The organism is Bacillus cereus (assembly GCF_002561295.1).
Classification (GTDB): domain Bacteria; phylum Bacillota; class Bacilli; order Bacillales; family Bacillaceae_G; genus Bacillus_A; species Bacillus_A cereus_S.
Genome location: NZ_NTUG01000013.1, coordinates 6,412 through 64,082, shown reverse-complemented (window position 1 = coordinate 64,082; position 57,671 = coordinate 6,412). Strand labels below are relative to the sequence as shown.

Genomic DNA, 57,671 nt, shown 5'->3' with positions numbered 1-57,671 from the left:
CCCGTTAATGCGGGGTGAAGGGCGAATAGGCCCTTTTTTTATTTGTCGCGTTTTTGCGACGCTTTCTTATATATGCGACATGGTTGTTATCATTTGTAGCATAAATGCGACATGCGAAGGTGGATATGTAAGAGAGGTTGGGGGCTTGTCCTTGAAGGAATAAGGAAATGGGGAATGAGTCGATTTTTGGCATAACTCTTGCTATGTAAATGAAAAGAATGTTAATAGGAAGGGGATGGAATCTAGTGCTGGAGAATCAGAGTTTGCCGCATTTTCTTATGAAAAGTATCGACAAGTCGCCTAATAAGGTGTATTTACAATTTGAAGAACAAAGGGTTACGTATGAGGAGCTGTATCACCGAATTACAAGGGCCGCAGCGGGATTTAGTGAACTCGGTATTCAAAAAGGTGACAAAGTTTGTATTATGCTTCATAACAACCCTGAATATCTGGATGTATGGTTTGCTTTATCTTTTATGGGAGCAATTGCGGTACCTCTTAATGTGCATTTAAAGGGAGAAGGTCTGCAGTATATTGTTTCCCACTCTGATTGTAAGCTCATGATCGTTGATAAAGAATTTGTTCCTCAAATTGCTTCTTGTTTGCCATTTATAAAAAGGGAAATTGGGATTGTTGTCTATGGCAATAATGAAAACGTAATCACTATGGGTGATGGTAAAGAACGGCCAGTAATTGGATTGAAAGATGTATTGCATACAAATTATCACTATCTTCCAAATGAATCTGTTTCCTCCTCTTCTATCAACAGTATCCTTTACACCTCTGGAACGACTGGATTACCGAAAGGGGTCATGTTAAGTCATTCTGCTTATGTCAATTCTGCAAAGTCATTCGCTACCTATATGGTCGGCGCGAATTCACAAGATATTTTATTTACAGCGCTGCCACTATTTCATATTAACGCTCAAGCTCATACAGTACTCGGTGCTATTTCTTCTAATGCGACGGTTGCTCTTGGAAAGAGGTTTAGTGCTTCACGTTTTTGGGATGAAATTCGGGGGCATGGTGCAACGATTTTCAATTCTTTAGGGTCTATGATTCCGATTCTTTGTAAGCAACCGGAAAAGGAAACTGATTATGAAAATCCAGCAAGGGTTACGGCTTGTGCCGCTACGCCTAAGGAATTTTGGAAGCCGTTTGAGGAGAGATTTGGCGTTCGGATTGTGGAAGGTTACGGATTAACGGAAACGACAGGATTTTGTGTAACGAATCCATTGAACGCGAATAAACCACCTTCTATCGGAAAACCGTATTCCTACGTCGAGACGAAGGTTGTGAATGAGGAAGGAAATGAAGTCCGGACTGGTGAAACCGGAGAGATTTTCATTCGTGCTTTACAAGGACAAACATTCATGGAAGGCTACTATAAAATGCCTGATAAAACAGAAGAAGCGATGGAAGGAGGATGGTTCCATACAGGAGACCGTGGTTATCAAGACGAGGAAGGCTACTTATATTTTTGCGATCGAATCAAGCAGTGTATTAGGAGGCGTGGAGAAAATATCTCTTCTTGGGAAATTGAGAAGGTTGTGAATAATCATCCGAAAGTGCTTGAATCAGCAGCTATCGGTGTCCCGTCTGAAATAGGAGAAGAGGATGTTAAATTGTATGTGATTGTAAAGCAAGGAGAAATGCTGTCTCATGAAGAGATTATCGATTGGTGTCAAGAGCGCATGGCTTATTTTATGGTGCCGCGATACGTTCAGTTCAAAGAGTCTTTCCCAAAAACTGCGACGGAACGGATTCAGAAGTTTAGGTTGCAGGAAGAAGGAATCGGTGCTGCTTGGGATCGTGAGCAGGCGGGATACGTTATTAAAAGAACGAGTTGAGAGGCCTTATTACATATGAGAAAGAAGGGATTGCATTGGAAAATAAGCGAGTTGTTTCATGGTCCAAAGAAAAAGGAATCGCGACTATTATCATTGATAACCCTCCTGTGAATGTACTGAGCTACGCGGTGATTGAGCAATTGACGACAGCTGTTGATGAAATTGAACGGGATGATGAAGTCATTGTTGTGCTTCTAACTGGTGCTGGAGAAAAAGCTTTCGTTGCTGGAGGGGACATTAAGTCATTTCCGGAATGGATTGGAAAAGGAAGTGAATATGCAGAGGAAAAATCATTGTGGCTCCAGAACCCATTAAATAAGTTAGAAAGCTTGCCGAAGCCTGTCATCGCTGCGATTAATGGATTAGCGCTTGGGGGCGGGTGTGAGTTAGCTCTATCATGTGATTTACGGATTATCGAAGAGCAGGCCAAAATTGGGCTTCCGGAAGTGACGCTAGGTTTGTTTCCGGGCGCAGGAGGAACGCAGCGTTTGCCTCGTTTAATCGGAACTGCGAGGGCAAAAGAAATGATGTTTACTGGTGAACCGCTCGGTGCTGAAGAGGCCCTGCAAATTGGTTTGGTGAATCATGTTGTTCCGCGCGGCGAATCGCTAAATAAGGCAAAGGAACTGGCTGCGAAGATGGCTCGATTTTCTCTTCCTGCTTTATCGTTGATGAAGCAGTCTATTAATAAAGGATTATCTTATTCTCTTGAGGAAGGGCTAAAAATAGAGGCTGAAAATTTTGGGCATGTCTTTCAAACGAGTGATGTAAAAGAGGGAGTGGGTGCTTTTATAGAAAAGAGAGTACCGCTTTTTCAGCATAAATAAAAAGAATACGATGTCTGCCTTTGGTAGGCATCGTAATATAAAAAATTTGGGGAGAATTGAGGGGGGATTAAGGTTATGGATTTATTGATTGTATTGTTATCGCTTGGATTGCTTATATTTGTTGCTTACCGGGGATTCTCGGTCATTTTATTCGCTCCGTTATGTGCTTTGCTGGCTGTGTTTTTGACTGATCCAGCGCTCGTTTTACCGTTCTTCTCTAATGTCTTCATGGCGAAGATGGTCGGATTCATAAAATTATATTTTCCTGTGTTTTTACTTGGAGCGATATTCGGTAAAGTAGTTGAAATCACTGGAATCGCAGAAAAAATCGCGAAGATTATCATTCGTTTTATAGGTGTGAAAAGAGCTATTCTTTCCATCGTGTTAATGGGAGCGATTCTTACATACAGCGGCGTCAGTTTATTTGTCGCAGTATTTGCGATTTATCCATTTGCGGCGCAATTATTTCGAGAAGCGGATATTCCGAAACGTCTCATTCCAGCGACAATCGCATTTAGTGCATTTACGTTTTCGATGGATTCTCTTCCTGGATCACCTCAAATTCAAAATGTGATTCCAACTACGTTTTTTAAAACAGACATTTATGCAGCGCCGACATTAGGAATTATTGGAGCGTTATTCATTTTTACATGCGGCATGCTGTATTTGGAACGGTGTAGGAAGAAGGCGGCTGCCAAGGGTGAAGGTTATTTTGGAAAAGGTGATGCCGCTTCTGAGATGGCTGCAACGGCTAACGCGCAAGCGGCACCAACGCCGATTGTTTCAGGTGATACGATTCCAGCTAGTTACTGGATAGCTTTTCTACCGCTTGTACTAGTTGGAGTGATGAATAAAGTTTTTACAGAATTTATCCCCGTTTGGTATACGAAAGGATTTGATTTTGCATCGATTGGTTTGAAGGAGTACGGAACGATTGATATGGCGCAAGTCGTCGGGATTTGGTCAGTGGAAATCGCACTTCTTATCGGTATATTGAGCGCTATATTATTAAACTTCCAAGCGGTAAAAGAACATTTTCAATCGATTACAAGCGTGGGCGTAAGTGGTTCAATCTTAGCTGCGATGAACACGGCAGCTGAGTATGGATTCGGTGCCGTTATCGCGGCTTTACCTGGCTTTGTTATGATCCAAAATTATTTGACGGGGACATTTTCAAACCCTTTAATCAACGGAGCGGTTATGACGAATATATTGTGCGGGCTAACAGGGTCAGGCTCGGGCGGAATGAGTATTACATTAGGCTTAATGGCCGACAAATATATTCAAGCAGCAGCGGATTTTGGGATTCCATTAGAGGTATTGCACCGCGTTATCGCAATGGCAGCAGGAGGTATGGATACACTTCCTCATAACGGAGCCGTTATCACTTTACTTGCAGTGACAGGGTTAACGCACCGGGAAGCGTATAAAGAGATTTTTGGTATTACGTTAATTAAGACGGCTGCGGTTTTCTTCGTTGTTGGCGTGTATTTAATGTTTTCGATTGTATAAGTTTGTAAAGCCATCATTTTATAGAATGATGGCTTGTTTGTGTGGAAATTTCATTTTACAGAATGAAAAACAGGTATATCAATAATTGTCATAGAAAGGTATACGAATGTAAATATGTTTATACGTTCGTCAATTTTACTAGAAGTAGAGGAGAAGAAAATGAACCACTTTTTTGTAGAGTGTAATGGTTATAAAGTAAGTGTCTGTGAATGGGGAGATAAAAATAGTCCTCAAATCATTTGCTTTCATGGTTTAGGGGGGACAAAATTAAGTTTTATAGAAATAGCGGAACGATTAAAAGATAAGTATCATATTGTATCGTTTGATTTACCTGGACATGGGAAGACATCAAGTTTCGAGAAAGATGAAGACTATGGTGCGTCTCATTTAACGAATTGGGTAGTGGCATTACTTGAGAAGATTGGAAGAGAAACATTTCATATAGTAGCACATTCATGGGGCGCAAGTGTTGCACTTCATTACGCAGCGGAACGCCCTGAAAAGGTTCGTAAAATGGTTCTTTTAGATGGCGGTTATCATCATGGCGAGATGAATGCAAATTATTTTGCGAAGCTATATAAAGATGCAGAAGAAGGAGAGTGTCCACCGCGATCATTAGAAGAAGAAATTACCCATTACGAAAAAGATTTTGATGAATATATCTTTGATAGTAAAGAACAATTTATCCAATCAGAAAAAAAGGCATACAGTAGATGGTCACCGCTTATAGAACGTGCTGTTTATGACTTAATGCGGGAGGAAGACGGGAAAGTAAGATGGCATGCTACTGGTGATACTGCTAGAGGTGTAGTGAAATTTCAGTATACAGTTTATAAGACATTGAAGTTGCACAAGGTTAAGAGTGACATACTCCTGTTGTATTGTGACCTTCCTCATGATTATTTGAAAATAAGAGAATTGCAAGTTGCTGAGTTTAAGAAACATATCGATATAACGGCTAAATTGTATAGAGAAACCGGGCATTTAATGCACTGGGATCGACCGAATGAAGTTGCTGAAGAAGTAATGAATTGGCTGGGGTAATGGGAGTGAAGTACGGTATTCGATATTGAAACCGTACTTTTTTTGTGCCCGGCAGGCGAAAGTTTCATTTTCCCTCTGGTTTGGGAATTTAAATTATGTTTTGCTGCCCATTATTTTGACGCTTAATGCTAAAAAGACAATACCTATTATTTTCATTACGATGTTACCTATGTCTCCAAGACTATTAACTGTTAAACCAATTAAAAGAGCTCCTAATAGACAGAGAAATATACCAAATAACATTTTCAATATATGTAGCACCAACTTCTTTATCATATTTTGAGATTGTATGATTCACTTTGTTAATTGGATATTTTTTACTGATATCCTTCTTTGGGGAGAGGTTTTTGCAAAGGTTTCATTAAATAAAGATTTACCAACAAGAGAGTTAGTAAAGAGATTGTTTGATCTTTCCCCAACAATAGGCTATGGAGATTCACAATATATAGAGCTTATTAATAAAACTAGATGACAGTTGGAAGCGGGAACAGAAAGTTTTTAAGCCAATCATTAAAGTTGTTATTCCCTTTATTTAGAATTAGACTGAACGATTTGCTTACAGCATGTTTACTTCACTGAAAAGGAAAATTTTGTATGATATAATAGAATTAAACTGAAAATATTGGAGAAATTCAAATGCCAACTTACAACAAACTAGTACGTGACCGCATTCCGGAAATTATCGAAAATAACGGGAAAACAGTGACGACTAGAATTTTAGATGAAAAAGAATACATAGAAGAAGTAAGTAAGTAAGTAAGAAAACACAAGAAGAATTATTGGAGTATTTAGAGGCTGAGAGTAAAGAACATAAAGTTGAAGAACTAGCGGATCTATTAGAACTTGTAAATGCACTGGCGCAGTATGAGGGAGTAACGCTAGAGGACGTTGAGAACGTACGTAAACAAAAAGCTGAAAAACGAGGTGGTTTTCGGGAACGAATCTTTTTAGTTGAGGTACATGAAGTATAATTTTTATCCTGATACTAGCGTTTGTTGTGGGATAGTGCTGGGAAGCTTTCTTATCTGAAAGCTCATGTATTGAATGTACTCTGTAAAGTTTTAATTATAATCAATCTACTATAAATCATAAGAGGTGAAGGAGCATGGCTGAAGTAGCATTAGCACAAAATATTGATTCCAAAACAGTGTTTAGTTGGAAGCTTAAAGAATTTATTGAAAAGGGAAAAGAAATAGATTTTGATAGCCTATTTCCGACGAAAAATAAATTCAATAATAAAAATAATAACTTTTTTATCCTAGTTGCTGCTGCTTTACCATTGATAAAAAAGGGTGAAATTTTGAAGTTTGAATCAGTAGTTAATGAAACGAAAGCAGCCTTTGGACTTGATAACAGAGAACCTTTTTCGAGTTTGCCCAAGGCTGAAACTAGTGGTTCCTTTTTAAAAGGCTTTAAACTCATTATGGGGAGAAGCAAGGATGGAAAAGAATTAAAGTCATCTGAGGTTGGAGAGAGTAAGGATTATAAATGGGAGGATATAGAGTTTAATCATGAAAAATTTGATAATAACAAAGTCTTCCAATATATATATGATCATATCAATTCATCTCTTGATATAACTCTCGCAGAACTGATTACTAAACTAAAAGAAGACAAATTTGTAACACAAGAGTTTCGTAATCATCTAGATGAAATCGATGGGAATGTTACTGAGGAAAGTGTTGTAAAGGGTAAAGAAGTTCAGTTAGGTTCAACTGAAACAATATTAGAAGACATGATAACGAACGGTGTTAAACAAGTGATTTTAACTGGGCCTCCTGGAACGGGCAAGACATATGCAGCGTTAGCTATCGCTAAAAGGAACGATGAAAGGATTCGTGGGGGAAATTCGATAGATGACGATAAATTCTATGAATTTGTCCAATTTCACCCGTCATATGATTATTCGGACTTCCTAGAAGGGATTCGTCCCATTCCGTCACCACAGCAGGAAGGACCAATCGGTTTTGCAAAGGTAGAAGGTGTTTTCAAAGCCTTTTGTCGTAAGGTTGCATTACAAAACAAAAAGGTAGATGAGTATAATAAAGACCTTGAGGAAAAGGGATCCGATAAGAAAGAATATAATCCATATTATTTTATTATAGACGAGATTAATAGAGCTGATCTTTCGAAAGTTTTTGGGGAGCTACTATTTGCCTTAGAAGCAGACAAACGTGATGAACCATTTAAGTTGCAGTATGATTCATTACCAGTTCATGGTGTAGAGGCAAATGATGTGTTTGCAGATGGATTCTATGTACCTCAGAATGTCATTATCATTGGGACAATGAATGATATTGATCGATCAGTAGAGAGTATGGATTTTGCGTTACGTCGTCGATTTATGTGGTTACCAGTGGATGTAACAAAAGAAAGTTTAGAGGAGGCATTTTATTCGGGACGTTTCTTTGGTGATAATTTGGGAATGGTTCAGACTGTTACGGAACAGGTTGGGAAATTAAATAGCTACATAGGGAATGAAGGGGAGGAATATTTGCTAAACGAAAATTATTATATTAGCCAAGGATACTTTTCTAATTTACCCGAGCCAATCAAAAGTGGGAATGTTGAAAGTTTATTGCAATATGTTTGGGAGTATCGCTTGCGCTCTATTATTACAGAATATGTGCGAGGCAATATAGGAGCGGAGCAATTTATTAAGTCTGCTAGAGATAAGTTTCTAACACTATCAAACTTGAATGAGCCGAGTGATGAAGATGTACTTTCATGATTACCAAAGGGTCTCTGATGTGGAAGAAGTTTCACTTTTACAACGTGTTCAGCAGAATATTCGTGAAGGAAAGGCGAGGATTACTGTCCTAGGAGATGGGATGAAAGTCTCAGAAGAAGAGTCCGTACCGCTTATTGGGAAATATATTGGCAGGGATTATTATACACAACAATATATTGGTGTTTTGTTCGATCATCAAACTGGGATGAGAATTACTTTTGGCTCTCGCTTTGATAAAAATGATGGGAATAAAAGTTTTTTAAGCTATATGCTAAAAAAAGTATTTGGTTCAAAGGCATTCATTTTTGAAAGTATGCAGGTGAGTGCGAGCCGAGATAAAGCTTTTGAACAGATGTTGTTATTTATTTTTGTTTATCTTCTTGAGAAGGCGATGAAAAAAGGGACATTCAAGCAGTATATGAACTTTGATTTTTACGATAGTAACATTAAAGGAACGATTAATTTTAATGTTTATATGAAACAAATTATGATGCAGGATGGCCGATTACCTTATCATGTGCGGGAACGTAGTGCGATGAATCCAGTGAATATAGGGATTCTAACAGCTTATGATGTATTAAAAAGTAAGAATCCAACTTTTGTACAGCAAATGTTTAAAAAGAATCCGCTTCTTTCACGCTTTATCGCACAGATAAAGGGAGAGTTGCTGAACTATAGGAGTATAGATAAAAAACAACTATTAAAGCAACTCACAAAATCTATTAGGCACCCGTATTTTATAGAGATTGAGAGTTTGCGGAAAGTATGTATCGAGATTATTCGTCATTCAGGTTCAGACATGTTTCAAGAGGAAAATCAAATGATTACAGGTTTGTTGATCGATGTCAATAAGCTGTGGGAGTATTTTTTAGAGCACACGGTTTTTGCTGAGATGAAAAAGATGGTTGCGTCTTATGAGGTTTCAGCGCAGGATAGTTATCAAATTTTATATGAACTTAAGGACTTTGATATGAAAATTAAACCGGATTTTGTTTTGTCACGCAATAAACAAAATCAAGCAGTCTTTGATGCAAAGCACCGTCCAGCTTGGTCTAAGAAAGATACAAGTGCAGTAAAGAAGGATGTTTATCAAATCTCTATGTATATGTCTGCGCTAAATGTTAGCATTGGTGGTGTAATTTATCCAACCACTAAAAATGGTGATGTTGTGGCAAGCTCGCCAATATCAGAAAAATGGATGGATGGGCAATTTTATTTAATACCTTACAATATACCTGAATCTGGTGATTTAGAAGTTTTGTTAGACAATCAAAATGAAGAGTTAGCGAACGATATTATAAATATATTGGCTAAAGTGGAAGAGGACCCATCTGCATAGAAGAGTCACAGTGAATTGAATCAGGAATAGAGTGGCTGTCGAAGATATATCTAACCTTTAATGATGTTATAACAATTGTTTTACTACAATGACATATCTACAACGTAACATAACAAAGAGAATCATTTAGTATGATTCTCTTTGTTAGTTTGAAATAAAGTTGCGAATCTTTACCCTTTTAGACATTTATATCTGAAGGGGTGATTTTATGACTAAAGGAAAAAGAGCATCTGAATAAAAGGTGGATTAAGGAATTATTGAGTGGAATAGAATTGTTCCGTTATAGGTCCATATTCTGGAATAAGTAATTGTGTAAATAATTGAATTTTGGGGTAATTATCATTAAGGAAACAGGAGTTAAATAAAAGAAGTAATAAAAATATGACTTACAAGGGGAAGAGTTATGAAGCATAAAATATCAGAAAGATTATTTAGAATAGAGTGCGGAGATATCTATCTCCAAGAGTTTTCCATTAAAGATGCAGATAGTATATACAGAATTTCAAATCAACCCGAAATATTTAATTTCTTGCCAGACTGGAAATCAACAAAAGAACAAAGGGTAGATTGGGTTACCAATTATGAAATACCAGCAAACAAAGAATTTCTTGCTGCCGCTATAAATACATCAAACATAGATGGTCATTTTTTAAAATTAGGAGTATTTATTAAGGAAACGGATGAATTTATTGGTTGGTGCTGTACAGGTATGAAAGATGAGTTACCTTCACCGAATAGAGAAATTATGTATGCCATTTCAAGTGAATATCAAAAGAAAGGATACGCTACTAAAGCGTCTAAAGGATTGATTAACTATTTGTTTACAAATACGAATTTAGATGTCATTAACGCAATAGCTTTAATTAACAACGTTTCATCAAATAAAGTTATTGGAAAATGTGGATTTACTTATCTAGGTCAACAGACGATAGAAAACGAATTATATAATCACTATATGTTGAATAAATCAGAGTGGATAGAAAATCATTAAAAGAAAATGTTGTTGTTCCAGAAAAAGGCGTTTTAATTGAGCAAGAATCAAAAAAATCATCAAACTTTTTTATAAAAGGATGATTCAATTGAATATAGAAAAAACGTGTTTTGATCAATCTTTTTTCAAAGCACGCTTTTTCTATTTGCTCTTTTATCAAGGTTTATTAAGTTAATTTAATCAAACTTTATTCCAAGGCTACATCTGATGTAATATAATCATTAAATTTTCTAGAACTATCTTAGAAATACACCAAAACCAACAGATAGTCTTTGCAAATGAAATTGTATCAGTAACATCGTTGAAAAAAATTCATAAGGAGCAAAAACAACTAAAAGGAAGAAGTAGAGACAATTATCCAATTAAGTGGTCGATGCTAACCTCGATAAAATAAATAGCTTCCTTATGCAGAATGAGTTTCTTTTTTTACTACTTTTTATATTGAACGGCATAAATATATTTAGATGTTAAAATATATTGTTTATTGATATAGACTAATTCATGTTTTGAATTGTAAACATGTTGCGTTACTTCTAATATAGGCGTCCCTACTGAACAATTTAACAATTCAGCAATTTCTTTCGTTGAAAAGATAATTTGAAAATAATCTTCGAAAATTTGTAATTTAGTGTGTAGTTCTCTTTCTAATTGCTCTAAAAGAGAATCTTGTAAATTTGTTAAAAAAGCATAGTTGGTTGGTAAATAATCAACTTCTAAAATGCAAGGTGTTTCATCTACTTTTCGCACTCTTTTTATTAAAAGTATTTCGTTCTTTCTATCTTTCAGTTCAGCAAAAAGTTCATTATGTACCGCTTCATTGTGAAAAGCAATGATTTCTGTTGAAGGAATTCTGCCCATTTTTTTACATGTTTCAGTAAAACTTCCACCGGTTAGGACATTTTCTGTGTGAACAACATTATTTACGAATGTCCCTTTTCCTCGTTTTTTAATCAAAATATCTTGATCCACAAGTTTTTGTAGCACGCTCCTTACAGTTACGCGACTAACATTATATGTTTTTCCTAGTTGTGTTTCAGAAGGAATCTTTTCTCCAGGTTTATATTCACCCTCTTGAATTTTTTTTTGAAGAATTGCATAAAGTTGCTCTTGTAAAGTGAGAGCATTCAATTGATTTAAGTTTTCCATTCCAATTCCCACCTTGATTTCATTATTATTCAGAAATTTCATTATAGATGAAAAAGTTGATATTAACCATTGACAGCGCCACTAATGTTGTATTAACCTATATTTGTATAATACAACATAATACAAGTTTGAGGAAGGTGTTAAAGATGGAGCGCAAAATTGTGATTGCTTCACACGGAAATTATTCACAGGGTTTAGCACATGCTGGCAATATGATATGTGGAGATCTTCCTTATGAATTGGAAGCGTTTACTTTACTTCCGGGAATGTCTGCGAATGATTTTGTGGAGAAACTTGAAAAAGAAATATTATCAGATATGAGTGCAGAAAAAGAATATGTTATTTTGACAGATTTGTTTGGTGCGAGTGTTTGTACTGCGATGTGCCAATTATTGAAATATGAAAATGTAAAGGTTTTCGCTGGTATGAATTTAAATTTATTGTTGATGATTTGTATCGAGTATAGGCAAAAAATCGGAGAGAAAGAAGCACATGAAATTGTAGAAATGGCACGAGAAGGTATCCGTTATGTTCAATTAGATCCTGTAATCAAAGAAGAATTCTAATTATGTGGAGGGAATTATGAGAGATAGAAACTTTTTAGACATGTTTCAACAGAAAAAGGTTATCTTTGGCATGCTACATTTGAAAGGAACCTCAGCGAATGATGTAATGGAAAGATTGAAGAGGGAACTAGACATTTATGTAAATAATGGATTGGATGCTGTCATTATCGAGAACTATTTTGGTACGTATAAAAATTTAGAACAAGGATTGGAATATATAGAAAAATGCAAATTGCCTATTCCTTATGGTGTAAATTGTTTAAATGTCGATCAAATGGGATTTGAATTAGCGAAAGGATATGCAGCAAATTTTGTACAACTAGACTCTGTTGTTGGACATGTACAACCTAGAGATGAGGAAACGTTAGACGCCTTTTTTGCTAAATGGAAGCAAGATTATTCAGGACATATTTTAGGCGGAGTACGTTTTAAATATCAACCGGTACTATCAAAAAATACTGTAGAGCAAGATTTAATAATTGCACAAGACCGTTGTGAAGCGATTTGTGTTACGGGAGAAGCAACTGGGCAAGAAACTTCAACCGAAAAAATTATCAAATTTAGAAATGCTCTAGGCAGCTTTCCACTCATTATTGGTGCGGGGGTTACTCCTGAAAACATGAAAGAACAGTTTAAATATGCGGATGGCGCAGTTATCGGCAGCTATTTTAAAGAAAAACATTTAGCAGAAGAAGAAGTTTCAATTGAAAATGTCAAAGCAGTAGTACAAACAGTAAATGATATACGGAGGGGCTTAAATGATTAAATTAGTCAGAGTAGATCATCGATTATTACATGGACAAGTCGCATTTTCATGGACAAAAGTATTGGGAACAGATTGTATTTTGATTGCGAATGACGCAGTTGCGAAAGATTCTTTACGCATGTCAGCTTTACGCATGGCAAAACCCGAAGGAATAAAATTGGTAATGAAGAGTGTAGAGGATTCTATAACAGCTTTAAATAGTGGGGTAACAGACAAATATAAATTATTGATTCTTATAGAGTCTGTAGAAGATGCGCATCGATTATCTGAAAAAGTAGATGTAATAAAAATGATTAATTTAGGTGGTGCAAAATTAATCGAAAACAAACGACAAATTTCTAAAGCTTTTTCAGTTTCTGAAAAGGACTGTGAGTTACTACGTAAAATGAATGATAAAGGAATTCGACTGGAAATTCAAATGGTACCTGATGAGCCCGCTAAAGATGTGATGGATTTAATTTAAAAAGGAGGCGCGTGGCATGTTGACACAAACGTTGCTTATCTTTTTAGTAGCGGTTTTAGGTTATTTAAACAGTTTTTTCGGTAGTATTATGATTAATCGACCAATTGTAATGGGAATGTTAGTGGGGCTTGTTTTAGGAGATTTGACAACAGGGATTAAAGTAGGGGCTTCTTTAGAGTTGGTTTGGTTAGGAGTGATGGCTATAGGAGCAAGTAACCCACCAGATATGGTTTCGGGGTCTATTATTGGAACATCGTATGTGATTGTGACACACTCTAGTATAGCAACAGCAGTAGCATTAGCTGTTCCCATTTCAATGTTAATGCAAATGTTATGGAATCTATTAATGATTGTTTGGATTCCGTTATTGGTTGCAAAGGCAGATAAATATGCGAAAGAGGCGAATTATAGAGGAATTGATCGCATGCATTACATAGCTGTTTTTAGTCAGGCAGTGTTGTTAGCTGGGTTGACTTCTACCGGATTCTATTTTGGTTCAAAAGCTATCCAGTCTTTTGTAGACACAATACCTGATTTTGTGAATTCGGGCTTAAATTATGCAATGGGTATTATTCCAGCAATTGGATTTGCATTGTTAGTTAAGATGATTGTGAACAAAAAGACGGCTTGTTTCTTATTTTTGGGATTTTTATTAGTCGCATATTTAAAAATAAGTGTACTTGGCGTAACAGCATTTGCTTGTGTATTAACTGCTATTTTGCTATTTAATACAGGACATTCATCTTCAAATAATCATGTTCAGGAGGTTATTGATGATAATGAATTCTAATTCAGAAAAGTTAACGAAAAAAGAAATACGAAGAGTCATTTGGCGTTCTTGTCAATTAGATGCTTCTTGGAATTTTGAACGCCAACAGAATTTAGGATATTCCTATGCAATGGTGCCAGTTATTAAACGTTTGTATAAGAATGATTCGAAAAAAGCGCAAACTGCATTAAAAAGAAGTCTTGATTTTATGGCCATTACTCCGCAAGTATCACCGTTATTAATGGGGATTAATGCAGCGATGGAAGAAGAAAACGCAAATAATCCAGAATTTGATGATTCCGCCATTACAGCAGTGAAAACATCGCTAATGGGACCACTAGCAGGAATTGGCGATTCACTAATTGTCGGAACGTTACGGATTATTGCGACTGGTGTAGCCATTGGGTTTGCATCAAAAGGAAATATAATCGGTCCAATTTTATTCTTGTTATTATACAATGTGCCAGGTTTTTTACTTCGTTATTATGGTTTGAATTTTGGTTATAAATATGGGGCTTATTTTATTACAAATGCCGAAAAAACAGGCATTATGGATAAAGTCACATATGCGGCGAGTGTTGTTGGTTTGACAGCAATAGGAGCTATGATTGCAAGTTATGTTCAATTAGATTTATCCGGAATTATGATAGGTAGTGGGAAATTTGCGGAACCATTGACGAAATACTTGGATATGATTATGCCGGGGCTCGTTCCTTTAGCTGTATTTGGAATAATGTATTGGTTAATTGGTAAGAAAATAAAAACGTCAAATTTGTTGTTGGGCACTGTTTTTGTATGTCTGTTTATTAGTTTTTTGATTAGCTTATTTTAAAGAAAAACCCTAGAGTAGTATTATCCTCTTTATGTAGATAGTATAAAAAACCATCTATTCATGATGAAATACAGATAGTTGGAGGGCACAGCCATCAAGTTAAGGCTATGTATAGTTTTCACCAAAAACAGCTACCCTTTCATGGAGTATCCATGGAAGGATAGCTGTTTTTATGTCTTCAATAGAAAAACAGAGACCACATGGGAATTGATTGATATAGAAAGCATTTCAAGATAATGAAAAGAGGGTGAATATTTGGAGTTCTCTCAAGAATAGATTGGATTCCGTCAAAAACAAAAAACACGTTTGATAATCTATAAATTAACAGAGTCTGAATATACGAAACGATTAGAATGGCACAAAAAAAGAGGCGCATACCTAAATACGCAAATGGTATCAACCTATTTATTACAAATGCATAAGAAATAGATATGACTGTGAGTTTGAAATAAAGTCACGATGTTTATAATAAAGTTGCGATGTTCTAAAGTTTATTCAGATCCTGTTTTACAGGTTCTTTTTTATTTAACGAAAGGGGCAGGTTAGCCGTACAAGTTATAAATTTAATGGTTTAAAGTTATAGAGCATTTCTTTGAATGAGGAATGCTTTTTATTTTTGCTTAAAACAAAAACCTACAATAAAAATTTCATTCAAATTAATAAAAATTTATTGTTAAACGATAAAATATATATTAAAATCAAAATCAGAATAAATAAGTGAGGTGCTTGTTATGGAAAAAGTAACAACGCTGTTTTTAAAAATAGCCGTTATTCTTTTAGGAGTCCCAGTTCTTGCTCTGTGCATCTTTTTGGTGCCTGAGATGGCGAATCTTGCAGCAAAATTGCTCCCAGAGTTTACTTTTATAAAATATCTCGTTTTCATCGCTTTTGATGCATCGGCGATACCTTTTTACTTTGCTTTGTATCAGGCTTTCAAACTCTTACGCTATATTGACAAAAATAAAGCTTTCTCCGATTTATCTGTAAAAGCTTTAAAGAAAATCAAATACTGTGCCATCACAATCAGTATTTTGCATGTGCTAGTTTGGCCGCTCTTCTATATTTTTGCGGAAGTAGACGACGCGCCAGGAGTTATCTTTGTCGGATTGGTTGTTCCTTTTGCTTCGATGGTTATCGCAGTCTTTGCGGCTGTTCTCCAAAAACTTTTACAAGAAGCAATTCATATCAAATCAGAAAATGATTTAACGGTATGAGGTGAATAACAATGACAATTATAATCAATATTGATGTGATGTTAGCAAAAAGGAAAATGAGCGTAACAGAACTTTCGGAGAAGGTTGGAATAACGATGGCGAACCTTTCTATATTGAAAAATGGAAAGGCAAAAGCGATTCGATTATCCACTTTAGAGGCAATTTGTAAGGCTTTAGAATGTCAGCCTGGAGATATTTTAGAATACAAAAGTGACGAAGACAGTTAAACATATTGAGGAGATTTAATATAACAATTATTAGGGGAGGTATAACGATGGACATTAACAATTTGATTATTGAAAATATTGCTAACCCTCATGAGCTGGAGAGAATGTATAGAAAAGACCCGAAAACTTTTAAAAAATCATTCTCACACGCATGGGAACAGAATCCAGATTCTCAGGTTCTTGGGGTTTGGTATGAAAGATTGCATTTCAAGGAGATGGCAAATACAGAAAAACCTTCCTTGTTTCAAAAAGGTTTCTTATTCATGGGTATTTTAGCCATTCTGGCCGGGATAAGCACCAGGATCATTTTCCATTTTGTCGAACAGGAAGCAATTGCTCCAATTAACCTAGCTTTTGGTATAATTCCCTTTATTGCTGCCTATTTTGTTTACAATAATACTCCGAAAAAAAGTGTTATTTATTCTCTTGCAGCGTTGTTCCTAATTTCCGGGTTTTATCTTAATATGCTGCCATTAAATTATAAAGACAGTATTATCCTTGCTTATTTACACCTTCCCATATTCTTATGGGTATTGGTAGGGCTTGCATTTACAGGAAATGAATATTCAAAAGGCAGTACAAGATTAGCCTATATTAAATTTAATTTGGAATATGGTATTCTCTACGCCAGCATGGCAGTTAGCGGAATGGTACTAGCAGGATTAACCATGCAGTTATTTAGCTTTGTTGGCTTGGATATAAAAGACTTCTATTTTAGTAATGTCGTTTTATTTGGTGCTGCCGCTCTCGCTATTGTGGCTGCATACTTGGTATCAATGAATCTTAAACTCGCTAAGAATATTACACCATATATAGCTAAAATTTTTAGTCCTCTTGTCCTGGTCACATTGTTGGTCTATCTTATAACGGTTATATGGGTCGGGAAAAATCCATTTATGGACCGCAATTTCCTGATAGCCTTCAACGGAATACTCTTTGGTGTATTGGCCGTTACTATATTTTCCATTACCGAGAGAGACTCAGACGATAAAAAGAACATTTCAGATTATATAAATTTTGCTTTAATTGTTCTTGCGCTTATCATTGATAGTGTGGCTTTGTCAGCCATCGTGTTTAGACTTTCTTCTTATGGGATTACGCCTAATAGACTTGCTGTTTTAGGAATAAACATACTTATCTGGGCAAATCTAATTTGGATTATGTTCTCCTATATGCGTTTTCTACAAAACAAATCTGGACCTTCAACTATCCAAGATGCCGTTACTAAGTATTTGCCGGTCTACGGAATTTGGGCAGCTTTCGTTATATTTACTTTTCCTATCATTTTTAATTAGAAAGGCTTTGTTCATGTAACGAAAAGGGCATTCCTAGTATTATAAGGGATGCCCTTTTTACTAAACTATAGGGTATTTTGTTAGAACTCAAATTGTAGAATCATTTTACTGGTTTGACCTGTAAACTTATAATTATAGGACCCTTTTAGGCTTTTTAATTCACCGGTAGCTTTGATGATTGTTGCCGGAGAATCTAGATTTCCTTTATCAAAAATTCCTTGCTCTATGGCTGTAAATGTCCCCGGTTTCCCCTTGTAAGTTCCTTCGAAATGCAGAAATCCAGAAATTTTAGAAGTAGCCAAGTGACCATCATCTACGTTTGAATCTAAATAATATAATAAATATTCAACAAAAGCTTTTCCTTTTAATTCACCATCAATATCATATTCGACATGGGCAATATTAATAGGGAATCCTTTTCTAGTGTCATCGACTGGCTTTTCATCCCATTTGCTTACTGTAAATGTTACCTCCATACGCGTAAACCTCCCTTCATTATTAGATGAGTAATCTACCTCAATTATAACACCTAAAAATTACCATAAATAGTGATGTCTCATAGGAGTGTTTTTATTTATTGTTCTTTATTAACTTTGTAAAGTATTACACTTAAAGTAACGGGTGCTTTTCTTCAATAAGATTTGAATAATGATCTTTAATAATCGGGTGCGATTGTTGAACAGCAATTAAAAGGGCGATATATATAATATGTATCACCCTTTATTTTGTATGATTTTTTACGATAAAGTCATTGTTTCGTTTTATCTTGCGAATTATAGAAGCTATTAGCGATCAATCACTATTCGTTATCATCTTGTTCTACAATATTTTTTACTTTTGTGATAAGGATTAAGTTTATGAATCTTTTCTTATAATATATGGTCCTGTGTTGGTGCTATAGAAACATATGAATGCTCTTCATAACCCCCTCCCAAGCCCCTTACAACCCCCTAGCAATAAATAAATCACTAAAAAGAAACAAAATAAAAAACAAAAAAATAACTACAAGCATTTCTTCGAAGTAAAAGTAGTCGTAGTCATTTTTTTAAAAATGTAAAATAACCCCGCCAAAATTCCTTCTTCATCCCTATATACATCATGGAACCACAAATTACATATGTTTCATTAAGGGAATGGGAGGAATACAGATGGCAGTATACCGTAATGTGCAGGTGAATTTTTGGCAGGATGATTTTGTTTTGGATTTAACGCCGGAGGAGCGCTATTTCTATTTGTATTTGCTGACTTGTTCGAAGACGACGCAGTGCGGGATTTATTCGCTACCGAAGCGTTTGGCTGAGATGGAGACTGGTTATAACCGGGAGACTGTTGAGAAGTTGCTGCAGCGCTTCGTTGATTATGGAAAGATTTTGTATGATGCGGAGACGAAGGAGTTATGCATCCTAAATTGGCTGCGTTATAACCCGGTTACGAGTACGAATGTGGAGAAATGTGTACTACGTGAGTTGAAAGGTGTGAAAAGTGAAGAGTTTGTTAAGATGTTTCTCCGGAAGTGCTTGGAGGAAGAGGTGAGTATTCCGCTACTTTTAGAGCAATTTGGTTCACCTTATGATGTGTCTGATATTGTTACAGAGGAGCTGATTGATCAGTATAAAATAGAGGAACAAGGTGAGGAAGAGGAGGAAGAAACGGGAAACGGTGTTTTTCTGTTTTATGAACAACATTTCGGTAGTTTGTCGCCTTATGTGGCGGAAGAATTAAGTGAGTGGATGACAGATTTATCGGAGGAGCTTGTGTTAAAAGCGCTTCAGATTGCGGTTGAAAATAATAAGCGGACGATTGCTTATGTGAAGGGAATTTTGCGAGAGTGGCATAGAAAAGGCTATATGAAGCTGAGTGACGTGGAACAAGCAGAAGTGAAGTTTCGGAAGAAGGAGCCGCCTAGTATGCAAGAGACGGAGAAGTTTTTGGCGGAGTGTGAGGAATGGGAGAAGAATACGCCGTCTGAAGAAGAGTTGCAGAAGTTCTTACAAGAACATGGGTGGCGGCCGTGAGCATTCAAAGTATCGAGGCGGAACAGACGGTATTAGGTTCTTTATTAATTGAGGGAGAATTGATTCAGGAATGCCGGCTCACTGAATATCATTTTTCTACGGCGGTGCATCAAACGGTATTTCGGTTCATGCGAGAAATAGAGGAAAGTGGTCAAAAGATTGATCTTGTTATGCTCGTTTCTAAGATGAATCCTGACTTTTTGAAGCAACTTGGCGGGATGGAGTATTTCGTAAATATAATGGAGAGTGTCCCTACTACAGCTAACTTCTCGCATTATGAGGGGCTTGTTCGGAGTGCGTGGAAAATGAATCAGGCGGGCAGTGCAGCGCATAACATGTGTGAACGGCTTCTTGCGGAGAAAGATGAGAAAGTAATCGGTGAGACGATTACTGCGCTTTGTAAACTAGAAGAGGAGGATTGTACGTTAGATTTTGATTTGAAAGATAGGTTAGTAGACTTGTATGAAGAGCTCTATCAAGATACAGAGGAACTAATGGGCATTGAGACAGGTTTTTCAGCGCTAAATAAAATGACGTGTGGCTTGCAGGAAGGTGACTTCGTTGTGATTGGGGCGCGGCCTTCGATCGGAAAGACGGCGTTTGCTTTAAATATTGCGCTTCATGCGGCGAAATCGGATGCGGCAGTTGGATTGTTTTCTTTAGAGATGAGCAATAAGCAATTGCTGAAACGAATGCTTTCTTGTTTGGGCGGTGTATCAGGAGAACGGCTGAAAAATCCAAAGCATCGTTTTACGATAGATGATTGGGGGAAAATGAGCCAGGCATTTGCGGAAATTGGAGACTTGCCTATGGAAATTTACGATAAGGCCGGCGTTACAATGCAAGAAATTTGGATGCAAGTGCGGAAGTTGAAGCGAAAGTATGAGGATAAAAAGCTGCTTGTGATGATTGATTACTTGCAGCTGATTACAGGTGATTCAAACTATAGAGGAAACAGGTTTCAAGAAATGAGTGAAATCTCTCGTAAACTGAAGTTAATGGCGCGCGATTTAAACGTGTGCGTTGTAGCGCTGTCACAATTGTCCCGCGGGGTGGATTCACGCCAAGATAAGCGACCGTTTTTATCTGATCTAAGAGAGACTGGACAAATTGAACAAGATGCGGATTTGATTATGCTTATGTACCGAGAGGATTATTACGATAAGGACACGGAGTATAAAGATATTACAGAAATTCAAATAGCGAAGCACCGGAATGGGCCTGTTGGGATGATGAAATTGCAGTTTTTGAAGGAGTTTGGGAAGTTTGTGGAGGAGATAAGTTCTTCAAAAAAAGATAGAATTCAAAGGGAATATTGAATTTTATTTTTTATCATTTTAACCGAGAAGCCCCCTCCTCTAAACGAAGTGAAGATAGGGGTCTTCTCGTTTTTTTATTTTTAAAGAAAATGTCTCTTTTTTTCATGGAACATACGTTTGGTTTGGTGTATAATGATCTTATCAAATAAAAGAAGGTGAGGACAGGTGAAGAAAGCATATTTTTCGAAACGGATCTACAAGATAGATGTACCGCATGAAATGGTAGATGCATTGGCAGAGACAATCGAAACATTCAATCAGGCAAAACGTTTTGCGTTTCAAACAATCGTTCGGGAAAAACGTTGGAACCGTAAGTTGTATACAGACAGCCTTCATCTTGTTCTCAAGCGGAAATATCAATTGAATGATTACTATGCAAACAGTGCGGCGCAAGAGGCAAAGGCGTTGTTTACAGGTTTAATGGCATTACAAAAACTATATGACAAGCAAACGCAAGAGAAGCTTAAGAAACTCAAGAAAAAGTTGAAACAAGAACGGACAAAACTAACAAATCTTCGCAAAATCAAACACAGTTGTGTGAAAGGAGCGCTGACGTTTCCGAAAAACACCCGCTTCGAGAAGCACAACAACCTCATCTCCTTATCTCGTAAAAAAGACACCTTAATTTGGCTAAATGAATATTTGTTTGAACACCAATACTTAGATGTTCAAATGAGAAGAATTCAGGCGAAAATCGGTCATCTCACTCACAGACAATCCCGTTTAACACAAAAGCTTTCATCCGATCAAACGCATATTCCAAGCGCAGTATTTGGAAGTAAAAAACTGTTTCGCTCGCAATTTACAATCCGCGAATTTGTACGTAACCATGACAAATGGAAAACAATATTTTCTCGTGCTCGAAATAAACAACTGATCCTATCTGGTCGGAAAGATGCCAAACATGGCAATTTTGTATTTCAGTATGTGCCCGAGACAAAAGAATTGTGGATGACGGCAAGTTCTGGGAAAACACTTATGTTTCCAGCTGTTACGTTCCCGTATGGACAAGAAATGATTGAAGAAGTAATCACAACCCAACTACAGTGTAAGAATAAGAAAAAGTATGGTAAACCGATCTCATGGTCTGTGGAAGACTATGATTCCTATTATATTGTGAAATGTTTAGTCGATATACCGGAAAATCCACACACGAATTACAGTACATCAGATGGTGTCATCGGTGTAGATTGTAATCTTGAGCATTTTGCTTGGGCACATGTAACGAAGGATGGAAATTACAAAGGAAGTGGTTCCCTCCATTTTTCGATTCTAGGTAAATCCACCGGACAAATCACAAAAATCATCGAAGTGGAAGCGATTCGCTTAGTAGACTTAGCGGAGCGGTATAACAAACCAATTGTACTAGAGAAATTAGATACGACCCAATCAAAAACAGGGGATCGTTACGGAAATAAGAAAGCAAATCGAATGAAGAGTATGTTTGCTTATAAGAAGATGACAAGTGCAATTCTGAATCGTGCAGATAAAAGAGGCGTGGCTGTCTTTCAAGTGAATCCCGCTTACACTTCGATTTCCGGAAAGATGAAATATATGCGGAAATTCGGTATCTCTATTCATCAATCCGCGGCCTTTACAATTGGTCGCCGGGGATTAGGATATAAAGAAAAAGTACCTCGGGTGATTCAACCTTATATTCTAAAGAAAGACGCGCACCACTGGAGTCATTGGCATCAATTAAACAATCGATTGGATATTCGCACACATCATTTCTATCAGCTATACGATGTAGATCAACCAAAAGAAGTCTTGCAAATCGAACGGTTACACTTGTTTGAAAATGAAAAGAAAAAACTAGAGAAATTGTTTGCATAAAGAAAAAGAACACTTTGTCCCAGATTTTTACGCTTATTACCAGAGCAGATAATAAGTCTAGGAACTGGATGCATGACAAAGTGTTCTAGCCTCGATATAAGAAAAAGTAGTTGTACCTATTGTGTTTGCCTTTCGTTGGAAGATAGAATAGGTCGTCTTGCATACAGACACTACCGAACTCTATATCGTTGTATCCTCTTTGTTGAACGAGAGGAACTGTTTTTGTGAGGGCAGAGACAGGAGAATCCCCCACCTCAAGCTCTTGTAGAGGTATGTGAGGGTAGTTCAATGGAATCAGGAAAATAAGAAATACTTTGAATGGCACTATCATTATCATAGAATAACAAATTAAACGATATAATAAACCATAACTAACTAGTAAAGAAAATATATTATAAAAAAATTATAAAGAATATTTAGTAGTAAAAAGGTTCCGTAATGAATGGATTATCCATTTGTTACGGGGCCTTTTTTAGTTTTGAGAATGTTGTATGGGATATTTTCTTCAGATAGCGTAAGGAATATACGGATTTACGCAATAGATTATTCACTTTAAGTGGAATTTATATTTATATAAGGCAGTTCCTACTATTCTTACACCAGAACAATAAAAAAGAGCATTACGAGTGCTCTTTTTTATTTAGGAAAGTGAGTGCATAGTTTCCTATTTTCTTATTTCTGCCTCCCAATCACAACCCCACTCACCATATACAAAACAGAAGCAATATAAAAAATACTGCCAATTGTTAAGAAGTCAACTAAATATCCTGTTGCAATAACAGCTACTGCACCACCAATGGAAGTCCATACGTGGTATTTTCCTATTTCATAGCCTGCTTCTTTGCTTTCTACTTTTCGGGCAAGTGATGTTTTTTCGGTGTTTCGTTGCACGGCACCTAAGCAGCCCATCATAATTTGCAAAATGTAAACGTGCCAAACTTCTGTAGCAATCGGAAAAAGGAGCATTAATACTGCCATGGACCAAGCGTATATAATTAATAGCTTTTTATCTCCAAATTTGTCAGAGATCTTTCCGATTAGTGGATAGAATAAAGCGGAAGTTAATGCAAATAAGCCATATGCCCAGCCGAATTGAGAGAAACTATCTCCAACATTTCGAAGCAGCAGTATGTAAAAGGGGAATACCATACTGCCGGCCATCATGATGATACTTTGTGAAGCTACAAATCTTTTATATGTCATTCGTTGTACTCCTTATAAAATAAATTTACAAAACGTTCTTGTGGATCAAATTCTTTCTTCTTTTAAAGAAATTCGTCTATACGAGGATATGCCTGCTTAAGCTGTTGCTTCGTTGGATAAGAATAATAAGGTAAATAATAACTTCCATCGTGTTGTAAAGTAACATCTATCATCTTTTGTAGGATTGTTTTCGTTTTCTTTATTTCACTTTCAGAACGTCCTTGATTAATAAGGAGCACGAGCGCAAACATATCATCTTTTGCATAGGATAAGACTGCATTCTCATTTTTTTCTACATAACGGATTGTAATGTTAAGAAGGTTTAATTCTTCTTTATTTAATGCATTTCGCAAATCATCTATATACGCTGTAAAGTGATCAATCGGTACGAAATATTCTTGTAAAACTTCTGTGCGATTTGGATTTTCATATTCCATAAAAGTACTATCTGATCGCATGACGTTATTTCGCGTTTCATATGTTCCATTTATGCGTTCAATGTAGTTTCTTTGTATATCCCAAAACGTATTTTTTCCCCAATCGCTATATCTTGATAATCCGAGGAAAAGTTTTGGCGCCGCAATAATAGTTTCTTCTTTTAGTTCGCTGTATTCTTCCCGTTTATTTTGGTTCGCTGCTAATACATAATCTGTCACATACATCTCTTTTAAAAATGAGGTTGGAGCTACGGAAATACGTGCTAGGTGCATGCGAACATTTTCGTCCTTTGTCACTTTCTCTTTAAAATATGATGTGTATTCCTTATAATCTAGCGTTCTCGTTTTCATTTCATATAGTTCGTCTTCCGTTAATTTAAGCGTTACGTCTAAAATCACGCCGAATAATCCGTAACCGCCAATCACATAAGGAAACAAGTCAGCATTTTCTTCTCTGCTTACATTGTTAACCGCACCATCTGCCGTTAACAATCGAAATGATTCTACTGTATCAATGAGTGCTTCATGACGAATATCACGTCCATGTACATTTACACTCAGCGAACCGCCAACTGTAAAAATATTTTGAGACTGCATCACTTGAACAGCAAGGCCATATGGATTTACTTTCCTTTGAATATCATCCCACGTCACACCGCTTTGTACGCGAATTCTCTTTTTCTCTGGATCAAAATCTAATATTTTGTTATATCCTTTCATATCAAGCACTGTACCATTTGGATAATAAGTCTGTCCGCCTTGGCTATGCTGCATGCCGGCAATTGAAATCTTTTCACCTGAAGCACTTGCATCTGTAACGAGTTTCTTTAATGCTTGTTCATCCGCTACATTTTCAACCCGTTTAATTTTTGTAGGAAGCAGTCTACCTACATCACTCATAACAGGGTTAGCGATCTGTTTTGTATATGTATAAATAGAGGCTGCGCATAACAAGCCATATGCAGTAATACCTATTATTATTGTTCGTTTTTTCAACATGCACTCTCCTTTTTAGTTGTTATGTATATATGAGATTTATATTATATCTTTTTATACAACGAAGGAAAATAGTGTAAGAAAACTCCTTCTTTGAAAAATACATAACATCTTTCAGACATGTATATAATTTACTAATGCTATATTCTTTCTTTTCAACATAATATGACAAAAAGGTGTCATTCAATTTGTTATGATTGTTTTATAAATCTTACATTTTGGGAGGTTTAGGATGAATAAAAAACTGGTTTTCGGTTTGCTAGTAGGTGTTGTAATTGTATGTATCGCATTTATTGTTATGATTGGAAATATGAGCTTCTTTACTACGACAGAAAACGCAACAACAAGTAGCGAAAATACGTATACAGAAGCGGAATATAATAAATTAGTAGATGAGCATGTTAAAGAAAAAGACAAACTAAAAGAGGATATTTCTGCACTAGAATCAAAAAATAAAGTTCTTGATGCAGAAGTAAAGAAATTAAAAGAGGAGTTGGCGAAGAAAGAACAAGCAAGCGCCCAAACTGTAACGCAAGAACAGCCTAAGAAAGAAGAACCTCAACCTACAGGTGCTTTTGCGAACCCAGTGAAAAGCATTGATAAGGCTAGTGCGATGAATAAAGTGAAAGAAAAAGCGAAACAAGATTTTCCGAATGATTATATGACGCAGAACTTCGTTGCTGATGAACAATCGAAAGCTTTCGATTTCCTAAATGGTGTTGAAATTAAGTCACAAGAGGAATTAAATGTGATGAAAAAAGCAATAGGCGATTTTCCGAATGATTTCATGACGGCTAAGTTTGTATATGAGGAACAAATGAAAGCGAAGAGTAAGCAAGGATAATAAAAAGGTCCCTTAACAAATGAATGTTAAGGGACCTTTTTTGTTGTAAGAGGGGGATTTACTGTACACCACTCTCCAAAATTGAAAATGTCTTTCTCTCACAATCTATTTCTGCCATTGCGCCATAAGGCAAAATAAACTTCGGTTCTGTATGACCGAAATTTAAATTATAAAGAATTGGCAAATCTTCTAAACCACATTCTTTCATAACCGTTACAATTTCTTGTTTATATTCTTCATAATACTTCTCGTCTTTCGGTTTTCCGAAAATGATTCCATTTATGTTTTGTAAAATGCCTTGCGCTGCATAGTTTCGTAACCAATATCGTATATAAGATGGGTCTGGTTTGTCTTCAGATGTTTCAAAGAATAGGATGCTATTATCCCAATATTTTTTCTCAGGCCAAAGTACGGTTCCTTTTGCGAATTCCAGTACTTCAATACACCCTCCGATTAAGCGACCTTGTACGATACCTGACCCTTGTAGTAGTTCGTATCCAGTATTTTTCTGCACAGTGCGACGTGTATGTTTGTTCGATTCAATCCACAGTAAACGTTCACTCGTCCATTCTGTAGCGTGCCCAATTTCACCAATCGGTTCAGTTGAAAAAAGAGTACGATTCACCATTTCGATTGTATATGGATCCATCTCAATATTTTCAGCAAAATCGGTTAAAATAGCTGGGCCGTAAAAAGAAGAAATGCCAGCTTTATGACAAAATAAATGTGGAATGGTCACATCTGAAAAGCCCATAAACACTTTTGGATTTTCACGTATAACGTCAAAATCAATATAAGGAAGCAGGCGAATGCTATCTTCACCGCCAATATTTGCAATGATTCCTTTTATACTTTTATCTTGAAATGCCGTCATTAAATCTATCGCACGGGCTTGTGGGTTCTCATAAATATAATCTGATCCTTTCAAACTATTGGGCATAGGTACAACGATAAGACCAAACACTTCTTCTAATCTCTTTACCCCTTGTTCATAACGCCACATTATTTCTGGATCGCCTGCGCCTCCCCATGAAGGACTAATGGTTGCGACGCGATCACCTCGTTGTAATCTTTTTGTTTTTTTTAACATCGTAACTCCCACCCTTACATCATTTGATTCACTATATGATTCGTATAGTTGAAAAACATAGTATATGACCTTTTCTACATAATCGGAAAATTACCTGCTATGATGCGAGGGTGGGGCGAAGTAAATATTGTAAATAGTAGAGTTTTGACTTCTAGAACTCTTTTTCTAATTGCACTTAGGCATGTGGCGATTTCCCTAGCAACAGATTATGTAATTCAAGTAAAAGTCGCCCTGTACGTTCTACATTCATCGGATTTCCACTTTGCGCTGTATATTCTTCGAGTCTCCAAGATGGTAAGTCTTCTCCTTCATTTGGTAAATCATAATCTCCACCGCATGGATCAGAGAGGCGATATAGTATTTCATTCATAGCGGATCTAGCTATCCAGTACGCAAACAATCCTATCTTTTCAGGAGGAATCCCTGCTTGGACCATTTCTTTTACGATTAAATCGTCTGAATTGGGATTTGCTTGTTCATTCGCACGTTCAACTGAGCGTTGAACCCAGTCTTCGCTGTTATGTAAATAAGAATCTAATGTTTCTTGTAGTGGCCTTAAAAAACGAAAGCTAGCAAGAACAGCTTCTTTTCCTTCTATCTCATCTCTCGCCCAATATTCAGGTGACTCCACGCCGAATTCTTTTAATATTTCGGTTACAGTTTCTTTCGTAGGTTCTTTTTTTAATTCTTCTAAAAGGGGAATTAAATGATCCTTCATAAATCAACATCCTTTTTATGGTGATTATAACCTAGAACATGTTAAAATGACCACATATACAAACGATAAAAAGAGAATAAGGAGAGTCAGGAACTTGAAGAAGAAGGCATTGAAAGGTTTATTATGGGGGACAGGATCGATAGTGGGTGCTTGCGCGGCATTTATTACGTATGTGGCAATTACGGATGTGAAGCATAAGGATGTTGAGCAGTTGAAGGTGGCAAATAATAACGAGCGCGTTCTTAAAGTTGGAGAAGAGTTTAAGGCGACAACGTTTAATATTGGCTACGGCGGTTTAGATAAGGATCAAGATTTTTTCTTAGACGGAGGGACGGGTTCACGCTCTAGTAGTAAAGAGCAAACCGAAAAGAATATCGGCAATATGGTGTCTTTCTTACAAAAGGAAGATTCTGATTTTATTTTAGTGCAAGAGATGGATGAGAAGTCGCTTCGTTCATTTGATGTGAATGAGTATAAGGCGTTTCAAGATGGACTGAAAGGTTTTGCGTCTACGTTTGGTTATAACTTTAATGCGCAGTGGGTGCCGGTGCCGATTAAGAAGCCTCACGGATATACGAAAAGTGGACTTGGTTCGTTCTCAAAATATAAAGTAGAAGAAGTGACGAGATATCAACTTCCTGGAAGAGAAATGTGGCTTCGTCAATTATTCGAATTAGATCGAGCGATTGTTGAGCATAAGATTCCAGTTGATAACGGGAAATATTTACGAATGGTGAACGTTCATTTATCTGCATATGATAAGGGCGGAAGCATTAGAAAGCAACAAGTTGAGTTTTTGAAAGAGTATATGAATAAGCATTATAAAAATGGCGATTATATCGTGCTTGGCGGAGACTGGAATCAGCTATTATCTGATGTGCAGTTACAAGATCCGAAGTTTAAAGAAGAATGGCCAGAGTGGTTAGTACAGCTGCCAGAAGATTTCACTGATGGTGGGTTCCAGTGGGCTGTTGATGATTCTGTTTGGACAGTTCGTGATAATGTGAAGAGTTATGTTGAGGGTGAGAACTTTGTTACGATTATCGATGGATTTTTAGTGTCTCCAAATGTGGAGATTGTGAGCGTACAAGGGCATGATTTGAAGTTTGAAAACAGTGATCATAACCCGGTTAGCACAGTGTTGAAGTTAAAATAGTAGGGGAAGACAACGAGCTGAGATTGCAACGTATGAAGGAAACTTCCAAGTAAAGATGACAAATGTTGTCCAATAGGTGAAATAAATCACTGAAAACGTTTGATTATAAAAGAGTTTTTACAATAAAAGGGTCCATCACTATCCTTCGGCATACGGGAAGGAACGAGTGATGAACCCTTTTGTTCTATAATTCTATGTTCTGGTCGCCACGTTTTTCTAGGTTTTTGGCAGTTTTACTTTGGGCAACATCCTTTTGGTTTTTAAAGGTACCCATGAGGAAATCATAGGCTGGATTTGTAACACCATACCAGTAATCTTCATTTTTGAAATGATGCCATAAATGAACCTTTTTCATCCAACGGCCCCATGGAGAGATTGGCTGAAGGGGGCGATGGGCGATATAATGCTTCCACTCATAAAATAATAAAAAGAGCATGATACCTGCAATAAATGCGTTTGTAAGTACAAAGCTAGATGAAAAAAAGTAAAAAATGCCTGCTACAATTGCAATGTTTGGCAGACTATACCATAACGGTAAAAATAATAAATGTAATTCATTCGGATGTGTATGGTGGTCATAATGCAATCGTTTCAGCATTTTTAAAAAAAATGCATTCTTTGGCGGCTTTAGATGAAAAAGAAACCTGTGTGTAACATACTCAGCTAAGGAATACATAATCATTCCTAGAATAAAAGTACCCCAAATTACGATAGAAGTTAGATGTGGAATCATAAATCCAAAGCTAATGAGGAATAGACAGCTCATGATTAATATATCAGGGTAGAAAAAATATTCTTTAAGATATTTCACTTTCATTTATAACGCCTCCAGTTTTCTTTATTTTTTTCTATCTTTCCAGAGAGCCAAGCTTTTCGCCAGTGTTGTCTTAGATAATCTTTCCGCTTCCGTTGCATCGCCCTTTAATGCAGCTTTTAATAATTCGTGGTAATAGCTCAAGGACAAGGCGCGATGCTCTTTTACAGAAAAATATCTTTTCGCCATATCTACATAAATGGAATCGAAGCTATTTAAAATAAGTAGAAAGATCGGATTGATAGCAAGGCCAGCGCAACTTTTTTGCAAATCCCAATCAAATGCTGCATAGCTTTCTGCACTATCTTCAAGCTGCTCTAGATTGGCAAGGAGAGCAACCACTTTAGGTTGATTAAACGTAACAGCATCACGCATATAAGTCGGAGTCAACGAACTTCTAAATTCTAATAAGTACATAATAAATTCATCTGTAATGGTATGATGATTCTCAACAATATTAATAAGTGTCGTTAAATTCCCTTTGCTCCAATAATCATTAACAATCGCAGGCATTCCTTTTCTCCCTGTTATCCATCCACCCCTTCCTAAACGTTGAAGTGCCTCCCGAATAGTTGGACGACCAACGCCAAATTCTTTTGCAAGCTCTCTTTCCGGCGGTAAAGTACTTCCTATAGAATAAACACCAGCCAATATGGATCTAATTAATTCATTCTCAATTTTATCTGAGGAGCGTTCCTTTTCTTTCAAATCCTCGTCCCCTTTATTTTTTATGGTAATACAAGTTAAAGATAGTGGTAATACCAAAATTATATATCCGATTTGAATTTTCTGTCAATAATGAGGGGTGAATTTTTATAAGTACTGATTGTAATGAATGAAAATCATGTTCTGCTCCATTTTTTTAACTGCACAAGTTACTTCAAAACTTACAAAATTATTTTTATCGTTTTCCAAGCCTAGTGATTGTTAGCTTCGTGGCAATGGGGTACTACTAATATAAAGTGAAAAAGCTTGTTTACATACGAATGTTGATTACGGATGCTGAAAATATTTTGGAGGGACAACGATGACTAATCTTCGTCAAAAGATGATGGCAATAATAGTAGCGCTAGGATCGTTAAGTACAGGAAACATAATGAACGATAACGAGGTAAAAGCTGAGGTGCAACAAGTAGAGCAGCGACCGAAAAATGTCATTATGCTGGTGATGGATGGGACAAGTTCCTCAGCTGTAACATTGGCTCGGTGGTATAAAGGCGCACCGCTTGCGCTAGATCAAATCGTATCAGGGGGTGTTCGGACTTATTCGGCAGAGTCAGCTATTACCGATTCAGCGCCGGCAGCAACAGCTTTAGCGACTGGCAATAAAACAAATTCAAATTATGTGGGCGTATTACCTTCTGTTGTGAATTCACCTGGTGTAGCACCAGTCAAAGAAGAAGACAGGGGTCGTCCAGTTGCCAACGTGTTAGAAGGGGCAGAGCGCTCAGGACGCGCAACAGGAATGATTGCGACATCGGAAATTCAGCATGCTACTCCGGCTGGTTTTTCTGCTCACCATGTTATTCGCAAAAACTTTGACGTGATTGGTAAGCAGCAAGTGTATCAAAATATAGAAGTTGTATTAGGCGGGGGAAAGGCAACCCTTCAGCCAGCGGCAAGTAATGGAACACGGAAAGACAACGAAGATTTAGTAAAAGTAATTCAAGACAAAGGATATGACTTCGTAGAAACAAAGGACGCTCTGTTAAACTCTACATCCGATAAAATTTGGGGCGCGTTCTCAAATACTGCACTTGCGTTCGATATGGATCGTGAAGCAACGAATCCGAAGCAGCCAACACTTTCTCAGATGACAGGGAAAGCAATTCAAACATTATCAAAAGATAAGGATGGCTTCTTCTTATTTGTAGAAGGCAGTAAGCCCGATTGGGCAGCGCATGTTAATGACCCAATTGGGATGATTAGCGATGTATTGGCATTTGATGATGCAGTTGCAGAGGCGTTACAGTTTGCGAAAAAAGATGGGAACACGATGGTCATTGCTTTAGCGGATCATGGGAACAGTGGTATTTCCATTGGTAATAAAAATACGACAAAAGGGTATGATACAACGCCGGTATCTGCCTACATTGCTCCGCTGAAAAAAGCAAAAATGACACTTGAAGGTGCGATAAGTAAACTAAAAGATGATGTATCTAATGTAAAAGAGGTAGCTGCACTTTACGGTTTAGACGATTTAACTGATGATGAAAAAGAAAAGTTACAAACTGCAAAAAAGAAAAAAGATGTAGGTTCAATCCTTGTGAAATTGTTAGCTAACCGCGCGAACATCGGTTTTACAACAGGTGGTCATACGGGGGAAGATGTATTCTTATACTCATACGGCCCCGGGAAGCCATGCGGTTTCGTCCAAAATACGGACATTGCGAATACAATGGCTAAAGCAATGGGCTTTCACTTAGGAGAATTAACAAATCAATTATTTTTAGATGCTAAGTCAGCTTTTAAACAAATTGGCGCAACTGTAACAATCGACAATACTGATAAAGCAAACCAAGTGCTCGTAGTAAAAAAGAACAACGTGAAAGCGGAGTTGTTTATGAATAAAAACATCATTCGTATCAATGGAAAAGATTATGAGTTAGGAAGCATTGTTGTAGAGAGTAATGAGAAGTTCTATGTACCTAAAAAGGCAGTTCATTTATTCTCAAAATATTCCAGGTGAAAGAAAAGGTACTCAGAGGAGTGCCTTTCCTTTATGTACTAGATGTGCACAGACTTCTCGAAATGAAGAAGGAGGAGGAGAAATTCTCTCGCTTTTTTGATGGAAATTCGCTTGGTTAAAGTTTCACTTTATAAACATTTGTTATAATATTATTATATTAATAGGATAAAAAAATATGTTTTTAGATGTATACATAATAGGTGAATACTCATGAAAGAAAAGGGGACAAAATGATGGGTACGAAAAAAACAGTCGCAATCTCTACACTCGCTTTAGCAATGATAGCAGGAGCTGATACTAGTTATGCTGAAACTCCAGATGTGGCCAATATACACGATTCTATCAAACAACATGCAGAAGAGAGAGAAGCAGAATTAAAACAGGCGAAACAAAATGTGGAAGAGAAAGTAGCGGAAGCGAAGCAACATAGAGAAGAGAGAGAAGCAGAGTTAAAACAGGCGAAAGCAAATGTGGAAGAGAAAGTAGCGGAAGCGAAGCAACATAGAGAAGAGAGAGAAGCGGAGTTAAAACAGGCGAAAGCAAATGTGGAAGAGAAAGCAGCGGAAGCGAAGCAGTATAGAGAAGAGAGAGAAGCAGAGTTAAAACAGGCGAAACAAAATGTGGAAGAGAAAGTAACAGAAGTAAAGCAACATAAAGAAGAGAAAAAAGCCGAATTACAACAAATGAAAGAAAATGTAGAAAAGAAAGTAACGGAAGTAAAACAAACGAAACAAAATATAGAAACGAAACTAGCAGAGTTAAAGCAGATGAAAAAAGATGCGAAGGCGAAAATTTCTGAAGCGAAGCAACATAAAGAAGAGATAGCATTGGATTTAAAACAAATGCACCAGACACTCGAAAGTAAACTAGCAGAATTACGCCAGGCAAAACAAACGCTAGAAGAAAAAATAGTAGAGTTAAAACAAATGAAGCAAACGCTAGAAAATAAATTAGCGGAATTAACACAGTCGAAGCAAACTGTATCAGAAGATAAAATATTGGAATTAAAAGAAACGAAACAAAATGTAGAAGATAAACTAACGGAATTAACACATACAAAACAAGATGTCGAAGCAGAAATAGAGGAATTACAACAATCGAAGCAAACTGTAGAAAATAAAGTAACAGAATTAGAAACGAAGAAACAAACGAATGTGCCTCTTAACGTGGAAAATGATAAAAGAGAACTTCCTAACGCCGGGGGAGCAGAGTCTCATACAACCGCTCTAGGAATGTTATCCATTCTAGCGGGATTTGTATTAATGATGCGAAACCGAATGAAAAAAATGTTTTAGTAAAGTGTGTGGATAGAAGTAAGAACAAGAGAGAATGAAAACTATTTTTTTGCAATCATTTATATTTCTTTTATACATCTATATTTAAAAGGAGTGTTTCATAAGCCAAATCTTTGGCTATGAAACACTCCTTTTTTGTTTTGTAGATGAATAGGCTGAATGATTCTAGTTTGAAGAATCGGAACCATCACCGCCGGCGTCCGAATCGTGATCAACACTTTCGTTTTCACTGGCACTTTTCATAGATGCAGTAACAAAAGATGCTGTCATCACGGCATTCATCCAATCTGCCTCGGCATCTTTCGTCGTGATAGGAGAGTCTTTATGCCCTGCTGGATCTGTTGTGGAAGAATGTTTTTTTAGTTCTTTTTCAACAGAACGATGATGTTTCGGCTTTTTTCCGAAAATCTTCATGAGTATTAATAAGATGAAACAGACTATGGATACGATAAAGATAAATAAAATGAGGTATAAAAATAAATTTAGTATTTCTGTCATATGTATACCATCCTTTCTTAAGGGATTGTTCATGTTTTAAATAAAATCTTATTATACATTATTTCTTTGTTTGAAATGAAAAGAATGTTCTTTCGAAAAATTAATTTTAGTGTAGAAACACAGACCCTAAGAAAAACCTGATTTTTTCCTAGGCTAAGGATTATCGGCTTGATTTATGTTAAACATCGATTCCATGGAAGATATAAATAAATTTGAATAGATCCTAATTCATTCCCACTGTATTTTAATGGTGTATTAATGGTATTTTATTTGTTTTTCATCCCTTTAATGTACCGTTTTATTGAAGGGGTGATTCATCATGTACCGACTTGAAAAAGCGGAATAACCTATTTGTTTCGATAAAAAACAAGTTGGCATGATAATTGCAAAGTTATTATTGTAAGTGGTAAATGCTGATGAACACGTATCTTGTATGTAAGGAAAAGGGGGAAGAGAAAAAATGAAAAAAAGGCCAAGCTTGTTGCAAGCTACTGCTCCAATTTTTGCTATTCTACTTTTATTGGGAATCGGCTATGGCGTATTCCATTTAAAGATAGAACCGTTATTGATCATCGCCGTTATTGTAGCTGCAGTCCTCGGGAAAGTTTTGGGAGTTTCATGGGAAGAAATGCAAGAGGGAATCGTCGAGAAAATTGCAAAATCCATGTTGGCCACTTTGATTTTGATTACGGTTGGTGCATTAATAGGAACGTGGATGTTTTCTGGAACCATTCCAATGATGATCTTTTATGGAATTGAGCTGATCAATCCTAACTACTTATTCGTAACAGCCTTTTTAGTGACGGCTCTCATCTCCACTTTTACGGGGACATCATGGGGGTCTGCTGGGACGGTTGGGGTAGCGATCATGGGGATTGCGATGGTACAAGGTGTATCGCTACCAATCACGGCAGGAGCAGTTGTAGCGGGTGCCTTTTTCGGCGACAAGCTTTCACCGCTTTCGGATACGACGAATTTGTCTCCTGTAGTAGCAGGAAGTAATCTTTATGAGCATATTAGGCACCTGCTGTACACGACAATTCCGGCTTCATTAATAGGCTTAGTCGTTTATTTTATTGTCGGTTGGTCGACTTACACAAGCAATGCGTTTGACAGAGAGAAGATTGAGGCTATGACGTCCGCATTAACGGCCATGTTTCACTGGAATGTACTGCTGATTGTTCCTGTTCTCATTGTCCTTGTCGGTTCAATCAAAAAGTATCCGACCATTCCAATTATGATCATTTCGTCTATTACGGCTATCATACTAGGGGTGGTTGTCCAATCGATGTCACTGGAAAATGCGTTTTTGGCTACTGTTCAAGGGTTTAATGTCAGCATGGTAACAGCAGGCGGATTCGATCCCGCAGCGACACCTGAGGCAGTGCAGAAGCTTTTAAACCGTGGTGGAATGAGCTCAATGATGCAAACGGTCTTGATTGCTTTTTGTTCGTTTGCATTTGCAGGTGTTATCAGTAAAATCGGATGTTTAGAAGTTGTACTGGAGAAACTTAATGAAAAAGTGAAATCTACGGGAAGTCTAGTTTTAACGACCGTATTGTCTTGCGTCATAATGGCCATTACGACAGGAAGTTCGTATTTGGCGATTTTAATTCCTGGTGAATTGTTCAAAGACGCCTATGCACAAAGGGGGCTGCACCCGAAAAATTTATCAAGGACGTTAGAAGATTCCGGTTCGATCGTTGTTTCGCTCATACCTTGGTCGATGGCAGGTGTCTATATGTCCAGTACGTTAGGTGTACCGGTTATTGAATATTTACCATGGGCAATTATGTGTTATCTTGGATTCATCATAGCCATCATTTATGGGTATACAGGTTTTACGATTGAAAAAATCAATAGTTCCTCAAACGATAAAACGGCAAACGAAAACATCAGTTGAGGATATTTACAGGAGGAATTATGTTGTTAAAACTGATCAAAAATACGGAACTTTACACACCGCAATACGAAGGGAAAAAGGATATATTAATAGCAAATGATCGTATTGTGAAAATAGAGGATGAAATTAATATAATCGGCGTTGACATTCAAGTGATTGAGGGTGCCAATACAAAGTGTATACCCGGAATCATTGATCGTCATGTTCACATTACGGGTGGCGGTGGTGAAGGAGGCTTCTCGTCAAGTACACCTGAAGTCCAAATCAGCACAGTCGTTCAACAGGGCATCACAACTGTTGTTGGATTATTAGGTACAAATGATTTGGCGAGGAATACCAAAAACTTACTGGCCAAAGCGAAATCGCTAAGAGAAGAAGGGCTGAATGCCTATATTTTGACAGGCGGTTACGGCTATCCACCGAACACCATCACGGGGGATGTAAGAGATGACATCATGTTTTTTGGCGAAGTGCTTGGTTTGAAGCTTGCCATTGAGGATCATCGTTCTTCATACGTGACGAAGGAAGAACTGAAGAGATTGGCTGCTCATGTTAGAGTGTCATCCATGCTATCGAAAAAGCCGGGATTCATTCATTTGCATATGGGGGACGGACAAGGACTATACGAGATGATTTATGAGCTAATAGATGAAACAGATTTGCCTATCAGTCTTTTTAGTCCTACTCATATTAACCGAAATGTACGTCTATTGGAGGCTTCCATCGATTTTGCCAAACGCGGCGGTCTGGTCGATATTACATCCAATATCAATTTGATGACGGAAGGGAAAACGGTAACACCGAGCAAGGTACTTATGTATTTACTCAATCATGGAGTTGACATCAATCGAATCACCATTAGCTCCGATGCAAATGGAAGTATGCCTGTTTTTGATGAAGGCGGCCAATTCATCGGTCTTGAAGTCGCAGGCTTCGAACCAACTCTACATACCTTGAGAGAATTGGTCAATCAAGAAGGGCTGCCGCTTGATAAAGCGTTAAGGCCGTTCACGATCAATCCGGCTAAAGGATTGGGTATTGGTCATGAGCGGGGCGTCATTGTAGAAAATGGATATGCCGATCTTGTTTTGCTGGACGAAAAGTTAAATGTTCGTGATGTGTTTGCAAGCGGAATTCCATTTGTGAAAGATTATGAGGTTATCAAAAAGGGAATGTTTGAATAAGAGCTTTGAAAGAGAGTGACTCAAAAGGTGAAAAATTATTCTTTTGAGTCATCTCCTTGATAGGACCCGGTGTGTGAAGTCTGAGAAAATGCCTAATTCTATTGATAAAAACATTTCCATCCGTCTATTTTGAACGTATGGGGTAGTTCTTTTTTTCTTCCTTGGACACAAAGGTCGTTCTCTTTCATAATAGTAAGACAGAAAACTTAGAGGTTTCATGGGGTTGGCCGTATAAGGAGGGAAAAAGATGAAAGAATTGATTGTGATTACATTCGGAAACAATACATTACATAGTGTCATACAGCAGATTAAACGCTATGTAGGAAAAGAAGCGATGATAAAGGGATATTCAATAGAAGAAGGATTTGACGGAGACTTTTCTGGGAAAGTTGTGTTAATGACGGGAGAACCTGTATTGCGACGTACATCTGAACAAGTTCGGGATGCCTCAAAAGTGATTATTGCAAGAAGGGCTTTACGATACGAAAACATTGAACAACTGTTTACGTTAAAAGAAAAAACGCGGGTTTTATTGGTTAATGACTCAAAAGAAAGCTGTCTGGAAACCATTCAGCAGCTAAAAGGGCAAGGATTTCAATCGCTTTCCTTTTTTCCATATTATCCAGGGATCCAAACATATGAATCGTGTTCGATAGCCATCACTCCAGGAGAATGTCATCTTGTGCCAAATGATATACCGCAAGTTATTGACATTGGAAATAGACAAGTGGACATTACAACCATAACGGAGATCCTGAGTGAATTAAATCTTTTATCTCAAAGAGGAGCAGTAGCTTCTTCAGAATTTGTAAGTGAAATTATCGGATTGACGAAGTACTTGTCTGTATTAAATCATAAGCTGGATCATTCTAATCTTTTACTAACAACGATCTTTGATAAATTTCCAAAAGCATTATTATTTTGCGATGATCAAGGAATGGTTACATATTTTAACGAGAAAACAAAACGGATGTTTGATGGCTATTTGTTATTGAACGCTAATATAAAAGACTTTCTAGGTCGGGATTTTAAGTTACAACCAACATATAATCATGAAGATGAAATTTTTATTTTAGATGATTATACATATATTGTCTCCATTGATAAAGTTGAAAAAGATGGAGAGATCATTCGCTATCTTATAGAGTTTGAAAATTACGATACGTTTAAAAAAATCGATACGGTCATTCGTTCGAAATTAAAAAATAAAAAGTTTATTGCACGCTATGACTTTACTCATCTATACTCACGAAGCACCAAAATGATAAAAACATTGGAACTTGCAAAAAAAATGGCCAAACGGGATTCGACCGTTCTCATTCAAGGAGAAAGCGGCACAGGAAAAGAACTATTGGCACAGGCCATTCATAATGCTTCATTACGTACCGACCAGCCATTTGTTGCTGTCAATTTTGCGGCGCTTTCCACTTCCATATTGGAGAGCGAGCTGTTCGGATATGAAGAAGGGGCATTTACGGGTGCCAAAAAAGGCGGGAAAAGAGGGTTGTTCGAAGAGGCACATCAAGGAACGATTTTTATGGATGAAATTGGAGATGCGCCGCTTGATTTGCAAGTGAAGTTATTGAGGGTGCTGCAAGAAGGTGTGGTTCGAAGAGTCGGTGGAAATGAACAAGTTCCCATCGATATTCGTATCATTGCCGCAACAAATGTCAATCTAGAAGAAAAAGTGCAAGAGGGCACTTTCAGACAAGATTTATATTATCGATTAAATGTGCTTCCACTTCAAACTTTACCGTTACGGGAAAGAAGAGAAGACATTTTACTATTGCTGCATTATTACATTAACAAGTTCAGTAATGGCGAGGTCTATCATGTAAACGAGTATATGGAAAAAGAAACAATCGAATTTCTGCAGCAGCATCCGTGGCCGGGAAATGTCCGAGAGCTCGTCAATGTAGTGGAGTATATGGTGAATGTAAAAATGGCCAATCAAAAAATTCAAATAAGCGATTTGCCCCATTATGTGTTAAAAGAAGCCGCTGTTCCAAAAGATCTGGAAGTAAAAAAATTGTCTGAAAGCATGCTGTCAGAAGAAGAACACGTACTGACGATCATTTATTTAAAATTTGGAATCGGTCGGCGGAAAATTGCACTAGAGCTTGCGCAAAGAGGCTTGAATATAGGGGAAGGAAAAGTGAAGAGCATTATTGACACGTTGCGGACTCAACAGTTAATCCAGGTAAATAAAGGAGTTAGGGGATGTGTTGTGACAGAAGAAGGAAAGAAATATGTTAACCGGCTTTTTATGGGGAAATGATGAAATTGGCTGTTTATGTTATGGTTATTTATTCCGCATTAACGGGAAGTTATGTTCCGCGGAAAAGAACAGAGGAGGAACTATCATATTGACCCAAAATGAAACAAAACAACATATGCGTATTGAGAAAGACTTCTTAGGTTATAAGGAAGTGCCTGCCGAAGCCTATTATGGAGTTCAAACACTACGTGCAGTCGAAAACTTTCCTATCACAGGATATAGAATGCGTGAAGAATTAATTAAAGCGATGGCGATGGGGTAGAAACGATGAAAAATAGGTTATTCATTGTTAGTAACAAGTCTCAGAAACGTAGTTTTTACAATCTGTTGAAAGGTTGATATACAGTATGAATGAGTTAGATTACAAAAAAATTTATGATAGTAGCTTATAAATCTTAATCCTTGTTATTGAACAAGGAGATTCATTATAAAAGCCGAACTCGCATTTCAAGGAGAACGGCCTTTTTGCATGGCACTTACTAAACGAGTTTATACATTAGAATATCATCTACATATTCGTTATCATTCATTTTAAATTCTTTTATTTTACGTCCTTCTTCAATGAAGCCCATTTTTTTGTATAAAGAGATTGCGTTATGATTTGTTGAGAAAACTCCTAAACTTATTTTCTCAATAAGAGGATTTTTCTCTGCCCAGTCTAGTAAAGCTTGTAGTAGCATTTTCCCAATGCCTAGTCCTCGGTGACTTTTACTGATCATAATTCCAAAGGAGCCTGTATGAGACAATCGCTCTTTATTCTCGTTCATAAATACGATCCAACCAATCACTTCACCATCTTTCTCAGCTACAAGTAATGTTTCTCTTTCATTGTCCAATACGTTCTGTACCCATTCTTTTTGCTCAGATGACGTTTTTTTAAACTCTTCAGGTAATGAAATGAGAAACTTTCCTTCAGAAACAACGGATTTCTGTATGTCTAAAGTTGCTTCGGAATCTTCCACTCTTCCTGTACGAATCGTGTAACTAGCAGTATCTTTTGAAATTGGCAATGATATTCCCCCTTATAAAAATATGTTGTAAATATTCTCTGCTATCTTGATCATTTCCTACTTACATTTTAGAAGGAAGTTTTTATTTGTTGGCGTATCTATTAAGTTGTCATTGGTTTTGTCAACTTTGGCTTAGGTAGTTACTCATATAAGGGAGTGGGAAGTCTATGATTCATAAAGTTGGTCAAATTATGTTATATGTAAATAACCAAGATGAGGCAGTGGATTTTTGGACAGAAAAAGTAGGGTTTACTGTAGTTGCTGAAGAAGATAACGGGCAAGGAATGAGATGGATTGAAATTGCTCCAACAAAAGGCGCAGAAACAAGCATCATTTTGCACAATAAGGAATTCGTTGCTAAAATGTCACCTGGATTAAATCTTGGTACACCTTCTTTAATGTTTTTTACGGAAAACCTTGATGAATTACGTAGCAACTTAGTAAATCACAATATCACAGTCGGAGAAATTGTAAATATGCCTTCTGGTAGAGTTTTTAACTTTGCGGATTATGAAGAGAATTACTTTGCTGTGATGGAGAAGAAATAAATTGTAAATATGCTAACTAATATCCATTTTAGGCGGCTGACTATTCCCATCAGCCGCCTTTTCAGTTACCAGCTACTCACCTCAACATTTGCTTTCAACCATTTCTCCCAAAGTGGATCTTCAATTTTTAAGAAGCTTAATGAGGTACCCTGCATATCTAAGGAAGTTAGATGGGTACCGACTTTTACGAACCTAATATCCAATCCTTCCAGTTCACATAACCGGCGAATATCATTTGTGAATATATATTGTTCCATTAATGGGGTAGCACCTAATCCATTAATGAGGATGGCAAATGTATCACCTTTTTTCCAGCGGTATATACTTTTTAGTTTATTCATTAGCTCAATCGCCAATTTCTCAGAAGAAGATAAGACTTCTTTTCGATATCCTTTCTCTCCATGGATACCGACTCCGTAAAAGACCTCGTTGTTTTGCAGTGTAAAAGAAACGTCATTTTGGGAAGGGTTGGTTGCTGGAGAGAGTGCGACCCCTAATGTATGCAGATTACGAATGACGGAATGACCGATGTCTGTTAATTGCTCCAGAGAATATCCTTCAAGAGCGGCTGCTCCGATTATTTTATGTACAAAAACGGTACCAGCTACTCCTCGTCTTCTTTTGTTAAAGGAAGCATCGTCTTCAATGGAAACATCATCACTCACAATGACATGATCAATCAGTCTTCCTTCTTCTTTTGCAATAGATTCTGCAGTTAAAAAGCTTTCCACATCAGCTTTGAAGTTTTTAATGATGAATAGGATGCTTTTGTCCTTAGGCACGGAGCGAACTGCCGCTACGATTTGTTCTGGCGACGGGGGAGTGAAGATTTCGCCGTTGACTGCCGCTGAAAGCATACCTTTTCCTACATAACCGATATCAGCTGGTTCATGTCCGCTACCACCGCCACTTATGATAATGACATCTTGCTTGGTTTCGGCAAGGTCTTTCTGATAAATGATGTTGTGTTCTTTTTCATAAGATATTCTATCGCTATGTTCAAAATAAAAGCCATGTAACATATCCTGAACAATATTTTGAACATCATTTATAATTTTTTTCATCGTTTTTTCCACCTTATGATTTGTTTGCTGATTGCTGTAGTAAAAGGATTAATTGATTGTTTATCATGTTTTTTATGAGCGAAGACATGATAGACGGATCAATCGTGCAATAATTTTCAATCCAATCTTTTATTGTTCCAACAAAGCCGTGACTATAAAAAGAGGCCAATGTATCTTTTTTCACCTCAGAAATGTCTAATTTACAGCCCACTAATAGCTCATCAATAATTTTGATATATAAGTTTTTCGTATGTTCAAACAGATAATAATTAAATGAATTTTGTTCAATTACTTGAAATGCATTTCGGTAGAACCCTTGATTTTGGTGAAAGTAATGGAATAGTAGATCGAAAATAGTTTCCCATTTTTCATAATCAAGAAAATCCATAATATTTTCCTTCGTTTCTTCTTTATAAATCCAGCCTAACAATTCAAATTTATCTTTAAAGTGATAATAAAACGTCTGCCTACGCATTTGACAATTTACCATAATATCACTCACAGATATTTTATGAAACGGCTCTGTCTCCATTAATTGTTTTAGCGAGTTCGCTATAATTTTTTTGGAAATGATAGAAGAGGTCATTTATAATCATCCCTACAACTTTTTTCGTTTTTTATAATAGTAACATCCTATCTATAAATGAAGTGGGTGTCTTTAGACAAATCGTTCATTTTGTCCGTTTACCATAAAACGCTTTCATCTTACTATAGTTAATAAGAATACGCTTTCAAATATATCATAATGCAGAAGAGAATGTATTGTGGCTGTTAATAGGTTCATGAAGAATGTAACAAAGCTTATAGAGGAGGAATAACAATGAAAAAAATTATAAATCAACCTGAAACGCTTGTTATGGAGATGTGCAATGGGATGGTGATGGCTCATCCGGAACTTGAGTTGTTAAAGAAGTATAAAGTAATCAAGAAAAAAGAAATGAATGAAAATAAAGTCACTTTAATTAGCGGTGGCGGCAGTGGACATGAACCGGCACATGCAGGGTTAGTAGGGAAAGGAATGCTGGATGCGGCAGTATGCGGTGATGTGTTTGCTTCTCCTTCACAAATTCAGGTGTATCAGGCGATTAAAGCGACAGCTAGCAAAAAAGGTACGCTACTTATTATTAAGAATTATAGCGGAGATATTATGAACTTTAAAAATGGAGCGCACTTAGCTACAGAGGATGGTATTGAAGTCGAGTATGTTCGTGTAGATGATGATATTGCAGTAGAAGATAGTCTTTATACAGTAGGACGCCGCGGCGTTGCAGGGGTAGTATTAGTGCATAAAATTGCCGGTGCAGCAGCGGAAGCAGGTATGGATTTAATGCAGGTGAAAGCGGTAGCGGAAAAAGCAGTGGCAAATGTTCGAACAATTGGTCTCGTACTAACTTCTTGTACGGTTCCAGCTAGTGGATCACCTACTTTTAAACTTGGTGAAGATGAGATGGAATATGGCGTGGGTATTCACGGAGAGCCAGGTAGAAAACGTGAAAAAATTATGTCTGCAGACGAATTAGCTTCGCGCATGACAAATGACCTTGTGAAAGATTTAAAATTAGATGATAATGCCGAAATTGCTGTTTTAGTAAATGGCTTCGGTGGTACACCGCTTCAAGAACTGTATCTGTTTAACAATGCAGTTACGAGAGAGTTAAGCAAAAGAAATATACGAATGAATAGAACGTTTGTCGGTAATTACATGACAAGTATTGATATGGCTGGACTATCTTTAACTGTCATGAAACTAGACGATGAGCTGAAAACATTGCTATCGAAAGAATGTAATACACCAGCATTTAAAGTAGATGGACCAGTTGAGAGCGTAGAATATGTTGATATCGAAGAAAAAGGGGAAGAAAAGTCTGTTTCCTTTGAGGCAGAAACAGCGGAAGAACACGCGGTTATTAAGAATGAGGTTGTCTCATTAAATAATATGATTTATCTTGTCGATAAAATGAGTGAAATCATTATTAAGAATGAAGTGCCGTTCTGTGAATTGGATACACATGCAGGTGATGGTGATTTCGGAATGAGCGTCGCGAAAGGATTTAAACAATTGAAGCGTGAATGGAGCTCGATTTTGAATCAAGAGCCTTTAAATATCGGGACATTCCTTGATGCGTGCTCAATGGTCATTATGGAACATTGCGGCGGAGCTTCTGGTCCAATTTGGGGCGGTGCTTTCCGAGCGGCAGGTAAGGCAATAGACGGGAAAATGGAATTAACAGTTGCAGAGTTTGCTGAAATGTTAGAAGCGGCACTGAAAGGTATACAGTCTATCGGTGAGCGTTCTTTCGGAAGAGGAGCAGAAGTAGGCGATAAAACGCTTGTAGATGCGCTTGCGCCTTGTGTACAGTCGTGGCTAGAGAGTGCTCAAGCTGGCGTGGACTTTAAGACTGCTTTTGAAAAAGGAGCAGAGGCTGCTGTTAAAGGAGCAGAATATACAAAAGAAATCGTTGCTCGAATGGGCCGAGCTGGTACAGTTGGTGAAAGAAGCTTAGGTTATCCGGATGCGGGTGCTTATGCGCTAGGGGTTATCTTTACGGAGCTTTCTCATAGTTTAAGATAGTGGTAGTTCGGTATTTCTGGATACTGGCAAGTCCAAAGTGTGTAGATGAATAGAAGAAAAATGAGAAAGATACCTATTTTGACACAAGTCATAAGGCATACTGTGAAATACCGTTAAATCCATTTCATTAAAACATCCCAATAGGATTTACTCTATTGAGATGTTTTTGTGAATAAAAGATGTATGCTATTTAGCCTATATTACCGTTAAAATGTAGACGGGTACGCCTTTTAGTAGTTATTTTCTTATCAGAATTACGCATATTGATTTTATGAACCTAATTCATAAATAGAAGATAGGGTGAAAACAATGTACGAAATAAATGTAATTAAAACCAGGAAGCATATAAGCATCGTATTGGATACACATTGTTCTATTCTTTTTTTCATTTTAATTTGTTTTACTTTTCAATTTTGTAGGATCAATTTGAATTTGTCCTTTCCAAGATCCAGCTACTTTTCCGATTTTATTTATATTTACATTTATCGTAAGTGGTTGTTTAAAGGATCCTTTCCCTTCAGGCCCTTCAACAAATGTAACAACACCTTCTGGTTTGTCTTTATCGCGAATGCCTACATGTTCCAATTTTTTTCCCGATGCCATTAATTCAAATGGTAAACTATCTGCCCCTTGAATAAATGCTAATTGCGAAAACATACCATCTTTCGTATTATATTCAGGATTTTCTTCTTGTTGTCCGTTTACCTTACCATCACTTTTAAGATCTAATCCATTTGTATCAAATTCAAACGGTACTAAACTACCATCAGCTTTTTCCAGTTTATAATGAACGGATATACGTGAATCTGCAACATATAATTCTTTCAAATGTATAGTAACACCTTGATCAGTTATTTTTTCATCCAGAGGAATAAATTGACCATTCTTCATCATATCTTGTGTGACACTATTTTCATCTTTTATTCCTTCATTTACAACCTTATCATTTGCAACTTCATTAGAAAAATAGGAAGCAACATTAGTAGCAGCAACTTGTACTTGTGGAATCATTGCTGTTGTAAAAAGTCCAGTTGCAGCTACCGCTGTATAAATGAAACGTTTAGATTTTTTATTCATGTTTGTAAATAATCCTTTCTTCTTCTCTATTTTATGATTCATATCAGATACATTGTTCAACTGGGCATGGCTTTCGAATGTTTTCCACGCTTGTTCTACATCAATGTTGATTTCTTGTGGTGAATGTATAGATTCTTCATCTAATATTGAATTTTCCCATTGGTTTAGATTACTAATTTCTAATAATGATTTTTGACATACTTCACATGTCTCTAAATGTTGTGTGAATTTTTTCCTTGTATCACGAGGAAGTTCTCTATCTATATATGCTTGAATTAACCCCATATCATAACAAGTCATTTGTTATGCCTCCTCCATTTGTTTATAAATCTTGCGAAATTTTGTTTTGGCTCGTACCAATAATGTTCCAATAGAAGCTATGTCAATTTGAAGTACTTCTGCAATTTCTTTATATTGAAACCCAGAAAATTTCATTAATAAAATGGTTCGATCTCGGTCATTCATGTTACTTAGTACGGTTTGTACCTTTGTGACTTCTTCTTTTCTTATCCAGTCATCATCTAACGATGAAGTATGTTGTACTTCATGATATTGTATTGTTTTATCTATTCTCGCTTGATGTCGTTTTTCAGATCGTAAATAGTTATAAGCTACATAAGTAGAAGATCTAATCAGCCATCCAGGTAAGTTTTCAATTGCTTTCCAATCGGTACGATATAATTGTAAAAACACTTCTTGTGCTAGTTCTTCAGCGATTGTTTGTTTTTTGATAATCCATAGGATCTGTTTTACAACGTAACCATAGTATTGTTTAAACAACTGTTCAAATGTCACATCCGAAACATGCCTCTCCTCATTTTTTATCGTTAACATGTAAGTTAAAACCTCACTCTCATTTGCTGCCTGTATTATAGAGAAACCAGAAAATCCAGTTTTGTGACAAGAATTTTTATTTTTTTATTATGCACTAAAAAAAGTATTCATTTTTCAATCAGATGAATGCAAAAATTGAAGTTGAATGAATCCCTTGATACAAATAATAGCTCCGTAACATGTAGTCGTCATTTCTTCGACTATGTTGATGTTACAAAACTGTGCAACAGAACCCGTTAGAAATATGTACATGAATAACTCCATATAAACTCCAGATAGTGTATATAGAATAAAAACTATCAAGGAGGTTAGAAAAAATGAATTTTATAAAACGAGCAATTCTCAGTATGAAAAAACGAAAAGGAACATCATTAATTTTGATGGTAGTCTTTTTGATTGTTACCAATTTAGTGCTGGCAGGATTCACAATTCAAAATGCATCAAAAAAAAGCTGCTGATTCAGCAAGGAAAAAACTGGGTGCAGATGGTACTTTAGGTCTTGATTTTGATAAATTAGGAAAACGAGCAAGGGAAACTGGAGAAATGCCTAATCCGCTGCATCTCACCACAAAAGAAGCAGAGCAATTAGCGAAGTCCAAGTATGTAAAAGACTATAATTATATAACCAATACTTTCGGAATTTCGGATGGGCTTAAATTAGTAGGAGCTTCAGAAGAAGAAGGAGAAAGAGAAAGTGGAATGAAGATGGCTATAGGAGAATGAGACCATATAAAAAACTAAACTGGAAGCCAGATTCCCTATTACTATGATCTAGTTTTACGCGTATCTCGATTGTATCTCCTTATTGTACAAGCAGAGCGGACTAGTATAAAATCGAGTGTATGAAAATATATAATGAACAAGTTTTTTAGAGTGCCAGTGAAATAGAAGCGGAATGATATAGGAGTGTAGTAAAATGAATCGAATTTCAATTTTAATAGCTGACGATGAGGCAGAAGTTGCTGATTTAATTGCGATACATTTAGAAAAAGAAGGCTACCATGTTATTAAAGTAGCTGATGGAAAAGAAGCTATTCGTGTTATTCACTCTCAACCAATTGATTTGGTGATTTTAGATATTATGATGCCTAAAATGGACGGTTATGAAGTAACACGTCAAATTCGTGGACAATATCATATGCCCATCATTTTCTTAAGTGCAAAAACATCAGATTTTGATAAGGTGACAGGACTTGTAATAGGTGCAGATGATTATATGACGAAACCTTTCGCTCCGATTGAATTAGTTGCCCGTGTAAATGCGCAATTACGCCGATTTTTAATGTTAAATCAACCGAAAGCAGAGGACAATAAATCAGTTTTAGCAATCGGTGGAGTAGTCATTTATCCTGAACAACGGACAGTTAGTGTATATGAAGAACAAATTGAATTAACTCCAAAAGAATTTGATATTTTATATTTATTAGCAAGTCATCCGAAGAAAGTATACAGTGTGGAAAATATCTTTCAACAAGTATGGGCAGAAGATTATTACGAAGGTAGAAACACAGTAATGGTACATATTCGTACCTTAAGGAAAAAACTTGGAGAAGATAAAAGAAAGAATAAATTGATAAAAACGGTTTGGGGGGTAGGTTATACTTTCAATGGCTAAAATGATAAGAAGCTTTCGTTCAAAAATGATCGCACTATTTACGTTAAGTATGATACTAGCGGGTAGCGTAACGTATATAATCTACAAAGGGCTACAGCTCTACTATAAAACGGTGGTTAGGTATGAGGATCCTTTAGCTCAATTCCGTTCAACGATAAGAGAAATTGGAGATATTAATTTCTTTTTAATTATATTTATCCCTTTATCTATTTTGTTTTTCTTCTTTCTTACTAGACCGTATTTGAAGTATTTTAATGAGATCTCTAATGGGATTCATCATCTTGCTAACGGTGATTTTACAAACCGAGTTCATATTTCATCGAATGACGAGTTCCGGGATATCGCACACGAAATTAATCTAGCGAGTGAAAAGTTAAAAGAAGCAGTAGAAAGAGGAGATTTTGCAGAAAGCAGTAAAGATCAGTTAATTGTCAATCTGGCTCATGATTTAAGAACACCATTAACATCTGTTTTAGGTTATTTAGATTTAATTCTTAAAGATGAGAATTTGACGAGGGAACAAATTAAACATTTTTCTACTATTGCTTTTACGAAATCTCAACGACTCGAGAACTTGATTGATGAGTTATTTGAAATAACAAGAATGAACTATGGCATGTTGAAGTTGGAAAAAAGACCAATTGATATAAGTGAATTACTTATACAGTTAGAGGAAGAATTATATCCGTTATTAGAGAAACAAGATTTAGTAGCCAGAATGAATGTGAATCCTCAGTTAACTATTAATGGAGATGGAAAATTATTGGCAAGAGTATTTGAAAATCTTTTAACGAATGCAATTCGCTACGGATATGATGGACAATTTGTTGATATGAACGGGTATATTGATAATGGAAAAGTTGTCGTACAAATTATTAATTATGGAGATCGCATTCCAAAGGAAGATTTACCGTATCTTTTTGATATGTTTTATACAGGAGACAAAGCAAGAACTCAGCAGCAAGATAGTACAGGGCTTGGGTTGTTTATTGCGAAAAACATTGTGGAACAGCATAATGGGACGATTTCTGCAGAAAGTAATGTAATACGAACAATATTTGAAGTGAGGTTACCGAAAGAAGATGGCGTGGAATCTCATTTAATAATTTAATAAAAATTTAAAGTTTACCCCACTTTTTATTTAAATAGTTTTTTCTATCCTATACGTAAGTTAGGTTAAGGAGGAACTAGGAATGAAAAAGTGGGTATTTATTTCTCTTTTTATATTGTGCACAGTAGGTGTTGGTATTTATATAGCACCATTATTTCAAAATGGAGTAGATGTTAAAATCGTAGAAAAAGGTGATAAGGTAAACGCTACGAATACTGAAAAGAAAGAGATTACAAAAGAACAAATTTATAAAGGTGATTTATTATTAGTCAATAAAGATTATCCTGTTCAGGAAGATAGCATAAAGTCTGATATTATAAATGTATTTCAAAATACGGAATTAGTAAGAGGGTATGTAGTACTTGATAGAAGTACTCATTTATCAAAAGATATTGTGAAAAAGTTTTTGAAGATTGTAGAGGCTGCAGAAAAAGAAGGGGTTCATCATTTTTTGATCAGTAGCGGTTATCGGGATTTTAAAGAACAAAGGAATCTATATGAGAAAATGGGTTCTGATTATGCATTGCCAGCAGGGTATAGTGAACATAATTTAGGGCTATCACTTGATGTAGGGTCTACTCAAATGAAAATGGAGAAAGCCCCTGAAGGAAAATGGATTGAAGACAATGTATGGAAATACGGTTTTGTCTTACGCTATCCGAAAAATAAAAGTAATATTACAGGAATTCAATATGAGCCATGGCATATACGTTACGTCGGTTTGCCTCATAGTGCAATCATGCAAAAAAAGAAATTTACTTTAGAAGAATACTTAGATTTCTTGAAGGAAAAAAAGGAAATTTCAACTAATGTTGAGGGGAAAGAGTATACGGTTTCTTATTATAAAGTATCAAACAATACGACCATTAATGTCCCGGTAAATCAGTATTATGAAATTTCAGGGAACAATATGGACGGAGTAATTATGACGGTTCATAAATAGTAGCTTACTTTATAAATTCAGCCTACATCATCATGTCTAGAATTCTAAATTCTAGACATGATTTTTTTGCTAAGAATTAACGAATATAAATTTGTTAGTTTATCCCGCATTAACGGACAGTAACACTCCCACCTCAAAATTCAGCGAAAGCAATGTCCAGCTCTAGCGGCTAAAATCTCCAGCCGTTTCGCTCCCTCGGACGAGGCAAAAAGCGCCTCTNNTTCCGCTTTTCTAAAGAAGTTAGGTGGGAGATGAACTGTCCGTAAAAGCCCGATTGGTGAGGGCTGATTAAAGTTTCACTTTATTTTTTCCTTTTGATGCGTTTATTTCTTTAATCCAGCTGCGAAAAAAGGACCATTAACTGCTATGGTTGATAAAATATGAGCCATTTCTTGTGGCGTTTCTTTCCGGCCACTGTTTAACCATTGCTGAACGACCCCTATATGGGCAGATGCCATATAAGAAGCTAAATATTGGCCTGGAACGAGTAAATCTTCCTCATTAATGAGGGAGCCTTTGTTATTTTCAAATAATGTTCTCCACATGAAATCTTTAAGCTTTGTTTGGAAAGATAAATCTCCTTTTGGACTTAATACAGCTTTCATAAAAGCGCTGTTTTCATTTAGAAATTCAAAAATGGAAACAGCAAGTGTGAAAGGTGTTGTTGGTGAAGGGCTCGTTCCAAGTTCAGCGATAACATCTGGGAATTTCTTTTTTGCAATGCTAGACATTTCTTGCATAATTTCCTCTTGGCATTTCGCCATTAAATCAAATTTATCTTGATAGTGCGCATAAAAAGTACCTCTATTTATGTTTGCTTTCGTTGTAATATCTTTAACCGTAATCGCATCAAACCCTTTTTCCTCAATTAATTCTACCAATGCATTTCGTATTGCATTTTTTGTACGAGCGACCCGCAAATCCATATTACTATCACGCAAAATAATTGCCCCCTTAATTTTATCCAACACATTCTGTAAATGTGTCTTATAACCGACACATTAACGATTTTTGATTATTGAATAAGATTTAACCTAAACATATAATTCAAAATAATAATAAACAACACGTTGTTCGTTATTATAAATCAAATTGAAGGAGGATAAAAGAATATGTTCAAAAACAAGCTTTTACTTATATCACCAATTATTGCGTTGGCTGTTGTTTTTATTTTTTCATTAACATTATTTCCATCTGTTCAACCTCAGCCGAAAAATTTGCCAATTGCAATTGTGAATGAGGATCAAGGAGTGGAAATCCCGAATCAAGCGAAACTGAATATGGGGCAAACCATTGTTGATATGATTAAAAAATCATCAAAAACGGATGAAGAACCTGCCGTTAAATGGGTAGAAGTGAAAAATGCGGAGTCTGTCCAAGAAGGTTTAAATAATCGAAAGTATTACGCTGCATTGGTAATTCCAAGTGACTTTAGTGCCAAACAAGCGTCGTTACGAACACCACAGTCATCTTCGTCTGAAGTACAAATATATATAAATCAGGGAATGAATACGGCAGCATCAACGATGGCAGGGCAAATATTAAATGGAGTAGTTGATAATATGAACAATCATGTTCGTACGCAACTACTAGAAGGGTTTAAATCAAAAGGAACTACTTTGACAGTAGAACAGGTTTCAAATTTAGTGACACCTATTACGAAGAAAGTGATAAATGTAAACGAGGTTGGCAAAAATAGTGCGAATGGTAATTCGCCAATTTCCTTATTTCAGCCATTATGGATTGCGAGTATAGCGAGTGCAGCAATCATCTTTATTGCCATTAGCAAAATGCCGATCAGCACCCGAAAAGAAAACTTTATTATAAAAGTACAACAAATTTTAATGGGAGCTGTTGTAGCACTTGTAGTTGGATTTGGTCTTACATGGATTGCAGATGGAATGGTAGGATTAAATATCTCGAACTTCACGGATACGGCTTTATTTTTATCAATCACTTCTTTTAGTTTCTTCTTAATGATTTCGGCTGTCCTTTCATTAGTTGGATTAAAGGGAATAGGTATATTCGCACTGTTACTTTTCTTTGGTGCACCGTTATTATCGCTAGCACCTGAAATGATGTCTCCATTTTACCAAGATTGGATTTACTCTTGGTTGCCAATGCGATTTATGATAGACGGTCTTAGAGACATATTCTTCTTCGGAAAAGGATTCACTTAGAACACTCCTGTTACTGTACTCGTTTGGATCGGATTCGTAAGCATGCTAATTATATTAGGAACTGCTTTAAAACATAATACGGGTAAGGAACATAGGACTGAAGTAAATGTTTGAGTAAGGGGAGTAAAAGCCGTTTCCCTAATAGGAAAACGGCTTTACTTAAACCATCAGCAACGACGGTACTTCAGACAGATTTAAAGTTGCGCATAAAGCAAAATGAAGTAATGAAAAAGCCAATTTCTCTATTTTCATTTGTAGAAAAGTTGGGCATTTTAATATTAGAATTCCTTTAACAGTGTAAATCCTCATTTCCTGCATTATCTCATTAAGTAACTTCCATCCGTATAAGTAGATATACTCTGTTTTTTGAACGATAAATTTGCCGTAAACAAAAAGAACCATAATCTTATCTTTGGCATCAGAAGAATGAAATTGGGTGATAATTGTTACAAGTGTATCGGATTTCTTGTGAGTTTTAAATGAAAGGCCTTACCCAAAGTTGAGAAAAATCTACATATCCAAAATATTTCATCTTAATATTCGTTAAATCTGATGAAAAAGGTATTTGACGTGTATCATAGTATAAGGGAATCATAATAGAAGATTCTATCAGTTCTTTTTCAACATTTCTATTTAATGTGGCCCACTCCTCAAAAGGTGTATGTTTATATGTAGCGAGGAGCTTTTTTAATGTTTTATTTGTTTTTAAAATCTTAGCCAATGGCGAATATTTAGCTGTTAGAAAATAATAAAATGATATCTCTTGATTCATTTCGAATACTTCACCATGGATAAAGAGATCAACTTGTTCATTAAGTTTTTCATCCCTAAGATAGTCTTCGAAAGGAACCCATTTCACTTGAAAAGGTATATTTTCTTCTTTAAAGACATTCATTAACCATTTTGTTGTTGTTTCTGTATACTGAGTAGCTTTTATCATAAGTGGTTCTTTGAATTCGGGACGTTTTCTTTTTGGAATATTGATTTGATGATCTGTGTCCTTCAAGCAACTTTTCATATTTGGGGTTTTTTGAGAATCATATTCATGAATATGATTCATATGGTTAACGATAATATCATGCAAGTAATTACGAACATCTTTATGTTGAATTGACGAATTACGCCAAGCATTCATAATAATAACACCGAAACCTGAATTCCTTTCTACTTGAAACGTAGCATTGCTTTCATGGTGTTTGGAAGATTGATAAATCGTATCAAATTCTAGAGGGACCTGAATGAATTCTACTGTATCTAGTAAAGGTCTTTCTTGAAAATGATCATGAAATGCTATCAATGATGTCTTCTCCTCGTTATTCTCGCCTATATAAAAACCACCGGTTCCTATAATTAATCCGTTATTTTCTTTATAAATACTTGTATTGATCATACATAACATTTGTAAACAATAGCTACAACCATCTGGATAATGTATGTCAATTATTAATGGTGATACAATATCGATTTTTTCTACTGGTGCCCATAAGTCTTTATAGTATGTATGGCTACGTAGTTTTAAGAGACATCGTTTCACGTCATCCGCGGTTAAGATGGATCCATCATGAAATTTTATAGACTTTTTTAAATATAGTCTAAGCTTAGATTGAGTCAAATCCCAACTGTGAGCTATTTCCGGAAGTATGTTCCCTTTTTCATCCATATAAACAAGGCGATTGAAAACGTTCGCGACAATATGTGCACTATGTACATCTGAAGCTTCTAGCGGATGTGTTGTTAAAAAGGGCTTTCTTCTAGGAATAATTAATTTATCATCCGAATTATGTGTATAACCAAATTTTGAGTGAAACTTAGTCATTAAGCGTAGTTTACTGTTTGGAGACCAATTATATAGTAAATATTTACTGCTTTTTTCAACAGGCTGTTGATCCATCGTTTCCATTACTTGTGACTCGTAGATTTGTTCTATATTTTTTAACCATTGAAGGGAGGAGATATTTCCTCTGCCTTTTCCAGAAGTGAAAATTAGCCAACCTTCATCCATCCATTTATGTAAGTAACGCACCGTTTGCTTTGTACTTACATTTAAAAAATCTGCTAGGTCTTTTATTTTTATATTTCCTGAAGAAAATGATTGCCATAGATTCAATAAATTTTTATCCATTTCCTATCTCCTTCTATAAGTGGACATATTTTTCTTGATGTGTCCATTTTTAGTTTGATAAGTCTAGTTTAATATAACATTAGACAAAGGGAGGAGATACAATGAATTGGAAAGACTTCGAGCAAAACATAAAAGTACGCTTAATTACATCGTTTTTTAATCGTGCTGTTACATCAGCAGTAATGCCTTTTATGGCATTGTTTTTTGCTCAAGAAATAAATAAAGTATGGGCCGGATTATTTTTAATCTTAACGGTTATTTTAAGTTTTTTCTCAAGTTTAATCGGAGGTTACATTTCAGATCGCTTTCAACGAAAGAAAATCTTATTGTTAACTTCTTCTTCTAGTACTGTAATGTTTTTAGTCATGACCTTAAGCTTATATCCTACAGATAAGATGATTTTGTTATTTGCAATCGCTTATGTAGGTTTTATCATATGTAGCAGTCTTGGTCGCCCATCCATGCACGCCATTATCATAGACTCAACGACACCAGAAAATCGAAAAGCTATTTATACAATGGACTATTGGCTTATGAATCTTTCTATGGCAATTGGTGCAGCATTAGGTGGGCTTTTATACACGAATCACCAAAAAGAACTGTTTATATTACTGACTTTTGTTTCTGCTATATTACCGATTGCTTATAAAATTTGGCTAGTTGTAGAAGTGAAAGAGTGCCTAGAAAAAAAACATGAAAATATCGTGCTTGATCTCATTCAAAACTATAAAGTTGCGATTCAAGATAGAGCATTTTTAAAAGTTGTAATAGGATCCACTTGCATATTTGCGGCAGAATTCACTTTAAATAGTTATATTGGTGTACGACTTTCCGAAACATTTCATCCAATAAGCGTTGGGAACTTTGAAATAGTGGGGGTAAGGATGCTCAGTATTCTTAACATACAAAATATGCTTTTAGTAGTATGTTTAACGTTTATTGTAAATAAATTTACAGATCGTTTAAGTGGAAAAAAAGCGTTACTTTTCGGACTTGTGCTCTATGGTATAGGCTATATGACAGTAACATCTGCAAACACTTGGTACGTACTGGTTATTTTTAATTTTATTGCTACTGTTGGTGAACTTGTTTACTCTCCAATCAGAAATGCGGAACAAGCGAATATGATTCCGGCTGATAAAAGAGGATCGTATTCAGCTTTTGCAGGTCTATCAGATATTGGTGCGGATTTACTTGCAAGAATGACTATTATCGTTGGTGCATTTTTGGCTCCTACGATGATGTCCGTTTACATTGGTATCATTGTAATAATGGGGACATTCCTTTTATACACTGGACTGTTTGTTAGAGCTAATATTCAACCTCAGGAAAGGTTGAATAAAATGTCATCGTAATAGAGCGTAAGGTGAAAAAATGGATTCGATATTTCATCGAATCCATTTTTTTCTAGGGAATTTCATCTCTTTTTGATACATTAATAATTGAGACATATAAATAAGGGGTAGAGATGCAGACATGGAATTATTTGATTATTATAAGCGGAAAGGGAGATTTAAAATTCTAATCGGAACAGTTATTTTTCTATATGTACTATGGTGTGTATATGGAACGTGGGGAATGGTGAATTGGGGACAGGTTATTTTTATTATGATTGTTTCTGCTGTTTTCCTCGGAATTGGATTTTGGCAACTGCGAAAAGGAAATACAATCGAGAAAAATTCGGTGAAAAGTAATGTAACGTTTTGGGATGTTGATACGTTCGTCGTATTAAAATTACCGAAACGGAATGCGCAATTTGGTTTATACCATCCTGATGGAGGATATATTGCGGGAACAAAGATCGTTTCATCTAACATTCTGTTTTCAGTGATCCCTTTTTTAGGGAATAGAGATGTGTATGGATTAGAAACGAGCAGCGGGGAAATTCTTGCTTATTTTCATACGGAAGCGGATGGGTATGATTGGGTAATCTATGATTCGAATTATAACCAAATTGGTATGTTTAAAGAAAAGATGATACAAGGGTTTGGCGCGATACGTGGTTCTTTAATGACGGATAAAGAAACGACGTTGTCCGATGTTGAAGTCGAGTTTGATTTTATTCAAAGTACGCTTCGTGCAATAGACGGACGCACACTCGCAATCGGTAAGCAAGGGTATATGCCGATAGAATGGAGCGAAAGATTTATGGGTCTTAATGTACCTACTATTACAGTCGGTTCCAATGCATCTGATAATGAAAAAATGTTAGGAATAGCATTGTTCCTGTATAGTTTACGTGCAATTGAGATTCGAAAAGATAGAGCGAGTGTTTAATAGGAAAATGATATATATTAATCCTTACAAAACTGTCACATTTCTGTAAGGTTATAAGATAGTTTATTTTCTTTTTCAATGTAATAATAAAGCCATAAGAAACGTTAATAAAAAATTATAAATTACAGGAGAGTGTCAGTAATGATTGTAACAACAACATCTGGAATTCAAGGAAAAGAAATTATTGAGTACGTTGATATTGTAAATGGTGAAGCGATTATGGGTGCAAATATTGTTCGTGATTTATTTGCTTCTGTTCGTGACGTTGTAGGTGGCCGTGCTGGTGCATATGAAAGTAAATTAAAAGAAGCTCGTGATATTGCGATGGAAGAAATGAAACAACTTGCGCAGCAAAAAGGTGCAAACGCTATCGTTGGCATTGATGTAGACTACGAAGTTGTTCGCGATGGTATGTTAATGGTTGCGGTAAGCGGTACTGCTGTACGTATATAAAATAAAAATCCCTTTAGA

General features: G+C 36.3%; 48 protein-coding genes and 7 pseudogenes. 39 read left to right on the top strand and 16 right to left on the bottom strand.

What is annotated here, in order from left to right:
* The first annotated feature begins 245 nt into the window (after positions 1–245).
* From CN373_RS10750 to CN373_RS10710, 9 genes and pseudogenes are all read left to right on the top strand, one after another.
* Entirely contained in the window at positions 246–1,850 is a 1,605-nt protein-coding gene (locus tag CN373_RS10750) for an ATP-dependent acyl-CoA ligase (RefSeq protein WP_098359286.1), read from the top strand.
* 35 nt (positions 1,851–1,885) lie between these two features.
* Complete coding sequence (locus CN373_RS10745) at positions 1,886–2,677, top strand: enoyl-CoA hydratase (protein ID WP_098359348.1); 792 nt, start codon at positions 1,886–1,888, stop codon at positions 2,675–2,677.
* A gap of 75 nt (positions 2,678–2,752) precedes the next feature.
* Complete coding sequence (locus tag CN373_RS10740) at positions 2,753–4,189, top strand: GntP family permease (protein WP_098359285.1); 1,437 nt, start codon at positions 2,753–2,755, stop codon at positions 4,187–4,189.
* Positions 4,190–4,348: 159 nt separating this feature from the next.
* Positions 4,349–5,233 carry an alpha/beta fold hydrolase gene (locus tag CN373_RS10735; protein ID WP_098359284.1) on the top strand — a complete coding sequence of 295 codons (885 nt, stop codon included), beginning with the start codon at positions 4,349–4,351 and terminating at the stop codon, positions 5,231–5,233.
* A 355-nt stretch (positions 5,234–5,588) separates the two neighbouring features.
* Positions 5,589–5,705 (top strand): annotated as a pseudogene (locus tag CN373_RS10730) (AraC family transcriptional regulator); the annotation flags it as partial.
* A gap of 164 nt (positions 5,706–5,869) precedes the next feature.
* A pseudogene (locus CN373_RS25705) lies at positions 5,870–6,204 on the top strand (nucleoside triphosphate pyrophosphohydrolase).
* Between the two features lie 134 nt (positions 6,205–6,338).
* A complete protein-coding gene (locus CN373_RS10720) occupies positions 6,339–7,964 on the top strand; it encodes an McrB family protein (protein ID WP_098359283.1) in 1,626 nt (541 codons plus the stop codon).
* Positions 7,965–7,983: 19 nt separating this feature from the next.
* On the top strand, positions 7,984–9,303 hold the full coding sequence (locus tag CN373_RS10715) for a 5-methylcytosine restriction system specificity protein McrC (protein WP_165771890.1): 1,320 nt from the start codon (positions 7,984–7,986) through the stop codon (positions 9,301–9,303).
* 403 nt (positions 9,304–9,706) lie between these two features.
* Entirely contained in the window at positions 9,707–10,294 is a 588-nt protein-coding gene (locus tag CN373_RS10710; RefSeq protein ID WP_098359281.1) for a GNAT family N-acetyltransferase, read from the top strand.
* A gap of 429 nt (positions 10,295–10,723) precedes the next feature.
* On the opposite strand, the gene CN373_RS10705 is transcribed toward CN373_RS10710, so the two are convergent.
* A complete protein-coding gene (locus tag CN373_RS10705) occupies positions 10,724–11,440 on the bottom strand; it encodes a GntR family transcriptional regulator (RefSeq protein ID WP_098359280.1) in 717 nt (238 codons plus the stop codon).
* Between the two features lie 146 nt (positions 11,441–11,586).
* Between CN373_RS10705 and CN373_RS10700 the strand changes: the two genes are divergently transcribed.
* From CN373_RS10700 to CN373_RS10660, 9 genes and pseudogenes are all read left to right on the top strand, one after another.
* Positions 11,587–12,006 carry a PTS sugar transporter subunit IIA gene (locus CN373_RS10700; RefSeq protein WP_000439994.1) on the top strand — a complete coding sequence of 140 codons (420 nt, stop codon included), beginning with the start codon at positions 11,587–11,589 and terminating at the stop codon, positions 12,004–12,006.
* Between the two features lie 16 nt (positions 12,007–12,022).
* A complete protein-coding gene (locus CN373_RS10695) occupies positions 12,023–12,772 on the top strand; it encodes a BtpA/SgcQ family protein (protein ID WP_001205635.1) in 750 nt (249 codons plus the stop codon).
* The gene (locus CN373_RS10690) at positions 12,765–13,235 is read left to right on the top strand and encodes a PTS sugar transporter subunit IIB (protein WP_000594181.1); all 471 of its coding nucleotides are present in this window, start codon (positions 12,765–12,767) and stop codon (positions 13,233–13,235) included. Before CN373_RS10695 ends, CN373_RS10690 begins: the two co-directional genes overlap by 8 nt.
* Positions 13,236–13,251: 16 nt before the next feature.
* Positions 13,252–14,025 (top strand): PTS mannose/fructose/sorbose/N-acetylgalactosamine transporter subunit IIC, encoded by a 774-nt coding sequence (locus CN373_RS10685; protein ID WP_098359279.1) that lies wholly within the window; start codon positions 13,252–13,254, stop codon positions 14,023–14,025.
* Positions 14,009–14,836, top strand: coding sequence for a PTS system mannose/fructose/sorbose family transporter subunit IID (locus CN373_RS10680; RefSeq protein ID WP_000605762.1), 828 nt, complete (start codon positions 14,009–14,011; stop codon positions 14,834–14,836). Before CN373_RS10685 ends, CN373_RS10680 begins: the two co-directional genes overlap by 17 nt.
* Before the next feature lie 183 nt (positions 14,837–15,019).
* A pseudogene (locus CN373_RS25845) lies at positions 15,020–15,252 on the top strand (IS4 family transposase); the annotation flags it as partial.
* A gap of 315 nt (positions 15,253–15,567) precedes the next feature.
* Positions 15,568–16,050, top strand: coding sequence for a DUF2975 domain-containing protein (locus tag CN373_RS10670; protein WP_000416979.1), 483 nt, complete (start codon positions 15,568–15,570; stop codon positions 16,048–16,050).
* An 11-nt stretch (positions 16,051–16,061) separates the two neighbouring features.
* A complete protein-coding gene (locus tag CN373_RS10665) occupies positions 16,062–16,277 on the top strand; it encodes a helix-turn-helix domain-containing protein (RefSeq protein ID WP_098359278.1) in 216 nt (71 codons plus the stop codon).
* Between the two features lie 47 nt (positions 16,278–16,324).
* Positions 16,325–17,572: a DUF4153 domain-containing protein gene (locus tag CN373_RS10660; protein ID WP_098359277.1), complete on the top strand. Its 1,248-nt coding sequence runs from the start codon at positions 16,325–16,327 to the stop codon at positions 17,570–17,572.
* Between the two features lie 80 nt (positions 17,573–17,652).
* Here the strand turns inward: CN373_RS10660 and CN373_RS10655 are convergent, their stop codons facing one another.
* Positions 17,653–18,048 carry a DUF3224 domain-containing protein gene (locus CN373_RS10655; protein WP_000454107.1) on the bottom strand — a complete coding sequence of 132 codons (396 nt, stop codon included), beginning with the start codon at positions 18,046–18,048 and terminating at the stop codon, positions 17,653–17,655.
* A gap of 672 nt (positions 18,049–18,720) precedes the next feature.
* Here CN373_RS10655 and CN373_RS10650 point away from each other — a divergent pair.
* The 3 genes from CN373_RS10650 (at position 18,721) to CN373_RS10640 (ending at position 22,742) form a co-directional block, all read left to right on the top strand.
* Entirely contained in the window at positions 18,721–19,587 is an 867-nt protein-coding gene (locus CN373_RS10650; protein ID WP_000312047.1) for a DnaD domain-containing protein, read from the top strand.
* Positions 19,584–20,906, top strand: a complete 1,323-nt coding sequence (gene dnaB / locus CN373_RS10645) for a replicative DNA helicase (protein ID WP_000027409.1) — start codon at positions 19,584–19,586, stop codon at positions 20,904–20,906. The genes CN373_RS10650 and dnaB overlap by 4 nt, the downstream gene beginning before the upstream one ends.
* Before the next feature lie 165 nt (positions 20,907–21,071).
* Positions 21,072–22,742: an IS200/IS605 family accessory protein TnpB-related protein gene (locus CN373_RS10640; protein ID WP_098359276.1), complete on the top strand. Its 1,671-nt coding sequence runs from the start codon at positions 21,072–21,074 to the stop codon at positions 22,740–22,742.
* 672 nt (positions 22,743–23,414) lie between these two features.
* Here the strand turns inward: CN373_RS10640 and CN373_RS10635 are convergent.
* Together CN373_RS10635 and CN373_RS10630 are read right to left on the bottom strand one after the other, a co-directional pair.
* Positions 23,415–23,945, bottom strand: coding sequence for an MFS transporter (locus CN373_RS10635; RefSeq protein ID WP_000221454.1), 531 nt, complete (start codon positions 23,943–23,945; stop codon positions 23,415–23,417).
* Positions 23,942–25,381: pseudogene (locus CN373_RS10630) on the bottom strand (FAD-binding oxidoreductase). The gene CN373_RS10635 and the pseudogene CN373_RS10630 overlap by 4 nt, the downstream one beginning before the upstream one ends.
* 229 nt (positions 25,382–25,610) lie before the next feature.
* On the opposite strand from CN373_RS10630, the gene CN373_RS10625 reads away from it, so the two are divergent.
* Positions 25,611–26,222 carry a hypothetical protein gene (locus tag CN373_RS10625; protein WP_098359275.1) on the top strand — a complete coding sequence of 204 codons (612 nt, stop codon included), beginning with the start codon at positions 25,611–25,613 and terminating at the stop codon, positions 26,220–26,222.
* A 58-nt stretch (positions 26,223–26,280) separates the two neighbouring features.
* On the opposite strand, the gene CN373_RS10620 is transcribed toward CN373_RS10625, so the two are convergent.
* The gene (locus CN373_RS10620) at positions 26,281–27,312 is read right to left on the bottom strand and encodes a S66 family peptidase (protein ID WP_000914982.1); all 1,032 of its coding nucleotides are present in this window, start codon (positions 27,310–27,312) and stop codon (positions 26,281–26,283) included.
* A gap of 175 nt (positions 27,313–27,487) precedes the next feature.
* Positions 27,488–28,030, bottom strand: a complete 543-nt coding sequence (locus tag CN373_RS10615) for a hypothetical protein (RefSeq protein WP_098359274.1) — start codon at positions 28,028–28,030, stop codon at positions 27,488–27,490.
* Positions 28,031–28,124: 94 nt separating this feature from the next.
* On the opposite strand from CN373_RS10615, the gene CN373_RS10610 reads away from it, so the two are divergent.
* Entirely contained in the window at positions 28,125–29,186 is a 1,062-nt protein-coding gene (locus CN373_RS10610; RefSeq protein ID WP_000725798.1) for an endonuclease/exonuclease/phosphatase family protein, read from the top strand.
* Between the two features lie 184 nt (positions 29,187–29,370).
* Here CN373_RS10610 and CN373_RS10605 read toward each other — a convergent pair whose 3' ends face one another.
* Positions 29,371–30,003: a sterol desaturase family protein gene (locus CN373_RS10605; protein ID WP_000865651.1), complete on the bottom strand. Its 633-nt coding sequence runs from the start codon at positions 30,001–30,003 to the stop codon at positions 29,371–29,373.
* A 21-nt stretch (positions 30,004–30,024) separates the two neighbouring features.
* Positions 30,025–30,708, bottom strand: a complete 684-nt coding sequence (locus tag CN373_RS10600) for a GntR family transcriptional regulator (protein ID WP_098359273.1) — start codon at positions 30,706–30,708, stop codon at positions 30,025–30,027.
* Between the two features lie 319 nt (positions 30,709–31,027).
* On the opposite strand from CN373_RS10600, the gene CN373_RS10595 reads away from it, so the two are divergent.
* Both CN373_RS10595 and CN373_RS10590 read left to right on the top strand, forming a co-directional pair.
* Positions 31,028–32,689 (top strand): alkaline phosphatase, encoded by a 1,662-nt coding sequence (locus tag CN373_RS10595; RefSeq protein WP_000183424.1) that lies wholly within the window; start codon positions 31,028–31,030, stop codon positions 32,687–32,689.
* Positions 32,690–32,922: 233 nt separating this feature from the next.
* Positions 32,923–33,984, top strand: coding sequence for a cell wall anchor protein (locus CN373_RS10590; protein WP_240519105.1), 1,062 nt, complete (start codon positions 32,923–32,925; stop codon positions 33,982–33,984).
* 165 nt (positions 33,985–34,149) lie between these two features.
* Here CN373_RS10590 and CN373_RS10585 read toward each other — a convergent pair whose 3' ends face one another.
* Positions 34,150–34,482: a hypothetical protein gene (locus tag CN373_RS10585; protein WP_000136069.1), complete on the bottom strand. Its 333-nt coding sequence runs from the start codon at positions 34,480–34,482 to the stop codon at positions 34,150–34,152.
* A 460-nt stretch (positions 34,483–34,942) separates the two neighbouring features.
* On the opposite strand from CN373_RS10585, the gene nhaC reads away from it, so the two are divergent.
* The 4 genes and pseudogenes from nhaC to CN373_RS10565 all read left to right on the top strand — a co-directional run.
* Complete coding sequence (gene nhaC, locus CN373_RS10580) at positions 34,943–36,385, top strand: Na+/H+ antiporter NhaC (RefSeq protein ID WP_098359271.1); 1,443 nt, start codon at positions 34,943–34,945, stop codon at positions 36,383–36,385.
* A gap of 20 nt (positions 36,386–36,405) precedes the next feature.
* Positions 36,406–37,569 (top strand): beta-aspartyl-peptidase, encoded by a 1,164-nt coding sequence (gene iadA, locus CN373_RS10575; protein ID WP_000924804.1) that lies wholly within the window; start codon positions 36,406–36,408, stop codon positions 37,567–37,569.
* Between the two features lie 247 nt (positions 37,570–37,816).
* A complete protein-coding gene (locus CN373_RS10570) occupies positions 37,817–39,847 on the top strand; it encodes a sigma-54 interaction domain-containing protein (RefSeq protein ID WP_098359270.1) in 2,031 nt (676 codons plus the stop codon).
* A 115-nt stretch (positions 39,848–39,962) separates the two neighbouring features.
* Positions 39,963–40,103 (top strand): annotated as a pseudogene (locus tag CN373_RS10565) (L-aspartate AnsB); the annotation flags it as partial.
* Positions 40,104–40,326: 223 nt separating this feature from the next.
* On the opposite strand, the gene CN373_RS10560 reads toward CN373_RS10565, so the two are convergent.
* Positions 40,327–40,857, bottom strand: a complete 531-nt coding sequence (locus CN373_RS10560; RefSeq protein WP_001122844.1) for a GNAT family N-acetyltransferase — start codon at positions 40,855–40,857, stop codon at positions 40,327–40,329.
* A gap of 167 nt (positions 40,858–41,024) precedes the next feature.
* Between CN373_RS10560 and CN373_RS10555 the strand changes: the two genes are divergently transcribed.
* Positions 41,025–41,405, top strand: a complete 381-nt coding sequence (locus CN373_RS10555; protein WP_000581454.1) for a VOC family protein — start codon at positions 41,025–41,027, stop codon at positions 41,403–41,405.
* A 65-nt stretch (positions 41,406–41,470) separates the two neighbouring features.
* Here CN373_RS10555 and dhaQ read toward each other — a convergent pair whose 3' ends face one another.
* Both dhaQ and dhaS read right to left on the bottom strand, forming a co-directional pair.
* A complete protein-coding gene (gene dhaQ / locus CN373_RS10550) occupies positions 41,471–42,469 on the bottom strand; it encodes a DhaKLM operon coactivator DhaQ (RefSeq protein WP_000720678.1) in 999 nt (332 codons plus the stop codon).
* Positions 42,470–42,482: 13 nt separating this feature from the next.
* Positions 42,483–43,055 carry a dihydroxyacetone kinase transcriptional activator DhaS gene (dhaS, locus tag CN373_RS10545; RefSeq protein ID WP_000204206.1) on the bottom strand — a complete coding sequence of 191 codons (573 nt, stop codon included), beginning with the start codon at positions 43,053–43,055 and terminating at the stop codon, positions 42,483–42,485.
* Positions 43,056–43,289: 234 nt separating this feature from the next.
* Between dhaS and dhaK the strand changes: the two genes are divergently transcribed.
* Positions 43,290–45,041, top strand: coding sequence for a dihydroxyacetone kinase subunit DhaK (dhaK, locus tag CN373_RS10540; protein WP_098359269.1), 1,752 nt, complete (start codon positions 43,290–43,292; stop codon positions 45,039–45,041).
* A gap of 390 nt (positions 45,042–45,431) precedes the next feature.
* Here the strand turns inward: dhaK and CN373_RS10535 are convergent, their stop codons facing one another.
* Positions 45,432–46,418, bottom strand: a complete 987-nt coding sequence (locus CN373_RS10535; RefSeq protein ID WP_098359268.1) for a DUF4179 domain-containing protein — start codon at positions 46,416–46,418, stop codon at positions 45,432–45,434.
* 3 nt (positions 46,419–46,421) lie between these two features.
* Positions 46,422–46,952, bottom strand: coding sequence for an RNA polymerase sigma factor SigX (locus CN373_RS10530; protein ID WP_000955707.1), 531 nt, complete (start codon positions 46,950–46,952; stop codon positions 46,422–46,424).
* Positions 46,953–47,269: 317 nt separating this feature from the next.
* Here CN373_RS10530 and CN373_RS10525 point away from each other — a divergent pair.
* The 4 genes and pseudogenes from CN373_RS10525 to vanY all read left to right on the top strand — a co-directional run.
* Positions 47,270–47,663: pseudogene (locus tag CN373_RS10525) on the top strand (ABC transporter permease); the annotation flags it as partial.
* A gap of 205 nt (positions 47,664–47,868) precedes the next feature.
* Positions 47,869–48,567: a response regulator transcription factor gene (locus tag CN373_RS10520; RefSeq protein WP_098359267.1), complete on the top strand. Its 699-nt coding sequence runs from the start codon at positions 47,869–47,871 to the stop codon at positions 48,565–48,567.
* Complete coding sequence (locus tag CN373_RS10515) at positions 48,560–49,678, top strand: HAMP domain-containing sensor histidine kinase (RefSeq protein WP_098359266.1); 1,119 nt, start codon at positions 48,560–48,562, stop codon at positions 49,676–49,678. The genes CN373_RS10520 and CN373_RS10515 overlap by 8 nt, the downstream gene beginning before the upstream one ends.
* Before the next feature lie 82 nt (positions 49,679–49,760).
* Positions 49,761–50,621 (top strand): VanY-A/VanY-F/VanY-M family D-Ala-D-Ala carboxypeptidase, encoded by an 861-nt coding sequence (vanY, locus tag CN373_RS10510; protein WP_098359265.1) that lies wholly within the window; start codon positions 49,761–49,763, stop codon positions 50,619–50,621.
* A 323-nt stretch (positions 50,622–50,944) separates the two neighbouring features.
* Here vanY and CN373_RS10505 read toward each other — a convergent pair whose 3' ends face one another.
* Positions 50,945–51,562: a TetR/AcrR family transcriptional regulator gene (locus tag CN373_RS10505; protein ID WP_098359264.1), complete on the bottom strand. Its 618-nt coding sequence runs from the start codon at positions 51,560–51,562 to the stop codon at positions 50,945–50,947.
* Positions 51,563–51,733: 171 nt separating this feature from the next.
* On the opposite strand from CN373_RS10505, the pseudogene CN373_RS10500 reads away from it, so the two are divergent.
* Positions 51,734–52,915, top strand: a pseudogene (locus CN373_RS10500) (YhgE/Pip domain-containing protein).
* Between the two features lie 361 nt (positions 52,916–53,276).
* Here the strand turns inward: CN373_RS10500 and CN373_RS10490 are convergent.
* Positions 53,277–54,923, bottom strand: coding sequence for an ABC transporter substrate-binding protein (locus tag CN373_RS10490; RefSeq protein ID WP_098359262.1), 1,647 nt, complete (start codon positions 54,921–54,923; stop codon positions 53,277–53,279).
* A 101-nt stretch (positions 54,924–55,024) separates the two neighbouring features.
* On the opposite strand from CN373_RS10490, the gene CN373_RS10485 reads away from it, so the two are divergent.
* From CN373_RS10485 to CN373_RS10475, 3 genes are all read left to right on the top strand, one after another.
* Positions 55,025–56,278, top strand: coding sequence for an MDR family MFS transporter (locus CN373_RS10485; protein ID WP_001104060.1), 1,254 nt, complete (start codon positions 55,025–55,027; stop codon positions 56,276–56,278).
* Positions 56,279–56,399: 121 nt separating this feature from the next.
* Entirely contained in the window at positions 56,400–57,200 is an 801-nt protein-coding gene (locus CN373_RS25155; RefSeq protein WP_000418477.1) for a hypothetical protein, read from the top strand.
* Positions 57,201–57,341: 141 nt separating this feature from the next.
* Positions 57,342–57,653 (top strand): heavy metal-binding domain-containing protein, encoded by a 312-nt coding sequence (locus tag CN373_RS10475; protein WP_000637519.1) that lies wholly within the window; start codon positions 57,342–57,344, stop codon positions 57,651–57,653.
* Positions 57,654–57,671: the final 18 nt, after the last annotated feature.

Coding starts and splice junctions, on each gene's coding strand:
- CN373_RS10740 (WP_098359285.1), top strand. CDS start 2,753: ATGGATTTATTGATTGTATTGTTATCGCTTGGATTGCTTATATTTGTT.
- CN373_RS10735 (WP_098359284.1), top strand. CDS start 4,349: ATGAACCACTTTTTTGTAGAGTGTAATGGTTATAAAGTAAGTGTCTGT.
- CN373_RS10720 (WP_098359283.1), top strand. CDS start 6,339: ATGGCTGAAGTAGCATTAGCACAAAATATTGATTCCAAAACAGTGTTT.
- CN373_RS10710 (WP_098359281.1), top strand. CDS start 9,707: ATGAAGCATAAAATATCAGAAAGATTATTTAGAATAGAGTGCGGAGAT.
- CN373_RS10705 (WP_098359280.1), bottom strand. CDS start 11,440: ATGGAAAACTTAAATCAATTGAATGCTCTCACTTTACAAGAGCAACTT.
- CN373_RS10700 (WP_000439994.1), top strand. CDS start 11,587: ATGGAGCGCAAAATTGTGATTGCTTCACACGGAAATTATTCACAGGGT.
- CN373_RS10695 (WP_001205635.1), top strand. CDS start 12,023: ATGAGAGATAGAAACTTTTTAGACATGTTTCAACAGAAAAAGGTTATC.
- CN373_RS10690 (WP_000594181.1), top strand. CDS start 12,765: ATGATTAAATTAGTCAGAGTAGATCATCGATTATTACATGGACAAGTC.
- CN373_RS10685 (WP_098359279.1), top strand. CDS start 13,252: ATGTTGACACAAACGTTGCTTATCTTTTTAGTAGCGGTTTTAGGTTAT.
- CN373_RS10680 (WP_000605762.1), top strand. CDS start 14,009: ATGATAATGAATTCTAATTCAGAAAAGTTAACGAAAAAAGAAATACGA.
- CN373_RS10670 (WP_000416979.1), top strand. CDS start 15,568: ATGGAAAAAGTAACAACGCTGTTTTTAAAAATAGCCGTTATTCTTTTA.
- CN373_RS10665 (WP_098359278.1), top strand. CDS start 16,062: ATGACAATTATAATCAATATTGATGTGATGTTAGCAAAAAGGAAAATG.
- CN373_RS10660 (WP_098359277.1), top strand. CDS start 16,325: ATGGACATTAACAATTTGATTATTGAAAATATTGCTAACCCTCATGAG.
- CN373_RS10655 (WP_000454107.1), bottom strand. CDS start 18,048: ATGGAGGTAACATTTACAGTAAGCAAATGGGATGAAAAGCCAGTCGAT.
- CN373_RS10650 (WP_000312047.1), top strand. CDS start 18,721: ATGGCAGTATACCGTAATGTGCAGGTGAATTTTTGGCAGGATGATTTT.
- CN373_RS10635 (WP_000221454.1), bottom strand. CDS start 23,945: ATGACATATAAAAGATTTGTAGCTTCACAAAGTATCATCATGATGGCC.
- CN373_RS10625 (WP_098359275.1), top strand. CDS start 25,611: ATGAATAAAAAACTGGTTTTCGGTTTGCTAGTAGGTGTTGTAATTGTA.
- CN373_RS10620 (WP_000914982.1), bottom strand. CDS start 27,312: ATGTTAAAAAAAACAAAAAGATTACAACGAGGTGATCGCGTCGCAACC.
- CN373_RS10615 (WP_098359274.1), bottom strand. CDS start 28,030: ATGAAGGATCATTTAATTCCCCTTTTAGAAGAATTAAAAAAAGAACCT.
- CN373_RS10605 (WP_000865651.1), bottom strand. CDS start 30,003: ATGAAAGTGAAATATCTTAAAGAATATTTTTTCTACCCTGATATATTA.
- CN373_RS10595 (WP_000183424.1), top strand. CDS start 31,028: ATGACTAATCTTCGTCAAAAGATGATGGCAATAATAGTAGCGCTAGGA.
- CN373_RS10590 (WP_240519105.1), top strand. CDS start 32,923: ATGGGTACGAAAAAAACAGTCGCAATCTCTACACTCGCTTTAGCAATG.
- CN373_RS10585 (WP_000136069.1), bottom strand. CDS start 34,482: ATGACAGAAATACTAAATTTATTTTTATACCTCATTTTATTTATCTTT.
- nhaC (WP_098359271.1), top strand. CDS start 34,943: ATGAAAAAAAGGCCAAGCTTGTTGCAAGCTACTGCTCCAATTTTTGCT.
- iadA (WP_000924804.1), top strand. CDS start 36,406: ATGTTGTTAAAACTGATCAAAAATACGGAACTTTACACACCGCAATAC.
- CN373_RS10570 (WP_098359270.1), top strand. CDS start 37,817: ATGAAAGAATTGATTGTGATTACATTCGGAAACAATACATTACATAGT.
- CN373_RS10555 (WP_000581454.1), top strand. CDS start 41,025: ATGATTCATAAAGTTGGTCAAATTATGTTATATGTAAATAACCAAGAT.
- dhaQ (WP_000720678.1), bottom strand. CDS start 42,469: ATGAAAAAAATTATAAATGATGTTCAAAATATTGTTCAGGATATGTTA.
- dhaS (WP_000204206.1), bottom strand. CDS start 43,055: ATGACCTCTTCTATCATTTCCAAAAAAATTATAGCGAACTCGCTAAAA.
- dhaK (WP_098359269.1), top strand. CDS start 43,290: ATGAAAAAAATTATAAATCAACCTGAAACGCTTGTTATGGAGATGTGC.
- CN373_RS10535 (WP_098359268.1), bottom strand. CDS start 46,418: ATGACTTGTTATGATATGGGGTTAATTCAAGCATATATAGATAGAGAA.
- CN373_RS10530 (WP_000955707.1), bottom strand. CDS start 46,952: ATGTTAACGATAAAAAATGAGGAGAGGCATGTTTCGGATGTGACATTT.
- CN373_RS10520 (WP_098359267.1), top strand. CDS start 47,869: ATGAATCGAATTTCAATTTTAATAGCTGACGATGAGGCAGAAGTTGCT.
- CN373_RS10515 (WP_098359266.1), top strand. CDS start 48,560: ATGGCTAAAATGATAAGAAGCTTTCGTTCAAAAATGATCGCACTATTT.
- vanY (WP_098359265.1), top strand. CDS start 49,761: ATGAAAAAGTGGGTATTTATTTCTCTTTTTATATTGTGCACAGTAGGT.
- CN373_RS10490 (WP_098359262.1), bottom strand. CDS start 54,923: ATGGATAAAAATTTATTGAATCTATGGCAATCATTTTCTTCAGGAAAT.
- CN373_RS10485 (WP_001104060.1), top strand. CDS start 55,025: ATGAATTGGAAAGACTTCGAGCAAAACATAAAAGTACGCTTAATTACA.
- CN373_RS25155 (WP_000418477.1), top strand. CDS start 56,400: ATGGAATTATTTGATTATTATAAGCGGAAAGGGAGATTTAAAATTCTA.
- CN373_RS10475 (WP_000637519.1), top strand. CDS start 57,342: ATGATTGTAACAACAACATCTGGAATTCAAGGAAAAGAAATTATTGAG.